At 68.6% G+C, this 56,359-nt stretch carries 54 protein-coding genes and 2 pseudogenes (2 of these 56 only partly in view); 30 read left to right on the top strand and 26 right to left on the bottom strand.

Features of this window, described 5'->3' with window-relative positions; translation table 11 throughout:
* A protein-coding gene (locus OG729_RS15025) for an Ig-like domain-containing protein (RefSeq protein WP_360878275.1) crosses the window boundary here: on the top strand, positions 1-523 show its end. The gene continues 740 nt to the left of window position 1, outside the view; only the last 523 of its 1,263 coding nucleotides appear in the window; its start codon lies beyond the left edge, outside the window; the stop codon is at positions 521-523.
* Positions 524-697: 174 nt separating this feature from the next.
* Here the strand turns inward: OG729_RS15025 and OG729_RS15020 are convergent, their stop codons facing one another.
* Positions 698-1,594: a helix-turn-helix transcriptional regulator gene (locus OG729_RS15020; protein ID WP_405806503.1), complete on the bottom strand. Its 897-nt coding sequence runs from the start codon at positions 1,592-1,594 to the stop codon at positions 698-700.
* A 118-nt stretch (positions 1,595-1,712) separates the two neighbouring features.
* On the opposite strand from OG729_RS15020, the gene OG729_RS15015 reads away from it, so the two are divergent.
* Both OG729_RS15015 and OG729_RS15010 read left to right on the top strand, forming a co-directional pair.
* Positions 1,713-2,756, top strand: a complete 1,044-nt coding sequence (locus OG729_RS15015) for an NAD(P)-dependent alcohol dehydrogenase (protein ID WP_405806502.1) — start codon at positions 1,713-1,715, stop codon at positions 2,754-2,756.
* 188 nt (positions 2,757-2,944) lie between these two features.
* Positions 2,945-3,301 (top strand): DUF1330 domain-containing protein, encoded by a 357-nt coding sequence (locus OG729_RS15010; RefSeq protein WP_405806501.1) that lies wholly within the window; start codon positions 2,945-2,947, stop codon positions 3,299-3,301.
* A gap of 9 nt (positions 3,302-3,310) precedes the next feature.
* Here OG729_RS15010 and OG729_RS15005 read toward each other — a convergent pair whose 3' ends face one another.
* Positions 3,311-3,682 carry a VOC family protein gene (locus OG729_RS15005; protein WP_405806500.1) on the bottom strand — a complete coding sequence of 124 codons (372 nt, stop codon included), beginning with the start codon at positions 3,680-3,682 and terminating at the stop codon, positions 3,311-3,313.
* A gap of 47 nt (positions 3,683-3,729) precedes the next feature.
* Entirely contained in the window at positions 3,730-4,356 is a 627-nt protein-coding gene (locus OG729_RS15000; protein WP_405806499.1) for a TetR/AcrR family transcriptional regulator, read from the bottom strand.
* An 80-nt stretch (positions 4,357-4,436) separates the two neighbouring features.
* Between OG729_RS15000 and OG729_RS14995 the strand changes: the two genes are divergently transcribed.
* The gene (locus tag OG729_RS14995) at positions 4,437-4,937 is read left to right on the top strand and encodes a DUF1453 domain-containing protein (protein WP_360878293.1); all 501 of its coding nucleotides are present in this window, start codon (positions 4,437-4,439) and stop codon (positions 4,935-4,937) included.
* A 46-nt stretch (positions 4,938-4,983) separates the two neighbouring features.
* On the opposite strand, the gene OG729_RS14990 is transcribed toward OG729_RS14995, so the two are convergent.
* The 4 genes from OG729_RS14990 to OG729_RS14975 all read right to left on the bottom strand — a co-directional run bounded on the left by OG729_RS14990 (position 4,984) and on the right by OG729_RS14975 (position 9,044).
* Positions 4,984-6,585, bottom strand: a complete 1,602-nt coding sequence (locus OG729_RS14990) for a hypothetical protein (protein WP_405811140.1) — start codon at positions 6,583-6,585, stop codon at positions 4,984-4,986.
* A gap of 51 nt (positions 6,586-6,636) precedes the next feature.
* Entirely contained in the window at positions 6,637-6,999 is a 363-nt protein-coding gene (locus tag OG729_RS14985; protein ID WP_405806498.1) for a hypothetical protein, read from the bottom strand.
* Between the two features lie 83 nt (positions 7,000-7,082).
* Positions 7,083-8,096, bottom strand: a complete 1,014-nt coding sequence (locus OG729_RS14980; RefSeq protein ID WP_405811139.1) for an alcohol dehydrogenase catalytic domain-containing protein — start codon at positions 8,094-8,096, stop codon at positions 7,083-7,085.
* Positions 8,097-8,129: 33 nt separating this feature from the next.
* Positions 8,130-9,044: an alpha/beta fold hydrolase gene (locus OG729_RS14975; RefSeq protein ID WP_405806497.1), complete on the bottom strand. Its 915-nt coding sequence runs from the start codon at positions 9,042-9,044 to the stop codon at positions 8,130-8,132.
* A gap of 98 nt (positions 9,045-9,142) precedes the next feature.
* Between OG729_RS14975 and OG729_RS14970 the strand changes: the two genes are divergently transcribed.
* On the top strand, positions 9,143-9,553 hold the full coding sequence (locus tag OG729_RS14970) for a winged helix-turn-helix transcriptional regulator (protein WP_405806496.1): 411 nt from the start codon (positions 9,143-9,145) through the stop codon (positions 9,551-9,553).
* Positions 9,554-9,581: 28 nt separating this feature from the next.
* Here the strand turns inward: OG729_RS14970 and OG729_RS14965 are convergent, their stop codons facing one another.
* Positions 9,582-10,091, bottom strand: coding sequence for an SRPBCC family protein (locus OG729_RS14965; protein WP_405806494.1), 510 nt, complete (start codon positions 10,089-10,091; stop codon positions 9,582-9,584).
* A gap of 175 nt (positions 10,092-10,266) precedes the next feature.
* On the opposite strand from OG729_RS14965, the gene OG729_RS14960 reads away from it, so the two are divergent.
* Both OG729_RS14960 and OG729_RS14955 read left to right on the top strand, forming a co-directional pair.
* Positions 10,267-10,716, top strand: a complete 450-nt coding sequence (locus OG729_RS14960) for a hypothetical protein (RefSeq protein ID WP_405806492.1) — start codon at positions 10,267-10,269, stop codon at positions 10,714-10,716.
* A gap of 813 nt (positions 10,717-11,529) precedes the next feature.
* Positions 11,530-12,300 (top strand): serine hydrolase, encoded by a 771-nt coding sequence (locus tag OG729_RS14955; RefSeq protein ID WP_405806491.1) that lies wholly within the window; start codon positions 11,530-11,532, stop codon positions 12,298-12,300.
* Between the two features lie 1,118 nt (positions 12,301-13,418).
* Here OG729_RS14955 and OG729_RS14950 read toward each other — a convergent pair.
* On the bottom strand, positions 13,419-14,078 hold the full coding sequence (locus OG729_RS14950) for a hypothetical protein (protein WP_405806489.1): 660 nt from the start codon (positions 14,076-14,078) through the stop codon (positions 13,419-13,421).
* A gap of 989 nt (positions 14,079-15,067) precedes the next feature.
* On the opposite strand from OG729_RS14950, the gene OG729_RS14945 reads away from it, so the two are divergent.
* The 7 genes from OG729_RS14945 to OG729_RS14915 all read left to right on the top strand — a co-directional run bounded on the left by OG729_RS14945 (position 15,068) and on the right by OG729_RS14915 (position 22,682).
* Positions 15,068-15,301: a hypothetical protein gene (locus tag OG729_RS14945; RefSeq protein WP_405806488.1), complete on the top strand. Its 234-nt coding sequence runs from the start codon at positions 15,068-15,070 to the stop codon at positions 15,299-15,301.
* Between the two features lie 1,028 nt (positions 15,302-16,329).
* Entirely contained in the window at positions 16,330-17,694 is a 1,365-nt protein-coding gene (locus OG729_RS14940; RefSeq protein WP_360878322.1) for a glutamate decarboxylase, read from the top strand.
* Positions 17,619-18,206: a helix-turn-helix domain-containing protein gene (locus OG729_RS14935; RefSeq protein WP_405806486.1), complete on the top strand. Its 588-nt coding sequence runs from the start codon at positions 17,619-17,621 to the stop codon at positions 18,204-18,206. The genes OG729_RS14940 and OG729_RS14935 overlap by 76 nt, the downstream gene beginning before the upstream one ends.
* Before the next feature lie 404 nt (positions 18,207-18,610).
* Positions 18,611-19,585, top strand: coding sequence for a GNAT family N-acetyltransferase (locus OG729_RS14930; RefSeq protein ID WP_405806485.1), 975 nt, complete (start codon positions 18,611-18,613; stop codon positions 19,583-19,585).
* 333 nt (positions 19,586-19,918) lie between these two features.
* Complete coding sequence (locus OG729_RS14925; protein WP_405806484.1) at positions 19,919-20,341, top strand: hypothetical protein; 423 nt, start codon at positions 19,919-19,921, stop codon at positions 20,339-20,341.
* Positions 20,338-22,122 (top strand): alpha/beta hydrolase, encoded by a 1,785-nt coding sequence (locus tag OG729_RS14920; protein WP_405806482.1) that lies wholly within the window; start codon positions 20,338-20,340, stop codon positions 22,120-22,122. The genes OG729_RS14925 and OG729_RS14920 overlap by 4 nt, the downstream gene beginning before the upstream one ends.
* The gene (locus OG729_RS14915; protein ID WP_360878334.1) at positions 22,122-22,682 is read left to right on the top strand and encodes a hypothetical protein; all 561 of its coding nucleotides are present in this window, start codon (positions 22,122-22,124) and stop codon (positions 22,680-22,682) included. Before OG729_RS14920 ends, OG729_RS14915 begins: the two co-directional genes overlap by 1 nt.
* 255 nt (positions 22,683-22,937) lie before the next feature.
* Here OG729_RS14915 and OG729_RS14910 read toward each other — a convergent pair.
* Both OG729_RS14910 and OG729_RS14905 read right to left on the bottom strand, forming a co-directional pair.
* A pseudogene (locus OG729_RS14910) lies at positions 22,938-23,043 on the bottom strand (peptide-methionine (S)-S-oxide reductase); the annotation flags it as partial.
* A 25-nt stretch (positions 23,044-23,068) separates the two neighbouring features.
* Positions 23,069-23,383 (bottom strand): hypothetical protein, encoded by a 315-nt coding sequence (locus OG729_RS14905; protein ID WP_405806481.1) that lies wholly within the window; start codon positions 23,381-23,383, stop codon positions 23,069-23,071.
* Positions 23,384-23,971: 588 nt separating this feature from the next.
* Here OG729_RS14905 and OG729_RS14900 point away from each other — a divergent pair.
* The gene (locus tag OG729_RS14900) at positions 23,972-24,103 is read left to right on the top strand and encodes a hypothetical protein (RefSeq protein WP_405806479.1); all 132 of its coding nucleotides are present in this window, start codon (positions 23,972-23,974) and stop codon (positions 24,101-24,103) included.
* A 92-nt stretch (positions 24,104-24,195) separates the two neighbouring features.
* Positions 24,196-24,969: a polysaccharide deacetylase family protein gene (locus OG729_RS14895; protein ID WP_405806478.1), complete on the top strand. Its 774-nt coding sequence runs from the start codon at positions 24,196-24,198 to the stop codon at positions 24,967-24,969.
* A gap of 417 nt (positions 24,970-25,386) precedes the next feature.
* On the opposite strand, the gene OG729_RS14890 is transcribed toward OG729_RS14895, so the two are convergent.
* From OG729_RS14890 to OG729_RS14880, 3 genes are all read right to left on the bottom strand, one after another.
* Positions 25,387-25,593 carry a hypothetical protein gene (locus OG729_RS14890; protein ID WP_405806476.1) on the bottom strand — a complete coding sequence of 69 codons (207 nt, stop codon included), beginning with the start codon at positions 25,591-25,593 and terminating at the stop codon, positions 25,387-25,389.
* A gap of 124 nt (positions 25,594-25,717) precedes the next feature.
* Complete coding sequence (gene msrA / locus OG729_RS14885; protein ID WP_405806475.1) at positions 25,718-26,383, bottom strand: peptide-methionine (S)-S-oxide reductase MsrA; 666 nt, start codon at positions 26,381-26,383, stop codon at positions 25,718-25,720.
* Between the two features lie 88 nt (positions 26,384-26,471).
* Positions 26,472-27,575, bottom strand: a complete 1,104-nt coding sequence (locus OG729_RS14880; protein ID WP_405806473.1) for a hypothetical protein — start codon at positions 27,573-27,575, stop codon at positions 26,472-26,474.
* A gap of 80 nt (positions 27,576-27,655) precedes the next feature.
* Between OG729_RS14880 and OG729_RS14875 the strand changes: the two genes are divergently transcribed.
* Positions 27,656-28,810, top strand: a complete 1,155-nt coding sequence (locus tag OG729_RS14875) for a cystathionine gamma-synthase (RefSeq protein ID WP_360878350.1) — start codon at positions 27,656-27,658, stop codon at positions 28,808-28,810.
* Between the two features lie 260 nt (positions 28,811-29,070).
* On the opposite strand, the gene OG729_RS14870 is transcribed toward OG729_RS14875, so the two are convergent.
* The 4 genes from OG729_RS14870 to OG729_RS14855 all read right to left on the bottom strand — a co-directional run bounded on the left by OG729_RS14870 (position 29,071) and on the right by OG729_RS14855 (position 30,645).
* Positions 29,071-29,262 (bottom strand): DUF1059 domain-containing protein, encoded by a 192-nt coding sequence (locus tag OG729_RS14870; protein ID WP_360878353.1) that lies wholly within the window; start codon positions 29,260-29,262, stop codon positions 29,071-29,073.
* Between the two features lie 75 nt (positions 29,263-29,337).
* Positions 29,338-29,589 carry a hypothetical protein gene (locus OG729_RS14865; protein WP_405806471.1) on the bottom strand — a complete coding sequence of 84 codons (252 nt, stop codon included), beginning with the start codon at positions 29,587-29,589 and terminating at the stop codon, positions 29,338-29,340.
* Positions 29,590-29,623: 34 nt separating this feature from the next.
* Entirely contained in the window at positions 29,624-30,100 is a 477-nt protein-coding gene (locus OG729_RS14860) for a sigma factor-like helix-turn-helix DNA-binding protein (RefSeq protein WP_405806470.1), read from the bottom strand.
* A gap of 32 nt (positions 30,101-30,132) precedes the next feature.
* The gene (locus tag OG729_RS14855) at positions 30,133-30,645 is read right to left on the bottom strand and encodes a MarR family transcriptional regulator (protein ID WP_360878362.1); all 513 of its coding nucleotides are present in this window, start codon (positions 30,643-30,645) and stop codon (positions 30,133-30,135) included.
* A gap of 178 nt (positions 30,646-30,823) precedes the next feature.
* On the opposite strand from OG729_RS14855, the gene ilvA reads away from it, so the two are divergent.
* The 3 genes from ilvA to OG729_RS14840 all read left to right on the top strand — a co-directional run bounded on the left by ilvA (position 30,824) and on the right by OG729_RS14840 (position 34,162).
* Positions 30,824-32,053, top strand: a complete 1,230-nt coding sequence (ilvA, locus tag OG729_RS14850) for a threonine ammonia-lyase (RefSeq protein ID WP_360878365.1) — start codon at positions 30,824-30,826, stop codon at positions 32,051-32,053.
* Positions 32,054-32,285: 232 nt separating this feature from the next.
* Positions 32,286-33,305, top strand: a complete 1,020-nt coding sequence (locus OG729_RS14845) for an ATP-binding cassette domain-containing protein (protein ID WP_360878368.1) — start codon at positions 32,286-32,288, stop codon at positions 33,303-33,305.
* On the top strand, positions 33,302-34,162 hold the full coding sequence (locus OG729_RS14840) for an ABC transporter permease (protein WP_360878371.1): 861 nt from the start codon (positions 33,302-33,304) through the stop codon (positions 34,160-34,162). Before OG729_RS14845 ends, OG729_RS14840 begins: the two co-directional genes overlap by 4 nt.
* 53 nt (positions 34,163-34,215) lie before the next feature.
* On the opposite strand, the gene OG729_RS14835 is transcribed toward OG729_RS14840, so the two are convergent.
* Positions 34,216-34,935 carry a response regulator transcription factor gene (locus OG729_RS14835; RefSeq protein WP_405806469.1) on the bottom strand — a complete coding sequence of 240 codons (720 nt, stop codon included), beginning with the start codon at positions 34,933-34,935 and terminating at the stop codon, positions 34,216-34,218.
* Positions 34,936-35,208: 273 nt separating this feature from the next.
* On the opposite strand from OG729_RS14835, the gene OG729_RS14830 reads away from it, so the two are divergent.
* A complete protein-coding gene (locus tag OG729_RS14830; protein ID WP_405806467.1) occupies positions 35,209-35,580 on the top strand; it encodes a hypothetical protein in 372 nt (123 codons plus the stop codon).
* 94 nt (positions 35,581-35,674) lie between these two features.
* On the opposite strand, the gene greA is transcribed toward OG729_RS14830, so the two are convergent.
* The gene (greA, locus tag OG729_RS14825) at positions 35,675-36,172 is read right to left on the bottom strand and encodes a transcription elongation factor GreA (protein WP_360878381.1); all 498 of its coding nucleotides are present in this window, start codon (positions 36,170-36,172) and stop codon (positions 35,675-35,677) included.
* 172 nt (positions 36,173-36,344) lie between these two features.
* Positions 36,345-36,749: a DUF4307 domain-containing protein gene (locus tag OG729_RS14820; RefSeq protein WP_405806465.1), complete on the bottom strand. Its 405-nt coding sequence runs from the start codon at positions 36,747-36,749 to the stop codon at positions 36,345-36,347.
* Between the two features lie 162 nt (positions 36,750-36,911).
* On the opposite strand from OG729_RS14820, the gene mca reads away from it, so the two are divergent.
* Positions 36,912-37,793 (top strand): mycothiol conjugate amidase Mca, encoded by an 882-nt coding sequence (gene mca / locus OG729_RS14815; protein ID WP_405806464.1) that lies wholly within the window; start codon positions 36,912-36,914, stop codon positions 37,791-37,793.
* The gene (locus tag OG729_RS14810) at positions 37,786-38,037 is read left to right on the top strand and encodes a hypothetical protein (RefSeq protein WP_360878391.1); all 252 of its coding nucleotides are present in this window, start codon (positions 37,786-37,788) and stop codon (positions 38,035-38,037) included. The genes mca and OG729_RS14810 overlap by 8 nt, the downstream gene beginning before the upstream one ends.
* Before the next feature lie 160 nt (positions 38,038-38,197).
* Here OG729_RS14810 and OG729_RS14805 read toward each other — a convergent pair whose 3' ends face one another.
* Positions 38,198-41,569: a tetratricopeptide repeat protein gene (locus OG729_RS14805; RefSeq protein ID WP_405806463.1), complete on the bottom strand. Its 3,372-nt coding sequence runs from the start codon at positions 41,567-41,569 to the stop codon at positions 38,198-38,200.
* Positions 41,570-41,920: 351 nt separating this feature from the next.
* Here OG729_RS14805 and OG729_RS14800 point away from each other — a divergent pair, with 351 nt between their 5' ends.
* The 5 genes from OG729_RS14800 (at position 41,921) to OG729_RS14780 (ending at position 50,960) form a co-directional block, all read left to right on the top strand.
* A complete protein-coding gene (locus OG729_RS14800; protein ID WP_405806461.1) occupies positions 41,921-43,981 on the top strand; it encodes a thioredoxin domain-containing protein in 2,061 nt (686 codons plus the stop codon).
* A 247-nt stretch (positions 43,982-44,228) separates the two neighbouring features.
* Entirely contained in the window at positions 44,229-45,491 is a 1,263-nt protein-coding gene (locus OG729_RS14795) for a glycosyltransferase (RefSeq protein ID WP_360878400.1), read from the top strand.
* Positions 45,488-47,224, top strand: coding sequence for an ArnT family glycosyltransferase (locus OG729_RS14790; RefSeq protein ID WP_405806459.1), 1,737 nt, complete (start codon positions 45,488-45,490; stop codon positions 47,222-47,224). The genes OG729_RS14795 and OG729_RS14790 overlap by 4 nt, the downstream gene beginning before the upstream one ends.
* Complete coding sequence (locus OG729_RS14785) at positions 47,221-48,438, top strand: glycosyltransferase (protein WP_360878402.1); 1,218 nt, start codon at positions 47,221-47,223, stop codon at positions 48,436-48,438. The genes OG729_RS14790 and OG729_RS14785 overlap by 4 nt, the downstream gene beginning before the upstream one ends.
* A gap of 98 nt (positions 48,439-48,536) precedes the next feature.
* A complete protein-coding gene (locus OG729_RS14780) occupies positions 48,537-50,960 on the top strand; it encodes a galactose oxidase-like domain-containing protein (protein ID WP_405806456.1) in 2,424 nt (807 codons plus the stop codon).
* A gap of 137 nt (positions 50,961-51,097) precedes the next feature.
* Here OG729_RS14780 and OG729_RS14775 read toward each other — a convergent pair whose 3' ends face one another.
* Complete coding sequence (locus OG729_RS14775) at positions 51,098-51,775, bottom strand: hemolysin III family protein (RefSeq protein ID WP_360878408.1); 678 nt, start codon at positions 51,773-51,775, stop codon at positions 51,098-51,100.
* A 287-nt stretch (positions 51,776-52,062) separates the two neighbouring features.
* Here OG729_RS14775 and OG729_RS14770 point away from each other — a divergent pair, with 287 nt between their 5' ends.
* On the top strand, positions 52,063-53,886 hold the full coding sequence (locus tag OG729_RS14770) for a phosphoenolpyruvate carboxykinase (GTP) (RefSeq protein ID WP_405806454.1): 1,824 nt from the start codon (positions 52,063-52,065) through the stop codon (positions 53,884-53,886).
* A 251-nt stretch (positions 53,887-54,137) separates the two neighbouring features.
* On the opposite strand, the gene OG729_RS14765 is transcribed toward OG729_RS14770, so the two are convergent.
* On the bottom strand, positions 54,138-54,524 hold the full coding sequence (locus OG729_RS14765) for a hypothetical protein (protein WP_360878413.1): 387 nt from the start codon (positions 54,522-54,524) through the stop codon (positions 54,138-54,140).
* Between the two features lie 79 nt (positions 54,525-54,603).
* Positions 54,604-55,815, bottom strand: a complete 1,212-nt coding sequence (locus OG729_RS14760; protein WP_360878416.1) for a pyridoxal phosphate-dependent aminotransferase — start codon at positions 55,813-55,815, stop codon at positions 54,604-54,606.
* A 66-nt stretch (positions 55,816-55,881) separates the two neighbouring features.
* On the opposite strand from OG729_RS14760, the pseudogene OG729_RS14755 reads away from it, so the two are divergent.
* A pseudogene (locus OG729_RS14755) lies at positions 55,882-56,190 on the top strand (maleylpyruvate isomerase N-terminal domain-containing protein); the annotation flags it as partial.
* A 48-nt stretch (positions 56,191-56,238) separates the two neighbouring features.
* Here the strand turns inward: OG729_RS14755 and OG729_RS14750 are convergent.
* On the bottom strand, positions 56,239-56,359 hold the end of the coding sequence (locus OG729_RS14750; protein WP_405806453.1) for a cysteine desulfurase family protein. It continues 1,043 nt past the right edge of the window; only the last 121 of its 1,164 coding nucleotides appear in the window; its start codon lies off the right edge, out of view — the gene reads right to left on this strand; its stop codon occupies positions 56,239-56,241.

Here is a 56,359-nt window from a genome sequence, read left to right as displayed (position 1 = left end):
CACCTTCAAGATCGGCCGTAACCAGGTCTCCACCGTCGACGCGTCGGCCAAGACGATGACGGTCACCCAGGACGGCAAGACGATCAAGACCATCCCGATCTCCGCCGGTGCCCCGGACAACCCGACGTACAACGGCCAGATGGTGATCTCCGAGAAGTTCAAGGAGACCCGGATGGACGGCTCGACGGTCGGCTTCAAGAAGAAGGACGGCAAGGGCGAGTACGACATCAAGGACGTCCCGCACGCGATGCGGCTGTCCACGTCGGGCACGTTCCTCCACGGCAACTACTGGGGTGCCGACTCGATCTTCGGCAGCGCCAACACCAGCCACGGCTGTGTCGGCCTGAACGACGTGAAGGGCGCGGGCGACCCGGGCCAGCCCGCCGCCTGGATGTTCGACAACTCGATGGTCGGCGATGTCGTCATCGTGAAGAACTCCCAGGACAGGACCATCCAGCCCGACAACGGCCTGAACGGCTGGAACATGAGCTGGAGCGCGTGGAAGGCCGGCTCCGCGGTCTGAGCCACTGCGTACGCTGGAGGGCGGCGGCACCCCAGGGGTGCCGCCGCCCTCGTCTGTCCGCTGACTTCCCTATAGGGAACGGGATTTGACGATCACTCAGCGCGTCGACCGCGGCCACTGAGCGGGCCACTCAGCAGGTCGCTCGGTGGGCCACTCAGCAGGTCGCTCGGTGGGTCACTCAGTGGGGCGGTCGGTGGGTCCATCGGCTCGTGCGTCAGATCTCGCATCGGTCACTTCGTCCACGCCCCAGCCGGCCAGCAGCCGCAGCGACTCGGCCGACCGGCTGCCGGGCTCCGCGTGATAGGTGACCAGTGACACGTCGTGCTCGTCGGGCAGCGTCAGCGTCTCGTACGACAGGGTCATCTCGCCCACCAGCGGATGGTGCAGCCGCTTCGCGCCATGGCCCTTCTCCGTGACCGTGTGCGCGGCCCAGAGTCTGCGGAACTCCTCGCTCCTGACCGACAGTTCGCCGATCAGTCCGGGCAGCTGCGGGTCGTCGGCCGAGCAGCCCGCGTACATCCGCAGCACGCTGACGACCTCGGTCGCCTTCGCGTCCCAGTCGACGTACAGATCACGTGCGTTGGGGTCGAGGAAGACGAGCTTGGCCATGTTTCGCTCCTGTGGCGGCAGCGCAGCGATGTCGCCGAGGAGGGCGCGGGCCATCCGGTTCCAGGCCAGGATGTCCAGCCGCCGCCCCAGGACGTACGCGGGCACCCCGTCCATTGCATCGATCAGATGCTGGATCGCGGGCCTCACCTGCTGCGGCCGCCCCATCCGCCGGTGCTTCTTCTGCTTCGGCTTGGCCAGGTGGGTCAGATGGTCGCGCTCGGCTTCGGTCAGCCGCAGCGCCCGCGCTATCGAGTCGAGCACCTCGGTGGACACATTGCGGCCGTTGCCCTGTTCCAGCCGCGTGTAGTACGCGACGGACACCCCGGCGAGCTGGGCCAGCTCCTCACGGCGCAGCCCTGGGACTCGGCGGTGGCGGCCCAGCTGTGGCAGGCCCACGTCCCCGGGCTGCAGCCGGGCGCGGCGGGAGCGGAGGAATTCGCTGAGTTCGGCGCGCTGGTCCATGGAGCCAGTATTACGGCCGGGGAGCCTGACAAGCCTGACCCTGTCAGTGGTACGCACGCGGGACGTAGGCACAACAGAGGGCTGGGTAGCTGGTGCACCTGGCGGCACGCTCGTAGGCATGACCACCACCGTTTCCGCATACGCCGCTCCCGCTGCCAAGGCGCCGCTGGAGCGAACCACCATCCCGCGCCGCTCCGTCGGCGAGCACGACGTACTCATCGAGATCAAGTACGCCGGCATCTGCCACTCCGACATCCACCAGGCACACGACGGCTGGGCCGAGGGCATCTTCCCGATGGTGCCGGGCCACGAGATCGCCGGCATCGTCGCCGAAGTGGGCCCCGGCGTGACGAAGTTCGCGGTGGGCGACCGGGTGGGCGTCGGCTGCATGGTCGACTCCTGCCGTGAGTGCGACAACTGCAGGGCGGGTCTGGAGCAGTACTGCACCGGCGGAAACGTCGCCACGTACAACGCACTCGACAAGAACGGTGAGCCGACCTATGGCGGCTACTCCACCCATATCGTTGTCGACGAGGCCTTCACCCTGCGCATCCCCGACGGCCTGTCGCTGGATGTCGCGGCCCCGCTGCTGTGCGCCGGCATCACCCTCTACTCGCCGCTCGCCCACTGGCAGGCGGGCCCCGGCAAGAACGTCGCCATCGTCGGCCTGGGAGGCCTCGGCCACATGGGTGTCAAGATCGCCCATGCGCTGGGCGCCGAGGTAACGGTGCTCAGCCAGTCGCTGCGCAAGCAGGAGGACGGGCTGAAGCTGGGCGCCGACCACTACTACGCGACCGGCGACGAGTCGACCTTCGAGAAGCTGGCCGGCAGCTTCGACCTGATCGTCTCCACGGTGTCGGCGCCGCTGCCCTTCGACAAGTACCTCTCGCTGCTCAAGACGGACGGCGCGCTGGTGAACGTCGGCGCGCCCGAGGAGCCCGTCTCGCTGAACGTCTTCTCGCTGATGGGCGGCCGCAGGTCCCTCGCGGGCTCGGGCATCGGCGGCATCCGTGAGACCCAGGAGATGCTCGACTTCTGCGCCGGGCACGGCTTGGGCGCGGAGATCGAGCTGATCCGGGCGGACGAGATCAATGAAGCGTACGAGCGGGTGCTGACGAGCGACGTCCGCTACCGCTTTGTGATCGACGTGGCGACGATCTAGCTAGGCGTCGTCGTTCCCGGTGCCCCGGTCGCGGCGGATCCGCTTTGTGCGGATCCACCGCAACCGGGGCGTCGCGGCTCGCGGCCCAGGACCGCGGACCGCCGGTCGATTACCCGAGCGGTAATCGACCGGGTGCGTGCACCCCGGCAGGATCGAGGACATCCCACCGGCAGCACGAGGAGGACCTCATGAGCGCGTACGCCATCGGCAACCTGCGGCCCCCGGCCCGCCTCGACGCCGAGATCTTCGACTACATGGAGCGCATCCAGGCCACCCTCGACCCCTTTGGCGGCGCGTTCCTCGTCCACGGTGCCCCCGAGCGCGAAGTGCGCGAGGGCGAGTGGCCCCAGGCGCTCGGCATCATCGCCTTCCCGTCGATGGACGCCGCCCGCGGGTGGTACGACTCCCCGGCGTACCAGGAGCTCATCACCCTGCGCACCCGGCACATGGCGGGCGATGTCCTGCTGATCGACGGGGTACCGGACGGCTACCGGGCGTCGGCGACCGCGGACCGCCTCAGGCAGGCGCAGGCCGGGGCGGCATGACCGCCGTGATCACGATTCCGGCGTATGGCAGACCGCCTCCACGTTGTTGCCGTCCGGATCCCTGACGAACGCGCCGTAGTAGTCCGGGTGGTACTCGGGCCACAGCCGTGGCTCGTGCAGCACTTCCGCCCCTGTCTCGACGGCCGCCGCGAGGAAGGCCCTTACGCCCCCGCGGTCGGCCGCCGAGAAGGCTATGTGCGCCTCGCGCGCCCGCCCCTCCGTCGTCACCGGTCCGATCCAGAACGTCGGCCTCGTCGTGCCGTAGCCGATCACCTGGCCGAAGTCGAGCAGCCGCTTGCCGCCGAGCGGTGCGAGCACGCGGTCGTAGAAGGCGGCACTGGCCGCCGGGTCCGCCGCTTGTACCGAGATGTGATCAATCATGGGCCGATCGTGACACAGGCCACTGACAATCGGCGGTCTGGCACTGATCAACTGCGCTGGGCGGGAACCGTGAGGGACTGAAGGTGCCGACGGAGGATGTCGCGCGCGGCATTGGGGGCGATACCGCCCGGGTACGGCATTCCCCCGAAGGCCAGACCGTCCAGAAGCGCGGCCAGCCGCAGCGTCTCCAGCTCGATGTCGAGGTCGGCGGGAATGCCGCCGGACTTCTGGGCCTCGTACAGCACCCGAGCGATCAGCTCGCGCATCTCGTCATACATCCTGCGGGCGCACGGCCGGAATTCGGGGCGGGTGCATGCGGCGGTGACGAACGCCGTCCAGAGCACGGCTTCTTCGCGGCGAGTCTCGTCGAGGGGGAGGAATTCGGCGAGCAGTTCCTCGGTGCGGGCCCGGCGGTCGATACCGGCGTCCGGGTCGAGTAGCTGCTCGGCATGGCTGCGGATGCGGTTGTCGATGCGCCGCCGCAGCTCCTCCATCGTAAAAATCATCAGCTCGGTCTGGCCGGCGAAGTAGTGCCGCACAGACCCGATGGCCAACCCCGCCTCCTGGGCGACGTTGCGCAGTGAAGCGCTCTCCAGCCCGTCCCGGCCCACGATGCGCAGCACTGCCTGCGCAACGTCCTGACGTCTGGTTTCGGCTACGACAACCTTTGGCATATGGTTTTTATAGCACGGTCGCGCTAAATTAACCGCGCTCGCTGGAGATGCGAGCGGGCCGGAACAGAGGGGGAGCAGTAGTGAATGTCTGGCTACTCGTCACGATCATCGCCGTCGTGGCAGTCGCGGTGGTGGTCAAGCGGCTGAGGGGCGAGCCGCTCAACGCCCGCGACTTGTTCGCACCGCCGCTGGTACTCACTGGACTCGGGATCTGGGCACTCACTGAAGTCGAGGGACTGTCCGGGACCGACCTCGGCTGGGTGATCGCTGGAGCGGTAGTAGGTGTGGGGCTCGGAGCGGTGCGCGGAGCAACCATCCAGGTCTACCCCAAGGACGGGATTCTCTTTCAGCGCTACACGGGCAGGACGTTCCTCGTCATCGTCGGGTCCCTGGTGGTGATGGCGGGCTTCGGCTTCCTCGCCGTGCGGATGGGCATGCACGAGCAAGCGCGGCCGATCAACCTGTCCATCGGCGTCGGCTTCCTGGGCGAGGCGCTGGTTGTCGGCGCGCGTGGCCTGGCGAGCGGAGTCCCCTTCGCCCCCGAGAAGCCGAGCCTGCTGGACAAATACTCCGGGCGCTGAGGCGTCCGCCTGAGCTCCAGCCCCAGCCTCCCGCTTCAGTCGGCTGTCAGCAGTCGGAGCCCGCCGAGCGCGGCAGCCGGTAGGGCGAGTCCAGTCGGTACTCGCCAGCCCTGCGCACCGTCAGCCGCGTCCACTCGCCCTCCTGTCGCAGACAAGCCCCCTGCGCCCGCAGCCACGGCGAGTACGCCACCCGCACCGTCACGGACCCGGCCGCCGGCATCCGTACCACCAGCTCCGCGTCGTCGCCGCGCACCACCGTGCCCGGCGCCGACACGAGCGGAACCGCGTCCCGCACCCGGTAGACCGTCCAGCCCTCGTCCTGCCACACGGGCTCCAGCCAGTCGGGGGCGCTCCTGACGATCGCCGCCTCGCCCTCGGCGGGCCCGTCCGGGCGCCCGTGGTGCAGCACGACAAATCCGACCGCCCAGCGGTCCAGCCACTGCCGGTACGTCGTCAGGGTCAGCGACCCGTCGTAGAAGAGCCGCCCCCGCTCCACGTCGAGCTGGCGGTTCCAGCCGCGGGCCATGGCGATGTGCGGCGCGAGGACGGTCGCCTCGCGGTGGTTGCGGGCGGGGACGACCTCGACCCGTGTGCGGTCGGCGCCGAGCCGCTCGAGCTCCCGTACGACACCATCCGTGTGCGCGGCCCATGCGGGGACGTCGTCGGAGACGACCAGATCGTCCTCGGTCTTGTCGATCAGCCAGTACGTGTTCACGGCGAGCGCGATTGCGAGCACCGCGGGCAGGAGCCTGCCGAGCGCGCCGAGCCTGCCGGCCACGCGGAGCCTGCCGCGCCCGCCCGCGAGCACTGCGGCGAGCAGCACCGGTGGCCCCACGAGACCGACCAGACGCTCCACGTTCGTGCCGATCGGCGAGGCGATGAGATACGTCAGGACGACCCCGACGCCGTACACCCCGGCTCCGTACCGCACCACCCGCCACTCGCGCGGCGCAGCGACGGCCACAGCGGCGGACGCGAGCAGCGGCATCCACAGCTTGCCCGGCGCCATGGGCTGTTCGCCCTCGAAGGGGAAGAGCAGCGTCACCGCCCCGACCACCACGAACGGCGGCAGTACGAGTGCCGCGCCCCTGCGCCACTGCCGGTCCAGCAGATACGCCGCCCCCGCCACCACCAGGAACAACCCGGCGACGGGACTGGCCGTCGTCGCGAGCGTTGCGAACGCCGCCGCGAGCGCGGTCCGGCGTACATACAGCAGGGCGAGCAGCCCGATCGCGACGCCGAGCGCGAAGGTCGTACGCCCGGAGGCGACGTTGCACCAGAGCGCGACCGCCCCGAGCACGGCGGGCCACACCGGCCGCCGCACCCCGCTGCGTACGAACAGACGGGCCAGCACCCAGGTCCCGGCGAGCCCGGCGGCCACCGAGACGGCGCGTACGCCGAAGACGGCCATCAGCGGCGGAGTCAGCAGGCTGTAGTTGGCGGTGTGGGTGCCGCCGTACCAGGAGAGGTTGTACGCGGAGGCCGGGTGCCGCTCCATGAAGCCCGCCCAGGCGAGCTGCGCCGCCAGATCGCCGCCGCCGGTCGCGAGCCAGAGGGCCCACAGGACGTACAGCGGCACGACGACGGCCGTCGCGACGAGCGGGACGCGCCACCTCGATGGTGCGTCCCGCTCGACTGCGTCTGTCAGTGCGGTGTGAGACCGCTCGCTGATCCCCACGGCACAAACCCTAGTCCGGCCTCATCCCGCACAGCTGATCACGCCGCCGGGGTCGGGCTGGTACAGCCAGTACACGATGAATCCGTGCACCAGCAGCAGCGCGGCCGCGGCCACCGCGCTCAGACCCACGACCCAGGTCACTGCCCCGGCGCGCCGCACGAGCCGGTCGGAGAGGAACAGTGCGACGAGGGCGCACGCCAGTCCGCCGTATGCCGTGACGTACATCTGCCGGCTGACCGGCAGGTCGTGGCACGCGGCCCACTGCGCGGACATGTGCGCGTCGTCGGCGCCGAAGTAGCCGACGGTGGCGAGCAGACCGACGACGACCAACAGTGGTGCGGTGATGGCGATTTCGGGTGCGGAAGTGGGTTGGTTCTCGACCATGCGGCGATCATTCCTGAGACGCCCTGGGGGCGCCCCTCGAGCTCCGTGTCAGCAGTGCTTCGTGGAACCGCCGTCGTTCAGATTCAGGCTGTACGCCCAGCCGTTGACCGACCACTCCCCTCCACCGCGCCGAGGCGGACGACGAGTTTGCCGAAGTGATGGCCCTGCTCGAGATCCTCGTGGGCCGTCCTGATCTCGTCCAGTGCGTACACATGGGTGGGGCCGAGCGGCGTGTCTCCGCCGGCGATGCGGTCGAGGTGGCGCTGGAGTACGCCGACGGGCAGGTCGGCGGCGTCGCCCGAGTAGCCGGTGAGCCGTACGCCCGTCGGGATGTAGCCGATCGGGTAGAAGTTCGGCACGATCCACTGGTTGGACAGCATCCCGGTGAAACAGACGGTGCCGTGGACGCGAGTGGCGGCCAGGGTGTCGGGCAGCGTGGGCGTGCCGACGAGCTCGAGGGCCCCGTGGACGCCCCCGGGGACGATCTCGCGCACCTGGGCGGCGATGCTGCCGTCGTCGACAAGCGGGTGGTCGATGCCGTGGTCGGCGAGGGCGCCGGTGCGGCTCGCGCTGCGGGTGGTGGCCAGGACGGTCGCCCCGATTTCCCTGGCCAGGGTCGCGGCGGCCAGGCCGAGCGCGGAGGTTCCGCCCCGGATCAGCAGCGACTGGCCCGGTCGCAGGTCCAGGCCCGTGGTCAGCGACCCGTACGCGGTCTGCAGCGTCTCCGGGACTGCGCCGAGGGTCTCCCAGGGCAGTCCGGAGCGGAAGGGAATCACCTGGGAGCGCGGCACCACGGTGTACTCGGCGTAGCCGCCGTCGAAGGTACGGCCCATGCCGCCCATCATGGCCACGACCTGCTGTCCGGGACGCAGTTCGCCGTCCGGGTCGGCGTCGATGGTTCCGGTGGCCTCGATGCCGAGGACACGGGGGAAGGTCACCCCTTCGGCCAGGCCGAGGCGGGTGTGCAGCTCGGAGCGGTTGAGGCCGAACGCCTCGATCTTGATCCGCACCCAGCCCCGGGGCGGCTCGGGGATCGGGAGCCGGCGAATGTGCAGCTGGTCCACAGGCCCCGGCTTGTCGAGCACAACTGCCCGCATCGTCCTGTCCACGGCGTTCTCAGTCTCCTTCGGTCATGCACCCCGGTCCGCCATGAGGAACGGCTCCAACAGACCGAGCAGGGCCTCGGGGCGGTCCAGCGGGATGATGTGGCCACAGTCCTCGACGATATGACCGACGAGATCGTCGGTGACGGGCCGCAGCTGCTTTTCGAGTGCGGCCCCGACGGGGTGGGCGCCGATCGCCATGGTGGGAACCGTGAGCCGGGCCGATTCGACCGCATCACGGATCTGCCGGGCGCTGGTGTGCAGGGCGCGGTAGTACGAGAAGGCGCAGCGCAGAGCCTCGGTACCCGTATAGGCGCTGACGAAGGCGTCGAGAATATCGGGGCGCACGCCCCGGCCGCGGGTCCCGGAGTCGAGGAACCAGCTGACGTACTCCGCTTCGTGACCGCTCAGAACGGACTCCGCGAGGCCCGGCACGGCGTGGAAGCCGAACCACCAAGGCGCTCCGTCGGCAAGGAACACCTCGGCCCCGGGCAGCCTGCCCAGCAGCGACTCCATGACGACCAGCCGCCGGACGAGGCCGGGCCGCCGCATGGCGAGCAGAAAGGCCGGCGGGGAGCCCGCATCGATGCCCACCACCGCTGCGGAGGTCTCGCCGAGTGCGTCCAGGAGGCCTTCGGCGTCGGTGGCGAGGCTGCCGGCGTCGTAGCCGTCCGTCGCCCGGGTGCTGGCGCCGAACCCCCGCATGTCCGGTGCGATGACCCGGTGCCGCCCGGCCAGCCGGCCGATGACTTCGCCCCAGACCTGCCAGGTGTGGGGGAATCCGTGCAGCAGCAGCACGGCGGGTCCGTCACCGGCGATCGCCACGTTGAGCTCAACGCCGTTGGTCGCGATACGGCGCAGCTCGACCGCGGCGGGGCGACGTTCTGCGGGGCGACCTTCTGCGGGGCGACCTTCTGAGGACAGGGATGCGGGGCCGGACATGGCGCCTCCTAGGCAGTTACCAATGGTGACAAGGAAACGCTAGGAAACTACGGTGGAGGCGCCAAGACCGTACTTTCCCCACAGGTGGTGAGCTCGAGGTGACTTCCCAGGCCGGGCCTGCCTCCGGCAGCACGCGCGGTGATCTGTTCGACCCGCAGTGCCCGACCCGTCAGCTGCTGGACCGGATCGGTACGAAGTGGACGTCGATGGCCGTCAAAGTGCTGGCCCAGGCTGCCCCTGACGAGGTGCGCTTTGCCGAGCTCCAGCGCAGGATGCCCGGCGTCTCGCAGAAGATGCTCTCAGTGACGCTGCGGAGCCTGACCCGTGACGGGCTGATCACCCGCCGGGTGGAGCCGACCGTTCCGCCGCGCGTGCATTACCAACTCACCGAGCTCGGACTGTCGTTGGAGGTGGCGCTCGCCACGGTCCGGGCATGGGCAGAGGAGCACATGGCGGAAATCGACCGGGCCAACGAACTCAGTGAGGAACACGCCGCGGCCGACGGCTGAGCGGGGCGTCCATGGGACGGCGAAGGCCTCAGGCCATGCCGGTGCCATGCGGATGTTCGTGTTCGGTGGCTTCCTTGATGTTGCCCAGCGAGGTGAGGATGGCCGCCCGCTGCTTCTTCGGCAGGTTCAGGACCTTGTACATGGCCTTCATCGACATCGCACCCTTGGCCGGCTCCTCCACCCGCATGTGGTGCGAGAGCCTGGTACCGCCGTTCTCGGGCTCCAGGTGGTAGTCCCAGTAGGCGCGGCCGCCCGTGCCCCGCTTCTCCTCCTTCATGGGCAGGAAGGACACCCAGGCGAAGTCATGGCCGAGTTCCACCTTCGTGACCTCGGACGGGGCATCGAATTTCGTGGGCCCGAACTTCTCGTGCGCCATCCAGCGGACCCCGATCTCCAGCGGACCGTCGAACTCGATCCCTTTGGTGATGCTCTTCGGCCCGGCGAATTCCGGATGCCGCCGTACGTCCGTGACGACCGACCACACCTCGTCGGGAGTGGCGTCCACATGCACGCTCTCGGTGATCTCGGACAGTGTCATCGCGCACCTCCACGTGGTTCTCCCTCGAGCATGCGCCGTCGGCCACCGCGCTGCCACACTCGGCCGACCGGGGGGCCCGGTCGGCTACCGCCGAGCCGGGCGCTACGCTTCCCGCCGACTGAATACACGGGTTTTGGGGGATGGGGCGGGGATGGGACGAATAGGTCCGAGACGGGTGCTGGTCACTGTGGTGGCCCTGGGTGCCGGTGTCTTCTTGCTCGGCGGCGGCTTGATGCGGTTGGAGACACGACTGACGGGTGTGCCCGGACATTTCCGGGCCGAGCGTTGCGAGATCTCGGAGTCCCGGCACGGCGACGACGGTTTGCTGTGCACCGGATCCTTCGAGGCTGAGGACGGTTCCTTCCGGATCGCGCAGGTGGACGTCGAGACCGTCTTCGACGAAAAGCCGACCGAGCCGGTTGCTGCCACAGTCGACGGTCCCTCGGCGACAGTGGCAGTCGAACACCGAACCGGAGCCTGGCTGCTCCCGGCCGCCACCGGTCTGTTCTGCCTCATTGTCGGGGTGCGGAACGTGGTGGTGGCTGTGCGGCACACGCGGCGCTCCGGGGCGTCCGCGGCGAGTGGCACCGCGGAGGCGGAGCCATCTGCGAAGTCACCGGCCTGAGTACCTGGGGTCCTCCACGGGCGCCGCGTCACTTCTCGGCCCACTCGAGTACCGCTGCGGCGAGGCCCTCGGGCTGGAAGTCCGTGAGGGGAAACAGGACTCGATGGACTGTGACCTTCGTGATCGCCACCCGCTGGTGGCTCCCGGGTGTGGCTCGCTTCGGCCGTCAGGCCGATTGCGATACCCCAGGAGGCACGCCGCAGTCGGTACGTCGTCGTCCGCACCTTGCTGGAAAGCCCTCCGCCGGAGCGGCACCGCGGGCGCAGACCGTCCTGGTGCCGCGTAACTGACCCACCGCGGAGCCTGACTGGCGGTGCCCCGACGAACCAGTCAGCCGCGTAGCGAGCGAGTGAGAAGCCTTCTCCCGCACGCCAAACCGGGCCCGGGCCCAACCGGAGGACCTGGTTTCACCTCATCGGCTGCCATAGAGGCCGACCGATAGGCCTATCGGCTTACCCGACAGGTCGGGCCCATTCCGTCCTTGTAACGTCAGTCCATAGGCGCCGAGCTACACCGAATTACCAGACAGTTACTTACCGAACCTTGCTGTGGATCAAATCGGGCCGGATCTGCTGCCGTGTCCACACTGGTGGGCCAGAAATGCAGAAGGGGAATGAATTGGCACTCGGCAAGATGGCTTCAAAGGTGGCTTTAGGGGTAGTTGTCGTTGGGGTCTCCACTTCGGCCGTCGCTCCTGCTTCTACGGCAACCCATGAGACACGGAACATAAAGTTCACATCCAAGCGGCTCAGTGGCGGCCCAATTGAGTGCGCGTCCGAAAATCCCGGACTGGCAAATTCTCTCACTCGAGACATGGTGAAGTCGCTCGAAAATCGCGCCAGTCAAGCCTCGGTGGTGCTGTATGACCGAACCACCCATACCTCCTGCACGTACGGCGCGGACAAACACTACGATTCTGCGAGCATGGTCAAGCCGATAATTTTGGGGGCTCTGCTCCTGGACAGAGGTGTTGATCTGTCCGAGGATGAGCAGTACCTGGCCAGTCAGATGATCGTGAACTCGGACAACGAGGCTACGTACGCCTTGTGGGACAGCCTGGGCCCCAAAACCATCCAGAATTTCCTGGACAAGGCCGGAATGAAGAACACCAAGCTCGACGAAGCCGGCTACATGGGCCTGACTCAGGTCACCGCAAGGGACCAGGCCAAACTGCTTGAGCTGCTCACCGCCAAGGACAACACGGTCCTGAACGCCGAAGAGCGCACCTACATCCTGGGCCTTATGCGTGACGTGCAGGAGGACCAGCGGTGGGGAACGCCCGCCGGGGCTCCGTCGGACGCTGCCGTACAGGTCAAGAACGGGTGGCTGCAGCGTTCCCAGGCGCGGCTCAAGGACCCCTGGGACCGGGGAGATTGGAAGGTCAACAGCATGAGCGCGTTCACCGGCCATGCCTACGACTATGGCCTCGTGGTCCTCACCGAGAACAACAGGGTCCCTGAAGGCGAATCGCCGGAGGTGGGGTGGGACTACGGCATGGCTACGGTCGAGGGCGTGGCAAAGGCCATCCACCATGACCTGTACCCGGACCAAACTCCCCGGGCTACCGGCCATCAGATCCAGTGACGGGGCTGGGTGGGAGGTGGAAACAGCCGGGTGGACCCCAAGTCCGTTGAACGCTGGGTCGATCCGGGCCGCACCCGCGGCGCGCCACGGCCATGCCGGCGGCAGAGACCACACAATGACGTGCTCAGCGTTGTGGCGCCGGGCTCTGCGGCTGTGGATGCGGTACCGCTCCATTTGAGGTCTGCGGCTGCGGCAACGGGGCTGCCCACTTCAGGACACTGTCCAGCTCGGGCAGCTGCGCGCCGGAGAACTTCAGAATGAGGGCCGCTTGGAGATGGGCTCTGAGCGGGCCATCAACCTCTTCCAACAGACGAACCGCTTGGCCCGCGTCGCGCTCCGCCTTCATGTCCTGCTGGAGCTTCTCCCCCTGCTTCTCCAGATGCTTCAGTGCTGCGTCAGCCCGGCGACACTGTCGGTCAACCACTCGGCTCAGGGTGGGGGCGTGAAGCCGGCGGACCGGTCCAGGTGAAACGGGGGGCCCTGGGCCGTGGGGGTCCACCCTGGCGGAGAGCGAGTTCGACGGCGTGAGCAACGTCGCATGGCAGCACGGACTTGGCCTGGCGCCCGAACCAGTTGCTGGCGTGCGGCTGGTTGGTGGTGACCACGAGCGTGGTCCCGGGGGCGTCTGCATGCTCGACAGCGAAGGTGCACGGTGCCCGCACTTGCTGCCGACTGACGCCGTCGCACGCGCCGCGCGGCGGCCCAGGCCATGCGATCGAGCGCCACGGTGGATCAGTCGTAGCACGGGTCGCCGACAGTGCGTGCAGCCCGTGCCTGTCGAAGTCGACATGCCCCAGGTAAGCCCCAACTCGCCCCACCACCCTCCTAAAGCGGGTGTCGCAGGTTCGAATCCTGCCGGGGGCACCAGCGAAAAGACCCCGGACCGATCTTGGTCCGGGGACTTTGACATCTGCATCTGGGGGAGCACCAGCGGCCGTGCATCGGCAGATTTACAGACCGCGCGGGGCGTCCCCTATGAGCATGACATCTCCGCCACCCAGGGCCGCCGGCCCCGCAGGGCCCCACCAATACCCGAACAGATGGTGCAGGTCGGTCTTGTGCGTTGCTCTTGGCGTACGGGTACAGCCAGTGCGGAGACCAACAGGGCTCCGCACTGACTACGGCGTGAAGACCTGCTCCAGGCGGTGGATGGCGCCGTCCTCGCCGGTCTCATACCTGAACACCAGGCCGGAGTCGGGGTGCGCATTGATCCAGTCGATCAGTTCCTGCACGCCGATCCGCTGGTTCTCACTGCTGTCGGTGATGGGGTTGGTGGCGGTGACATACGCGGCCTGGTCGAGAGCCCAGCGGCTGTGCTCGCCTGTGACGACGAAGGGCGCGCCGTCAGTGTCCTTCCCCGGGCATCCCCAGGCACCGTGCTCAATGACCAGGTTCACCTTCCCGGTGCTGCCGTCGAGTTCCTCAACTCGGTAGACGGCGATCTCGTCGGGGTCGACCCGGTCCGGGCTCGGCGGCTCGCTGGCACAGTCAGGGGCGGGCGCGCTGGTCGCGGCTGATCCGGTGTGCTTGGCGTCTGGCTTGCCAGTGGGCGTGCCGCTACCGCCCGAAACGGGCGACGAGGGGGCCGTGGCTCCCGCGCTCGGCATCGCGTCGGGCTCCCCGGCAGTCGTGCTTGGCGACGGAGTGGCCTTGGCTCCCGCGCTCGGCGCCGCGTCCGCCCCGGCGGCAGACCCGTCCTCCCTGCACCCGGTGAGCACTGCGGTCAGCGCGACGGCGGCGAGCGCGAGGACAACGGGTCTGAGGCGATTGGCATTCATCTGGACGTCCCCCTGTTCACAGGCGGCCCAATCGGCCGCACCCCGAAGCGGGACCGTAGCAACGGCCTCGTCGCACCGCAGCACTGGGACTCCTGGTGTCACAGAGCCGGGACAAGGCCGTCACGGGGCACGGACGGTGTGACGTGATGACTCGAGACACGACGAAGTGGAGACCCGCCATCAGCCCGCGGCCTAATTGGGGACGCGAAGAAGACGAAAAATACCCCTCCGGATATGTCGATTACTCCGATCTGCTGACAATCAGCGCGTTCTTGTCGAGTGGGGAGGATCGATCGACTGCGCACCGGTCAAGCTCAGCCCTGGGTTCCGTCAAATCGACTGAAACAGGGAGTAAGTCCATGAGTTCAGACAACAGGACAAGGTCCCCGCTGGGGCCCGTGCCACGTCGAGGCAAGTGGAAGGCACGCGGCACGATCGTCTCCCTCGCGCTGGTCCTTGCGGCCGGGGTTGTCAGTCCGGTCGCGGTCGCGGCTCAGAGCATGGGCGAAGGCGTGAACGCGTCGAGCGGTCCGGGCGGCGGAGACGATGGGTGCGAGGGCGGGTCGATCCTCGGCGACAGGGGCCACTGCAGGGGGGCGACGGGTCCGACCGGTCCCGCTGGTCCGACAGGCGCGACGGGTCCGACCGGCGCGACGGGACCGACGGGTCCCGCTGGTCCGACAGGCGCCACGGGACCGACAGGCACCACGGGTCCGACCGGGGCGACGGGTCCGACGGGTCCGACCGGGGCGACCGGGGCAACCGGGGCAACCGGGCCCACGGAGAATGTCGGCGCGAGTATCTTCGCCACAGCGAACCAGGCCATCCCGAGCAGCGCCGCGACTCAGATCACTTTCAATGCCGCCGCCTACGACACGGACGCGATGTTCGATGACACGTCCGACAGTCTGGTGGTCACCACCCCCGGGCGCTACCTCCTCAAGGCAAGGCTTCTCTGGTCCATCACTCCGGCTCCGGGGAGCCGTCAAATGGGCATCTACGTCAACGGCGTTCTCCAGGCCTACGACGAGCAGGACACCGCAGACACCGGGAGCGCTCCTGGAATTTCGCAGGAGGTGTCCACGATTCTTGAGCTGAATGCCGGTGACGTGATCTCCCTCACGGTCTTCCAGAACAGCGGAAGCCCCGCCACCTCTCTCTCCGCATCTAATGGAGGGGCCGTCGTAGCTCCGCAGCTCCAGGCGGAGTGGCAAGCGCCGTAGAAGAGCCCTGGCCCGATGGATTCTGTGACGGCCTGCCGATCCACCCGGCAGGCCGTCACATTGAGCTTCTCAGCTCGCGTGCCCGCGCCGTTGGGGTTGCGCTTCTCCCGCCCCGGCGGAACGTCTGCATGCCGAACCGCATTGGTGACCAGCTCGGACAGCACCACCAGTGCCGTGCCCTCGACCGCGTTGAGGCACCAATTGGCCAGCGCCTTCTGTAACTCGGCACGCGCTCCTTTCACGTTTGCCGGATGGAGAGTCCAACGCCGCACCAGTGGCGGCTCTTTCGCCTGCGTGTCGCCCACCTCGGGTTCCGGTGATCGGTAAACCGGCTGTTCAACCATGCTGGCGACACACAAAGCCCCCGACTTTCACAGTTCAGTGAAAGTCGGGGGCCAGGTGTGAGAGTCCTACAGCCCCACCCAGGCGGCGAGGTGATCGAGGTGTCGGGTGTGCGTCGAGCCAGTGCTTCGCCGAATTCGCCCATTTCGACATGGGCCGACACGGCGTGAACCCTCACGTTGGTCGGACCGAACGACAGCCACAGCACATCCGATGCTTCGCCCACCCGGGAGGCGTATGCGTGTGCCTCTGCCAGCTTTCCGGAGCGCGGGCGGTACCGGTGCAACCGCCGGATTGGACGACCGGCGATCTGGCATCCACAGCTGACATCAACGATGGTGGATTGCAACAGCATTGAGGGGCTGTCAGCGGCGTCGTTCGCGAGTGCCGGCGGATCCGGTGAGAGTTGTGGGCTCCCATCCCGACCACCTTCGCCCCAGGCAGAGCCGAGCAGTCGAGGTCCAGAACGACGGGAGGACGGATGACGCACGGTGAATCTGGAGGATGTCCCCTAAGCTCTTAGCCCTCGCGCTTGCTCCCGATCTCTGCTGCCTTCACGTGTTTCTTCCTGGCGAAATTCGTGCTCCAAGTGCGGTGACAGGCGGCCACATCCATGATCGAAACCTCGCTATTCGCCTCGGCGTGTCCCTCCCAGAGGCCAACTCCGGCACTGCTTGAATCGTCGTATGACTAAGCGCGACGACGCGGCCCTGTTCGGCAACCGATTTTTGACCGAGCCCGCTCCCTCGGAGACTTTCCCCGAGGAAGGCATGGCCGCGACGGACGCAATGAGGCTCGTGGATGTGGATCTCGCCATGGAGGGCGACCCGCAACGCAACCTGGCCACGTTTGTCACTACTTGGATGGAGCCGGAGGCGCAACGGCTCATTGCCGAGAACCTCCACCGCAATTTTATCGACCACGCGGAGTACCCCATTTCCGCCGAGATCGAGCAGCGTTGCGTGCGCATGCTCGCCGATCTCTTCCACGCGCCCGGCAGGACGACCGGATGTCGGACCCAGGGCTCGTCCGAGGCGATCATGCTCGGCGCGCTGTCGCTGAAGTGGAAGTGGCGCGAGCGCCGTCAGGCGGCAAACCTGTCGATCGATCGGCCCAACTTGATTTTCGGCGGGGACGTCCACGTCGTGTGGGAAAAGTTCTGCCGCTACTTCGACGTCGAGCCGCGGATCGTGCCGCTTGCAGAGGGCAAGTACACGATCGGCCCGGAGGACGTGGAGCCCCATCTCGACGAGAACACAATCGGCGTCGTCGCCGTCCTCGGCACCACGTTCACCGGCCACAAGGACGACGTCGTCGGGATCGACAAGCTCCTGCGAGACGTCCGTAAAGAGCGGGACCTCGACATCCCGATCCACGTCGACGGCGCCAGCGGCGCATTCGTGTGGCCCTTCCTCTACCCGGACTCGAAATGGGACTTCCGGCTCGAGCAGGTCCGTTCGATCAATGTCTCGGGACACAAGTACGGCCTGGTTTACCCCGGCATCGGCTGGCTGGTCTTCCGTGAGGAGTCCGACCTGGCCAAGAACCTCGTGTTCTACGAGAACTATTTGGGCAAGACCGACGCGACGTTCACGCTGAACTTCTCCACCGGCGCGTCGATGGTGCTCGCGCAGTACTACAACTTCGTGCGGCTCGGTCGCCAGGGCTACACCTACGTCATGAAGGTGATGCAGGAGAACGCCCATGCGTTGGCGGACAACCTGCGTAGCAGCGGCCGCTTCGAAGTGATCGGCAGCGACCTTGAGCAGTTGCCCTTGGTCGCTTTCCGTCTCGCCGGCAAGCACCCCTACGACGAGTCGGACGTCGCCTGGCAGCTCTCGGCCGAGCGCGGCTGGATGGTGCCGGCGTACACCCTCCCGCCCAACGCGGAGCGGGTGAAGATCATGCGTGCCCTGGTCAAGGAGACCCTGAGCCGCGAGCAGATCGACCGCCTGAGCCAGGACATTGTCGACGCGTGTCGCACTTTGGACGACAAGGGTGCGACTCACGGGATCGAGCGGGCCCAGGTCAAGCGCGGTACCGGCTACTGACGCCCCGCCGCCCCCTGGAGGCGGCCGAGCGGTTCCGGCAGGGCGACGAGAACACGGTCATCGCTCACGACCTGCGGGTCAGCGTCCGGTCGGTACAGCGTTGGCGCAAGGCTTGGTCGCAGGACGGGCCGAGAGCCCTGGCCTCGAAGGGCCCGGCATCGCTGGCGCTGCTCAGCGACGAACTGTTCGCCGTGCTGGAGCGTGAGCCGGCCAAGGGGCCGGTGGCACGGGTGGCCGGACCAGACGTGGACCCTGTCGCGGATCAAGACGCTGATCGGGCGCCGCTTTCACAGGAGCTACACCGTGCAAGGGGTGGCCGCCCTGGCCTGGTACAAGGCCGGCGAGTCCTCGCGGCTGATCTACCGGCCCTGCCCGGACGCCCGGCCCGATGGGCGCAGAAGCTTCTCCTGGAAGGTCCTATGCACCCGACCTCAACCCGGTCGAGGGCATCTGGTCCGTCCCGCGACGCACCACCGTGGCCAATCGTGCCTTCGCCGACCCCGATGACTTGATCACTGCCGTCCGACGCGGCCTCCGCCAGCTCCAGTACCGCCACGACGTCCTCGACGGCTGCCTCACCGGCACCGGCCTCCGACACCAGCCACCATGACGACATCACGCATTCAAGGTCCGTAGGAACGGTGACGGGCTCCAAATAGTTCGCTGGGCGAACTTGTCGACGGCGGTGATAACCATGGCGGGGCGAGGCGGTAGAGCAGGCACAGTCGGCGCTCCTCCGGCTCCTCGGAGGCCCCCGGCGGACCGCGGCCCAGCGGGTCGTCGATCGGCAGGAAGACGGCCGCCCGGTTGTCGGGGAACGCGGCCGCTCGATCCTTGAGGTACCGCCGGACCTGTCGCTTCGCCCGCGGCGCACGTCCGTGGTGCGATGGAACTGGGGGCGGAAAGGAGAGCGATCATGCCCGCAGCGAAGCGAACGAGTGTCGCCGCCCCGGTGTCGGTCCGCCCGCTGGTTGAGCCGGACCTGGATCGGGCCGACGAGATCTTCAGGGTCGCCTTCGGGACCTTCCTCGGGGCTCCTGAGCCGGAGACGTTCTTCGGGACCGCCGACTATGTCCGCACCCGCTGGGCGGCAGATCCACACGCGGCCTTCGCAGCGACAGTCGAGGGCGAGGTCGTCGGATCGAACTTCGCCGCCAACTGGGGCAGCGTCGGGTTCTTCGGCCCGCTGACCGTACGTCCGGATCTGTGGGACAAGGGCATCGGCAGGCGCCTCATGGAACCGGTCATGGCCTGCTTCGACACCTGGGAGAACCGCCACCTCGGCCTGTTCACCTTCTCGCACAGTCCCAAGCACCTCGAGCTCTACCGCCGGTACGGTTTCTGGCCCCGATTCCTTACAGCCATCATGAAGAAACAGGTCGCCGTCAGTGCCGCAGTCCCCGGCCGAGTGCTGTACGGCGAGCTGACCGCCGCTGAGCGGCCCGACGCACTGAGCCTCAGTCGCGCACTGACGGGGGCCGTGTACGAGGGCCTGAGCTTGGAGCGCGAGATCATGGCCACACAGGCGCAGGGGCTCGGTGACACCGTCCTCCTCGAGGGCGCCGACTCCGACCTCGACGGTCTGGCTGTCTGCCACTGCGGAGCGGGGTCGGAGGCCGGTGAGGACGTGTGCTTCGTCAAATTCGGCGCCGTACGCCCTGGCCCGGACGCCGCGGACCGGTTCGAACGACTGCTGAATGCGTGCGAGCAGCTGGCCACCGAGAAGGGACTGGGGCAACTGGACGCCGGAATGAACCTGGCCCGCCAGGATGCCTACCGGCGCATGGTCGACCGTGGTTTCCGTACCTGGCTGCAAGGCGTGACCATGCACAAGCCCAACGAACCTGGCTACAGCCACCCAGACGCCTACGTGATCGACGACTGGCGCTGAGTCCACCGCCATACTCGGCTTCGGGGAAGACCCGATGCCGTCAGGAGACGACTGACACCAGGACTCCACGCTGAACGACCTGCCGCTGACCGCCCGTCACCGTTCCTACTGACCTTGAATGCGTGACGTCATGGTGGCTGGCGTCGGAGGCCGGTGCCGGTGAGGCAGCCGTCGAGGACGTCGTGGCGGTACTGGAGCTGGCTGCCGGTAGTCACCCCCATCGCATCGTCCTCACCCATCACAAGGAGTGGCTTACTCCGCCGTGTTCGACGGAACCAGTCCTGTCCGTTAGGTTCGCGAGAGTATTTGTCCGCTTACCACGGGGGAGGGCGCATGGCGCTCAACGAGAAATGGGGAGAGCTGTTCGGCAACGACAGCCCTAGCTCCGGCACTTCAATGGCCCTGGCCTCGGCCGATGCGCCCGGCGGCTGGCGCGACAACGGCGCTCCCGATCTCAAGGCCAGCGGCGGCCCCTGGACTACGGCCTCCGGCGTCGCCGACGCGCTGCACACCTCCTCTGCCTCCGCGCTGACCGACCTGGAGACTGCCGCCAAGGTCGAGGCGAAGAACACCGAGGGCCTGGACAGCACCAAGGCGATGGACGAGGTCCTCGGTTCCTGGAAGGTGCGTCTCACCGCCGTACGCGACGAGTGTCAGCGCCTCGAGGGCTCTCTCAAGAGCGCGGGCAAGGAGTTCGGCGAGCGGGAGATCGCGACCCGGAAGAAGTTCGAGGGCAGGACCGGGGCACCGAAGTGATCACCTGGCAGCAGCTGGAGAAGCTCAATCTCAAGGAGTACCAGGACGCGGCGGACGGGTGGGGCAAGGTCTCCAGCCGCGCCAATTCCGCCAAGGACCGTGTCGACAACGAGATGCTCGGCAAGCTCCGCGAGACCCAGAAGGGCAAGACCGCTGACGCCGCCATCGGCGACCTGACCCGGCTCAGTCGCAACTACCAGTACATCCACACCGAGTGCGGACTGATCCGTACCGCCCTGAACGGACTCGCCGCCGAACTCGCCGGCCCGCAAAAGAAGCTCAAGGATGCGCTGGCGGATGCCCCCAAGACCTTCACGGTGAAGCCCGACGGCTCCGTCGAGTATCCCGTCTCTTCCCTCATAGTGCCTGCCTCGGGGACGGGCACCGCCAACCCCGGAGCCCCCATCCCGCTCCTCCCCGGCAAGGCCGAAGGCGGCGGCGACGCCAACAAGGCCCTGGCCGAGCAGATCGCCGAGGACATAGCTGCGGCGCTCCGGGAAGCCAACGAGATCGACGGCCGGTACGCGGGCGTCCTGCGCAAACTCAAGATCCCGGACGGGGTCAAGGGCCTCGACATCACCGACGCGATGTTCGCCGATGCCGCCAACGACACCAAGGACCTGCAGAAGGCGTCCAGGTACCGCGAGGAATCGGAGATCCCGAAGGGCAAGTCCCCGACCGAGAATGCCGCGTGGTGGAACAAGTTGTCGCAGGAAGAGCGAGACGAGTACGCCACCATGTACCCGGCCTCCATAGGCGCCCTTGACGGCATCCCCTCCGCCGTCCGGGATGACGCCAACCGCATGGTCCTGGCCGAAACCCGCGCCCAGACCCAACTGGACCTCAACGCAATCGGCCCGGAACCGGAAAAGTACCTCAAGCACCCCAGCCACGGTCGCACTTACAGAAACCCGGCCTGGACCGAATGGTCCGAAAAGCGCGCCCCGTACGTCGCAAAATTGGCGGGCATGGACGCGATCCAGAAGCGATTCGACGCCCCGCCCTCCGAGAAGCTCCCCCAGGCGTTCCTTCTCGGCTTCGACGAGAAGGGCACCGGCCGCGCGATCATCGCCAATGGCAACCCGGACACGGCGACCAACACGGCCGTGTACGTCCCGGGCACGACCTCCAAACTGGAGAGCATCGGCGGGGACATCAACCGGATGACCGAGCTGTGGCGAGCGAGCAACGCCGCGGCCCCGGGCGAGACCACGTCGACCATCACCTGGCTCGGCTACGACGCCCCGCAGAGCATCGTCCCCGAGGCGATGGAGAAGGACTGGGCGTACAACGGCTCACCGAAGCTCAACAACTTCATGGACGGCCTGGAGACAGCCCAGGGCGGCGCCGACAAGAGCCACACAACCGTCATCGGCCACAGCTACGGCTCCACGGTCGTCGGCGACGCCTCCAACAAGGGCGACCTCTCCGCCGACGACATCGTGGTAGCGGGCAGCCCCGGCATGATGGTTGGTGACGCGGACGACCTCGACGCGCCCAAGGGCCACGTATGGTCCGAGGCCGCCTGGAACGACCCGGTACCGGCAGGCGGCAAGGTTGCCGGGCTCGGCGGCTACAAGTGGGGCGTCGAGACCTGGAACGGCATCCCTTTCAACGCGGGGTACGTCCAGACGGTGCCCTCCGACGAGGCGTTCGGTGCACACCGCATGGACGTCGATACCAGCGGGCACAGCGACTATTGGAATCGTGGCTCGCAGAGCCTGAAGAACCAGGCTGCCGTCGTCGTCGGCAACTACAACCGCGTGGAAGAGGACGATTAGTGACACGCATCAGCAGCAGGGGCGGCGCGCGGCGCGCGGTCGGCGCCCTCACCTCCGCGCTCGCCCTGGCGACCATTGCGACGGGATGCTCGAAAGACATGGACGATCTCGGCTACACACCCACCACGCTCGCCGTCGAAGACGCCCGGGCGAAGACCAAGTCCGTCTCCAGCCAGATCTTCGACATGATCGGCCTCAAGCAAGCGAAGACGACAGAACCTGGACCGGGCATCTCCACCTGCGAGGAGGACCCGGAGCACCTCTTCCTCTCCCGCCACCCGTGGTCGCTCTACGGCGTCTCGGACGAACAGCTGAAACAGGGCTTCCAGCGCCTCAAGGAGAACCTTCCCAAGCAGGGCTGGAAGATTGTCGAGTACGGCCCGAACAAGAGCGCAGCCAAGACCCTGGAACTGACGGCGGACTCAGAGAAGGAACGCTTCTCGGTCAACGCAGAACTACACATCGGCGGCTCGTCCGCGGAACAGCCTCTGATCCTGGTGAATGTGGTCTCCGGCTGCTACAAGGCACCCGAGGGCACGGATCTCAACGGGGTCTACTGAGTCAACCGCTCCCGCTGAACTACAGCTCACCGATGGTTCACGCGTTTTCCCTCCGGCTTCGGGCGCGGGACGTGCTTCCGGGGCGGCGTTCGGGCAAGGCTGGGGCCGGCCGATCCGGTGCACAATGGTCGGCCCCGCTTGGCGGCCCGCCCTGGGGCCCGACCACCCCGACACCGCGCTGCGGCTCGGCAACCTCGCCATGTTCCGCCACATGCTGCAGACGAAAGTGTGGATGCGGGACCAGCCGCTATGTGATCAGCCTTCGGCGGGCGTGACGCCGATCGGGCAGGAGACGCCCGTCCCGCCATACCGCAGCACCCGCCGGGTTCTTGTTCAAGTACTGCTGGTGGCCCAGCTCGCTTGCACCGTTGCTTCCTTGACCCAAGTCAGGCGACCGGACGCGTCTCGCAGCGCTGCGGGGGGTGGCCGATGTCCCGCTTCCACCACTGGCCATCCGCGTCGCGGAAACCGAAGGTGATCACAAGCCTCATGCCCGGCGTGGGTGAAAGTGGTACGCCCCCTGCAACGAGCAGTTGTACACGCGACGTCAGAGATTCTCCAGGCTGCAAGATGCACGCCTCTGCAGTGTTATGCGAGATGTTCGGATTGAGGCGCCAGGTTGCTTCTGGATCTGCCGCTGCTGCGCGCACACTGAGCAGGTCCACATCGGCGATCGCGGTTGGTGCACCGTTGGTGATCATTACGTCAATGGTTGTGCTACTAGACCAGGAGGTTGAAGCCGTGACCAGGGATGCACGGCCCGCGGCCGAGCGTGCCTGTACGGCTGCGGCTTCCCGTTCTGCCTTGAGCGCCCTGCGATGTGGGACAAGGAATGCCGCGACCGCGACCAGGAGTGCTGCCAGTGTGCTGCCCATTGTCCACGCCTCACCCATGGCTCGCTCCTGACGTTAGACCTCTGTTCCGTCGATTCTGAGTGCCACACTCGTTGCCTGGTTGGACCCTGGTGAGCGAGACCGCCGCACCGTGTCACAGCATGCTGTTCTCAGGATGCCCCGGTCGGGGGCCACATAGGGCTGCCGCCGCGAGATAGGCGGCAGTCTCGGCGTCGTCCGGAAATTTGCGCCGCTGATGCGATGCCCGAGGCTGTAGTCGAGTCGCTTCGCCTCAAGGGCCTTTGCCTCACGTACAGCTCGAAAGGTACTGCTGGTGTCATAGCCCCGCTTTGTTGCTGGGGAGCCAAAGCCGCGCCGGTCGAGGGTGAGTGTCGCGTTCATTGGCCTTCCGCCAGGCGCTGGACTGTCCACCAACGCGGTGCTTCGTTGTCGGGGATGTCCGGGGAGGCTGAGTGGAACGACACCCGCACCATGGCCGCCGCCCTGAGAACGGGCCAACTGGCCCGGTTCTGGCCGCTGCCGGCCGAGTTGTCCGCGAACTTCCCCGAGATTGTCCGTGATCGGTAACGGACGCATCCCATGGCCGCCGCCCTTCGTCCTGCCGGGTGGTCGCAATGTGACCGGGGATCGGCGAGGGACTGGGCGAAAGCGGGGCGGACATGGCACGGCACGGTGGTGGGCGGGGCTGGTACGGCAAGCTGGTCGGGGCGGCGCTCGGGGTGACGGTGCTCGCCACCGGTGCCTCGGTGTGGACGGCGCAGGCCGGTACCGTGGGCGGCTCGTCGCCCAAGGCGGCCGCGTCGGCGACGCCGGGCAGTGACGTCAAGCAGGTCGCGGTGACCATCGCGCACGCCTCGGACAAGGGGACGCGCGGCGTCAACATCACCATCGACGACGGCCCCGACCCTGTGTGGACCCCTCAAGTGCTGGACGTGCTGCGGGAGTACGGGGTGAAGGCCACGTTCTGCATGGTGGGGATGCAGGCGCAGGCCCATCCGGACCTCGTGAAGCAGGTGGTCGCGGCCGGGCACCGGCTGTGCAACCACTCGTTGTCGCACGACACCACCATGGACAAGAAGTCCCAGGCCTACCAGTCGCAGCAGATACGCGACGCCGAACGCCTGATCACCGAGGCGTCAGGAGGAGTACGGCCGATGTACTACCGGGCGCCCGGCGGGGCCTTCACCCCTCACAGCCGCAAGCTCGCCGCCTCCCGGGGGATGCGCCCGCTGGGCTGGAACGTGGACACCAAGGACTTCGAACGACCGGGCACGGACGCCATCGTCGCCACCGTCGAGCGAGAGCTGCACAACGGGCCGACGCTCCTCTTCCACGACGCGGGAGGCGACCGTTCCCAGACCGTCGAGGCCCTGCGCCGGATCCTCCCCTGGCTCAAGGAGCAGGGCTACTCCTGCGGCTTCCCGGTGCGTTGAGCGGCCCTGGTCGGTCCTAGCGTTCGAGGTCCCGGCCCCGCCGCGAGCGCCACCCGCAGCCCGGCGCCGGGCAGCTCAGCGGCGTCGAGCCCACAGCGTGCCCTACAGGGTGCACGACCACGGTCAGTGGCAGTCGAAGCGCCAGTCCCACGGGAGGCATGGGCACTGGCGGCAATGGAAGAAGTAGACGCCACCGCAGTCGCCCAACTGAATGTCGCCGGTGATGGTCAGAAGGTGGTCCATACAGTGTCCGCTCTCGCAGTCCGGCCACTCGGCAGGCTGCGTCCAGGCGGGCCAGCCGCCGACCTTCGTCCCGATGATGTTGGAGTCGGATGGCCACCTGGAGCCGCCCGTCGGAAACCGGGGTGACTGCTCTCGCTTGACCAGGGTGGGGGTTCTCGCTGCGCTGTCGGCTGCTCAGCGCTCGGCGAAGCGAGGCTCCGGCCATGCAGTGATCGGCTCGCTGGACGCCGAGTAGATCTCCAAGAGCGAGAGATATCCGTCCTTCGCGAAGACCATGACCCCGGCGTCCTCCGGCACGGCGTACCAGGCATCCGCAGCCGGATTGCCGCGCGTCGGAGCTGGCGGCGCTGCGGCGCGGTCCACCGCCAGGTCGACCGTCACACGGCCGCAACCGCACCTGTCCGCCACCTGCGTATGCGGAATCTGAGCGCGCAGGGCACTGCTCACCGGATCCGAGCCGGTCAGCAGCGCCTTCAACGTCGCCGTCGCCTGCTGCGAGAGGGGCTCAGCCGTCCGCCTTCGCGACGCCGATCGGGCAGGAGACGCCCGTCCCGCCGATACCGCAGTACCCCGCCGGGTTCTTGTCCAAGTACTGCTGGTGGTATCCCTCGGCAGGGAAGAACGGGCGCCCCTCCGCCGGCAGCAGCTCCGTCGTGATCGTCCCGTACCCCGAGCCCGTCAGGACCCCCTGATACGCCTCCCGCGAAGCCTGTGCCGCCGCGGCCTGGGAGTCCGAGTGGGTGTAGATCGCCGAGCGGTACTGCGTGCCCACGTCGTTGCCCTGCCTGAAGCCCTGCGTCGGGTTGTGGGACTCCCAGAACAGCTTCAGCAGCGACTCGTACGAGACGATCTTCGGGTCGAATACGACCCGCACCGCCTCCGTGTGGCCCGTCAGGCCCGAGCAGACCTCCTCGTACGACGGGTTCTCGGTGTAGCCGCCCTGGTAGCCGACCAGCGTCGTCCAGACGCCGTCCGTCTGCCAGAACTTGCGCTCCGCGCCCCAGAAGCAGCCCAGGCCGAAGTCCGCCACCTCCAGGCCTTCCGGGTACGGGCCCAGCAGCGGGTTGCCCAGGACCGTGTGGCGGTCGGGGACGGTGAATTCGGGGGTCGGGCGGCCGCGCAGGGCCTGGTCGGGGGTGGGGAGCTCGGGGGTGCGGCGGGACAGGAACATGCGGGGCTCCTCAGGTGGTCGATGCCTTCAGCACAACGTCCGGGGGCGGTCCAGGATTCCGTCGGCCTCCGCCCGGACAGCGCCCGGCTCAGTGCGGCAGCGTCGCCGGGCTGCCGCCGTTCGCCTCGTAGCCCGCGACCGCGAGGTTCCGGTGGATCGTGTACGTCGCCGCCGGGTCCTCGCTCATGGTCCACGGCAGCGCGCCGACGTGGCCGTCCACGTGGACCAGCTGGTTCATCGCCTCGGCCCAGCGTTCCGAGCGGACCAGGAAGAGGATCAGCAGATGGCGTACATGCGCCAGCATCGGGTCGTCCGGGCGGGCCGCGTGGACCGCGAAGAGGGCGCCCTCCATCGCCTTCGTCACCACCGCGCTGCGGTAGAAGCCCTGTACCAGGTTGACCTCGGGCAGATGCTCGTACACCGCGAAGAGCGGCAGCGCGGCGAGCAGTGAGCCCTGCGGGGCGCGGGCCGCGGCCGTCGTCGCGAAGTGGTCGGCCTCCTCGCGCGAGCCGTGCCACTTCTCGCACCAGTAGTGCAGCGCGGCCAGGTACGCGCCCATGTGCTCCGGCGCGCGGTCGATGATCTTCGCCCACACCTGGTCGAACTGCTCGTGCGAGTAGCCGAGGCCGCGCGCGACGGCGAGTTCCACGATGTACGGAATCGGGTCGCCGGGCGCGAGCAGTGCCGCCTCGCCGCAGGCCGCACGCGCCTCCTCCAGGATGATCCGGAAGTCGTCGGTCCCTGCCGCGGAGGAACGCCATGCCTGCTGCACAAGGAACTCGGCGAAGACGGCCGCGCCGCCCGCGTCCTTGGGGGAGTCCAGCCGCCAGGCGCGCAGCCACGCGCCGCCGACTCCCGGTTGCTGCTGGAGCTCCAGCGATGCGGCCCCGGCGAAGGCCTGTACGCGCTGCCAGCGCACCTCGCCCTCCCGCGAGGTGCCCGCGAGCAGCTGCGAGGCGGCCCGCCAGTCCTGGGTGCGCTGGACGACGTCGAGTACGTCGAGGAGGTCCTGGTCAGGTCCCGGGAGCCGGATGTCCTGCTCCTCCTGGCGCAGGAATCCGTACGTGTCCGGGTCGGCGGCATCGGGCGAGCCCGGCGCGACCAGGTGGATGCCCGAACGTCGGCGCAGTACAAAAGGACCGATGACGGCTGTCAGCATGCACAGCGCGATCAGGAACCAGAGAATCTCCATGAATCCATTGTCCCGGACCGCACCGGAGGGGCTTCGGGCCGGTCCGCGCGGAAGCCCGGCTCGGGACTACGCTCGGGCTCATGAGCGATCACCACAACCTGCACAGCTTCGAAACCCGCGCCATCCACGCGGGCAACACCGCCGACCCGCTGACCGGCGCGGTCGTCCCGCCCATCTACCAGGTGTCCACCTACAAGCAGGACGGTGTGGGCGGACTGCGCGGCGGCTATGAGTACAGCCGCAGCGCCAACCCGACGCGTACCGCGCTCGAGGAGAACCTCGCGGCGCTGGAGGGCGGCCGTCGCGGGCTCGCCTTCGCGTCCGGACTCGCGGCGGAGGACTGCCTGCTGCGTACGCTGCTCGAGCCCGGCGATCACGTGGTGATTCCGAACGACGCGTACGGCGGCACCTTCCGCCTCTTCGCCAAGGTTGTCTCGCGCTGGGGCGTCGAATGGTCGGTCGCCAACACCTCCGACCCGGCGTCGGTACGGGCCGCCCTCACCCCGAAGACCAAGGTCATCTGGGTCGAGACCCCGTCCAACCCGCTCCTCGGCATCACCGACATCGCCGCCGTCGCTGAGATCGCCCGGGGCGCGGGCGCGCGGCTCGTCGTGGACAACACCTTCGCGAGCCCCTACCTCCAGCAGCCGATCGCGCTCGGCGCGGACATCGTCGTGCACTCGCTGACCAAGTACATGGGCGGGCACTCGGACGTCGTCGGCGGTGCGCTGATCGCGGCGGACGCGGCGGTCGGCGAGGAACTGGCATACCACCAGAATGCGATGGGTGCGGTCGCGGGCCCGTTCGACGCATGGCTGGTACTGCGCGGCATCAAGACGCTGCCCGTCCGGATGGACCGGCACAGCGAGAACGCCACCCGGGTCGCCGAGATGCTCACCCGCCACCCCAAGGTCACCCAGGTCCTCTACCCGGGCCTGCCGGACCACCCGGGCCACGAGACCGCCGCGAAGCAGATGAAGCACTTCGGCGGCATGGTCTCGTTCCGCGTCACGGGTGGGGAGGAGGCCGCGGTCGAGGTCTGCAACCGCGCGAAGCTCTTCACGCTGGGTGAGTCCCTGGGCGGCGTCGAGTCGCTGATCGAGCACCCCGGACGGATGACGCACGCCTCGGTGGCGGGCTCCGCCCTGGAGGTTCCGGCGGACCTGGTGCGCGTGTCGGTGGGCATCGAGGCCGGGGATGATCTGCTGGCCGACCTGCAGCAGGCGCTCGGCTAGGGAGACGGACGACGGCTCGCCGCGTCAGGGCCGGGTTGGGGTCCGGGGCCCGGGTCCTGCGGAGGGACCCGGCCCGGGCGCACAGCCGACGGTGCCGGCCGACGGTTGCGGCCGACGGTTGCGGCGTAGGAGTGTCGACCGAGGCCGCCTGCCTCGTCGCGGGCCACGCCCACCCGGTCATCGCACACCCGGTCATCGGCCCACGCCCGCCCCACCAAGTGCCAAGGGCCAAGCCCCGGGCCCTGAGCGTCAGGCGCGCATCAGGCGCTGACCTTCTCGTCCTCAAGGAGTTCACGGATCTGCGAGCGCAGCTCCAGGCTGTCCGCGTGCCCGTGGACCGAGACCGCGTGCTCCGACGCGGCCGTTACGACTTCCTCCTCCTCGCCGCTGATCGTCAGCGAGCAGTTCATGTCACTCGGGAACTTGCGGCAGTCGGCGATCTTTCTCGTCATCACGATCTCCTCGGCTCGATCTGTACGCCGCCTTCTCCAGGGTAAATCTGTACAGATCGTGCAATACGGGCGGGATTACCAGCCCTCAAGTGGAGGCGTCGTATTCGTAGGCGGCGTCACCCACGGCTCTGCCAGCACGGCCCAGATCGCGAACGCGATCGCCGCCGCTGCCAGCAGCAGCCATGCCGCACGGCGCACCGCCCGATGGCGGCGCAGCAGCCGGGTGCCCTGCGCGGCGGCGCGCGCGGCCAGGTCCGCGGGGACCTGTGGATGGCGGGTCTCCAGCATCCGGCGGACCTCGTCCTCCTTGCGGTCTCGGGGGCTCATGTCGCCGCCTCGGCCTGAGTCCGCGGGCGGGGGCTCATGTCGCCGCCTCCGCCGGAGCGCGCGGCGGCCTCGGCGGCGGCGTGCTGCGCATCGCCGCGATCGCGCGGGTGCAGATCGCCCGGACCCGCTCCACCGGCAGCCCGATCAGCGCCGCCGTCTGCTCCTCCGCCACCCCCTCGTACAGGCGCAGCACCAGAATCAGCCGCTCCTGCGGGGTCAGGCGGTCGAGCACCCCGCCGCGCACCCGGTGGTAGCGCCAGGCGCTGCGCGCGAAGCGGGCGGCGAGCTCCTGGCGGGTGCGTTCGTACGGATCCTCGCCGCGCAGCCGGTCCCACTCCGCGTACGTATGGGCAAGCGCGGCGGTCAGCAGCTGCTGGGCGTGCGGGTTGACGCCGGGCGGCTCGGCGGTCAGCAGTGTGGCGGCGTGCAGCAGCCGGCCGGCCGCGCCCGCGACGAACGCCTCGAACTCCCGGGCCCGGCGACGCCTTTGTGCCGTCTGCCGCTCGCTCACGTCCTCATATAGGAGCAGATGCGCCACCCAGGTCAAGAGGTCGGCGGCGTCTCCGTGTCCACGGGAGGCAGGCCGGCCTGGCGGGCGGAGAGCGCAGTGTTGAAACGGGTGAGCAGAGTGCAGAACGACTCCCGCTCCGTCTCCGTCCAGCCGTCCGTCACCTGGGCCATCAGCTCGCGCCGCGAGGAGCGGACCTCTTCGAGTCTGGCCTGGCCGCGCGGGGACAGCTGGAGTACGACGGCGCGGCCGTCCTCCGGATGCGAGGTGCGCTTGACCAGGCCGGTGTCGACGAGCGGCGCGACCTGGCGGGTGACGGTCGAAGAGTCGATGCCCATGCCCGCCGCAAGAGCCTTGACGCCCATCGGGCCTTCCTTGTCGAGCCTGTTGAGCAGCAGATATGCGGCACGGTCCATGGAGTTGCGGACCTGGCCGACCCCGCCGAGCCGGGTCTGTTCCGCGCGGCGTGCGAAGACGGCAACCTGGTGCTGGAGGGCATCGAGGAGGCCGGGGTCGAGATGAGTCGTCATGTCCTGAGAGGTGGGCATGGCCAGGGGGCTCTCTCGTGCGGTGGTCGGTTGGTGGGGGACAGAGTACGCGGCCTTCACGCGGTGCGTACCAGGGCTGCACAAACCAGTGAGGCAGCGAGGGATCGGGGCGGCCGCAGGGAAGAGGGGCCCGGCATCCGGGCGGCCGCCCGGCCGGTGAGCTGCGAGACTTGACGTCATGAGCTTCAGTACGTCTGGCCCCTTGCACCCCGTCATCCTCGACGACATCCGGGGGGCGCAGAAGATGCTCTCGGGAGTCGCGAGAACCACGCCGATGGAGGGCAGCAGGCATCTGTCGCAGCTGGTGGGCGCGCCCGTCCACCTCAAGTGCGAGAACCTGCAGCGCACCGGTTCGTTCAAGCTGCGCGGCGCGTACGTGCGGATCGCCGGGCTCTCGCCGGAGGAGCGGGCGGCCGGGGTCGTCGCCGCCTCCGCCGGCAACCACGCGCAGGGCGTGGCGCTGGCCTCCTCGCTCCTCGGCGTGCGCTCCACGGTGTTCATGCCCATGGGGGCGCCGCTGCCGAAGGTCGCCGCGACGAGGGAGTACGGCGCCGAGGTGAAGCTGCACGGCCAGGTCATCGACGAGACCCTGGCCGCCGCGCAGGAGTACGCGCACGACACGGGCGCGGTCTTCATCCACCCCTTCGACCACCCCGACATCATCGCCGGGCAGGGCACGGTGGGCCTGGAGATCCTGGAGCAGTGCCCGGAGGTGCGGACGATCGTCATCGGGGTCGGCGGCGGCGGGCTGGTGGCCGGTATCGCGGTGGCGGTGAAGGCGCTGCGGCCGGATGTGAAGCTGGTCGGCGTGCAGGCGGAGGGCTCGGCCGCGTATCCGCCCTCGCTCAGCGCCGGGCATCCGGTCTCCATCGACGCGCCGACGACGATGGCGGACGGCATCAAGGTGGGCCGCCCCGGAGACGTTCCGTTCAAAATCATTGGCGATCTGGTGGACGAGGTCCGTACGGTCTCCGAGGACGCGCTCTCCAGTGCGCTGCTGCTCTGCCTGGAGCGGGCGAAGCTGGTGGTCGAGCCTGCGGGGGCGAGTCCGGTGGCGGCGTTGCTGAGCGAGCCGCGGTCGTTCAAGGGGCCGGTGGTGGCCCTGTTGTCGGGCGGCAATGTGGACCCGCTGCTGATGCAGCGGATCCTGCGGCACGGCATGGCGGCGGCGGGCCGTTATCTGTCGCTGCGGGTGCGTCTGACGGACCGGCCCGGGGCGCTGGCGGCACTTCTCGGCTCGTTGTCAGTGGTCGACGCTAACGTCCTTGATGTGAGTCACGTACGGACCGATCCGCGGCTCGGACTCACGGAGGTGGAGGTGGAGTTGCAGCTGGAGACGAAGGGTCCGGAGCACTGCGAGCAGGTCGCGACGGCGCTGCGCGAGGCGGGTTACACGGTCATCAGCTGACGGGGGGCTGCCCGCCGCCTCGGCTCAGCACTGCACGGTCAAGCCCCCGTTGTGTTCCAGGGGTGCTGCATACGCCATCACTCGCGACACTCTTGAGATCCCTCTTGAGAGTCGCGATGTATCGCGTTACGGTAAGGGCTCTCCACGTGCTCTCGCCGGGCGCGGAAGTTCGTTCATATCTGAGTTGTTTGTACGAAGCAACCCACTCATCTGCCACCTTGGGAGAACCCATATGCCGGGCGCCATATACGCCGAAGGCCTGGTGAAGACCTTCGGCGAGGTAAGGGCACTGGACGGCGTCGACCTCGACGTCCCCGAAGGCACGGTTCTGGGACTTCTCGGCCCCAACGGAGCCGGCAAGACCACCGCCGTGCGCGTACTGACCACTTTGCTGCAGCCCGACAGCGGCAAGGCCGTCGTCGCCGGTATCGACGTCCTGAAGCACCCGAACGAAGTCCGCCGCTGCATCGGCCTCTCCGGCCAGTTCGCCGCGGTCGACGAGTATCTGACGGGCCGTGAGAACCTCCAGATGGTCGGCCAGCTCTACCAGATGAGCGCGCGCGACGCGAAGGCGCGGGCGGTCCAGCTGCTCGACCGCTTCAACCTCGCCGACGCGGCCGACCGCCCGGCCAAGACGTACTCCGGCGGTATGCGCCGCCGGCTCGACCTGGCCGCCGCCCTGGTCGTCTCCCCGCCCGTGATGTTCATGGACGAGCCCACCACCGGGCTCGACCCGCGCAACCGGATGCAGCTGTGGGAGGTCATCCAGGAACTGGTCAGCGGCGGTACGACACTGCTGCTGACCACCCAGTACCTCGAAGAGGCCGACCACCTGGCAGACGACATCTGCGTCATCGACCACGGCAAGGTCATCGCCCGCGGCACCGCCGACCAGCTCAAGGCCCAGACGGGCGGCGAGCGCGTCGAGGTCGTCGTGCACGAGAGCGAGCAGATAGCCCCGACCCGCGAGGTGCTGCTCGGCTTCGGCAAGGGCGAGGTCGCCGTCGCCGAGCACACCCGCAAGCTCACCGTCCCGGTCACCGGAGGCGCCAAGCTGCTCGCCGAGGTCATCCGCGAACTGGACGTACGAGGCGTCGAGATCGACGACATCGGCCTGCGCCGCCCCACCCTCGACGACGTCTTCATCTCGCTCACCGGCCATGCGGCCGAGCTTGAGCAGGAGGAGAACGGCGGGCCGGCGGACGCCGCGGGTGCCAAGGACAAGAAGTCCCGGAAGGAGAGCGCGAAGTGACCACAGCTACGGAAGCCGTCAGGCCGGCGGCCCCCAGACCTCGCGGTGGTGTCGTGCAGTCGGTCAACGACTCGCTCGTCGTCGCCAAGCGCAATCTGATCCGGATGACCCGCATCCCGGAGATGATCATCTTCGGGATGATCCAGCCGATCATGTTCGTGGTGCTGTTCAGCTACGTCTTCGGTGGATCGATCAGCGTGCCCGGTAGCGGGCTCAGCGCTGCCGGCTACCGAGAGTTCCTGATGGCTGGCATCTTCGCCCAAACCGTCACTTTCGCGACGGCGGGCGCCGGTGCCGGCATCGCCGACGACATGCACAAAGGTCTCATCGATCGCTTCCGGTCGCTGCCGATGGCCCGCGGCGCGGTGCTCACCGGGCGCACGCTGGCCGACCTTGTCCAGACGGCACTGACGCTTGTGGTGCTTGCAATCGTCGCTGTCATCGTCGGCTGGCGGACCCACGAGAACTTTGGCAAGGTGCTCGCCGGCTTCGGCCTGCTGCTGCTGCTTGGGTACGCGTTCTCCTGGATCGGCGCGCTGATCGGCCTCACCGTCCGCACCCCGGAGGCGGCCACTTCCGGCGGACTGATCTGGCTGTTCCCGCTCACGTTCATCTCGAACGCCTTCGTGCCGTCCGAGAACATGCCGGCGTTCCTGCAGACCATCGCCAATTGGAACCCGTTCAGCGCCACCGTCCAGGCATGTCGGCAGCTCTTCGGTAATCTGCCGCCCCATTATCCGGTACCGGATGCCTGGCCTATGCAACATGCGGTCTGGGCTTCGCTGATCTGGTCGATCCTGATCATTGTGCTCTTCCGGACCTTGGCGGTACGCAAGTACCGCTCGGCCACGGCCTGATCATCGGCCGTGACCTGATCTCGGCTGCGGCCTGATCATCGGCCGCTGCCCGATCAGCCGGAGCAGATGACTGAGGGGCAGTGACCGCCCGGCTTACCCGCCGGGCGGTCACTGCCCCTTCTGCTGTCACCGAGTCCTGCCTGCCAGACGATGCGGGCGGCCTGCAGTCGGCTGCGGATGCCGAGCTTGGCGTAGATGTGGTGCAGATGGTCCTTGGCCGTGTCCGCACTGATCGTCAGGATCGCCGCGATCTCCGGGTTCGACAGGCCGTCGCCGGCGAGTGCGATCACCTCTCGTTCGCGCGGTGAGAGCTCGCCGAGCAGCGCCTGTGCCCTGGCCCGCTCCGCGGCCGCGCCCGTCGGCTCGGCGGGAATGTCCGCCAGGTCCCTTGCCAGCCCCGGTTCCAGGGCCAGGCCGCCGTGGGCCGCCGCGTGGACCGCCCACGGCAGATGCCTGCCCGCGGTGGTCCGGTGCAGGATGCCCGCAGCGCGGAGCCTCAGGAGCCGGCGCACGCCGTCGCCGGTGAGCCGGTCGGCGAGCAGTAATGCGGCCGGGGGCGCCGGTATTTCCGTGATGCGTTTCAACGCACCGAGTGCCGCGCCCTCTTCCGGCTGGCTCACGATCACCACATCCGGGCGGGTGCGGCACACGAGCTCGCATTCCTGGCCCGGCACTCCCTCGGCGACGACGCGATGCCGGTGGTCCGCCTCCAAAGTGGTGCGGATCTGCGCCCTTTCCAGCTGATGCCGGGCGACGAGCACGATCCTTATCACGTGAATTTCCCCCTCGTGCGAATTACGCACCCATCGTGAACATGCACGCTGGTCAGGCGCGCGCTTGACGCTACAACCGTGCCTTGATCGCCGCTCTGCCGTGGAGTGAACACCTCGTAACTGAGGGGAATTTGAGCTTTGTGCGGCGCGTGTTGAAGATCCCCTGGGTGGGGGATATTCGAGAGCTCCCCGGGACGGAGATGCTGCCTGGGACCGAAGCCGGTCGGCCGTTATCGGGCCGGCCGGCATTGCGCTGAAACCAGGGGGTTCTCAATGAACAAGACGCGCATGGGTGTTGTCGCTGCCGTGGCCTCGGCAGTGATGGCTGTGAGCACGACGCAGGCGTCGGCGGCGCCGAAGCTGGAGGCGTACACGCCCCGCATTGTGCAGGGTGTGGTCGGGGGCCAGGTGTTCTACGACGGCTACAAGAAGGTCTGCGCCTCGCTTCTGGGGCAGACGCTGTCCGGCTGGGTCCAGCTGACGCACAAGTGCGTCAAGGTCTCCCCGAACTCCTCCGGCGGCTTCAACACCACCATCAAGTGCCCGACGCGCGGCGCCTTCAAGACCTGGGTGGAGGGCACCAAGCGCAACGGCAGGGTGGATGTGAAGATGTCCGGCGGTATCTACCTCGAGTGCCGCCACTGACTACCGCGGGCAGCCGTACGCACCACGAAGCCCCCGGCACATCGACTCGCATCGAGTCGATGTGCCGGGGGCTTCGCGCTGTCCGGTGGCGGGCTCAGCCCGTGTACGGCTTGGCGTCGAGGATCTTCACCGACGCCATCCTGCCGTTCGGCAGCTCATAGTCCGCGTCCTCGCCGACCTTCTTGCCGTTCACGCCGGCCCCCAGCGGGGACTGCGGGGAGTACGTCTCGATGCTCGCGCTCGCGTACTCGCGCGAGGCCATCAGGAACGTCAGGGTGTCGTCGGCGTCGCCGTCGAAGGCGATCGTCACGACCATGCCGGGCTCGACCACGCCGTTGTCCGCGGGGGCCTCGCCGACCTTGGCCTTCTCCAGGAGCTGGGTCAGCTGGCGCACACGGAGCTCCTGCTTGCCCTGCTCCTCCTTGGCCGCGTGGTACCCGCCGTTCTCCCGCAGGTCGCCCTCCTCACGGGCCGCCTCGATCTTCTTGGCGATCTCCGTGCGCGCGGGACCAGACAGGTACTCCAGCTCGGCCTTGAGCTGGTTGTACGCCTCCTGGGTGAGCCAGGTGGCGTTCTCGCTGGTCTGGGTCACAGGTGCTCCTCGTAGGTACTGGGATACAAAGCATCGCCCTACCCAGAAGGATGTGCCTCCATGGATGGGCGAAACCACGAGCCTAACAATTTCGTGGCGGAAGGGGGAGGACGAAAGCCATATGAATTACGTCATTGCAGGTCAGCGTAGAGACCCGCGGTGATTCACCGGCTTAGTGGGCGTTGCATTCCACGAGCTCGGCGCTGGTCGCGCGCGCCTTCGTACGAACCTTCACGACCTGGTCGATGCGCGTCTCGCCGCGCTGCCCGACCCGAACGTCGAGCCTGGCCACCTCGTCGCCGTTCTCGGCGCGGCTGCGCAGTGTGCAGGTGCCGGTGGCGTCCGCGTCCTTGCGCACCTCCAGGTGCACCTGGACCTCGGTGTCGGAAGTGACGCCGAACTTGATCACTTCGGCGCTGATCCGCTGCCCGGCGATGTAGTCGTAACCGAACCAGCCGATCACCCCGAGGAACACGACGCCGAGGCAGGCGCCGACGATCTTGAGCTTGCGGTCGGCGCGCTCGTCCGCGGAGCGGCCGTAACGGCCCGTGGGGACGTCGTCGCGCAGCGCGGTCATGTCAATTCCTCTCGGTGGGGGCTGCGGAATTTTCCGTCCCCCGATTCGGTCACTATAGAAGCCGTCCGCCCGCTACCCGCCAGCCGCCCCACATCGATGTCCCTCCGGACGGCACCGGTATACGGCACCGGTACTACGCGACGAATCACTGAGGATCGAGTCTTGACTGAGCAGCTGCGACTGATGGCCGTTCACGCCCACCCCGACGACGAGTCGAGCAAGGGCGCGGCCACGATGGCCAAGTACGTGTCCGAGGGGGTGGACGTGCTGGTCGTGACCTGCACGGGGGGCGAGCGCGGCTCCATCCTCAATCCCAAGCTCCAGGGGGACGCGTACATCGAGGAGCACATCCACGAAGTGCGCAAGAAGGAGATGGACGAGGCACGCGAGATCCTGGGCGTCGGCCAGGAGTGGCTCGGCTTCGTCGACTCCGGTCTGCCCGAGGGCGACCCGCTGCCTCCGCTGCCCGAGGGCTGCTTCGCGCTGGAGGACGTCGAGGAGGCCGCCGGCCGCCTGGTGAAGTCCATCCGCGCCTTCCGCCCGCAGGTCGTCACGACGTACGACGAGAACGGCGGCTACCCGCACCCCGACCACATCATGACCCACAAGATCTCGATGGTGGCCTTCGACGGCGCGGGGGACGCCGAGAGGTTCCCGGAGTCGGAGTTCGGCCCGGTCTGGCAGCCGCTGAAGCTCTACTACAACCAGGGCTTCAACCGTCCGCGTACGGTCGCGCTGCACGAGGCGCTGCTGGAGCGCGGCATGGAGTCCCCGTACGGGGAGTGGCTGGAGCGCTGGAAGGAGTTCCAGCGCGCCGAGCGCACGCTGACCACGTACGTTCCGTGTGCCGACTTCTTCGAGATCCGCGACAAGGCGCTGATCGCGCACGCGACGCAGATCGACCCCGACGGCGGCTGGTTCCGGGTCCCGATGGAGATCCAGAAGAAGGTCTGGCCGACGGAGGAGTACGAGCTCGCCAAGTCTCTGGTCGATACCTCCCTCCCCGAGGACGACCTCTTCGCGGGTGTACGCGAGAATGCCTGATATGAGCGCGAGCCTGGCACTGACGACGCACCTGGTCCCTCTGGCCAAGGAGATCGACAACGACAAGGTGACGCCCGGCGTCCTCGGCTTCATCGTCTTCGCGGCGCTGGCCGTGGGGGTGTGGCTGCTGATGAAGTCGATGAACCGGCACATGGGGAGGGTGAACTTCGAGGAGGCGCCCGACGGGGAGGCGAAGCCTGCGTCGGTGGACGGCAAGCGTGAGGCCGGGCCGGCGTCGGCCTGAACCCGAGGTTTGTTCCCCCACCCCGCCCCATCCCGTAACCAAGGGTCTTCGCCCCAGACCCCGGACGCCCTTCTAGGGGGAGTGTCCTCAATCGCCGGACGGGCTCCATAGGAGCCCGTCCGGCGATTGAGGACGAACCGGCCGCCGGACGGCCCCGGTGCTAGGTCGCAGCCGCCACCGGGACGCCCATCACCTCCCGCGCATGGCGGTTCGGGACCATGCCCAGGTGCCAGGCCTGCCAGCCGTCCTCCAGGCGGACGCCGCGTTCCAGCATCACCGCGAGCGCCTCCGCGCAGTCCTCCAGCTTGCCGTCGCGTGAGGGGTGCGGCCTCTCCATCAGCCGGGTGAGCTCCTCCTGGGCCACCACCGTGCCCACCTCGATACCGCCCGGGGACGCGTACGGCAGCAGGGTGCAGCGCAGGAAGCGGGCCCAGTCGGCGCCACGGTCGTCCTCGTACGAGGCGAACAGTTCCACCGCCTCGTCGCACAGCGTCAGTGCCTGGGCCGGGCGGTTGTTCCCCGCGTCGATCAGGGCCAGCTCCAGACAGGTCCAGGCCTCTCCGTGGGCCACCCCGATGCGGTGGAAGTCGGCGCGGGCGTCCACCAGGAGCTGCCGGGCGAAGCCGGAATTGCGTAGGTTGCCGGTCTGTTCCGCGCGCTGGTCCCGGGTGACCCGGCCCGAGTGGTGGCGGGCGCACGCCAGGCCGTAGACGTCGCGCATCCGGGAGAACATCGTGCGGGCCCGCTCCAGCTCCCGTACCGCCTGGTCGCGGTCCCCGCTCTCCTCCAGCGCCTGGCCCAGGTAGTACAGCGTCCAGGCCTCGCCGCGCGCGTCCTCGTTGTCCCGGTGCCGGGACAGGGCCTGGCGCAGCTGCTCCACCGCCGGGGCCGGATCACCGTCCACCAGCCGCGCGCGGGCCAGCTGGGTCAGCGCCCAGGCCTCGCCGCGGCCGTCACGGGTGCGGCCGTACAGATCCAGGGCGGTGTGCAGCTCCGACTCCGCGCGCGGGACGTCGCCCATGCGCAGGCACACCTGGCCCAGCTGGAAGTGCGTCCACGCCTCGCCGTGCAGGGACTCGCCCTCCCGGTGCAGCGTCAGCGCCGTCGCCAGCAGGGTCAGCGCCTCCTTGAGGTTGGCCCGGTCGCGCTCCACCGCGGCCAGCGCGTGCAGCGACCACGCGCGGTCCTCGGCCTGCTCGTCCGGGGACTGCAGCTCGATCGCCTCGTGCAGCTTCGCCGCGGCCTCGGTCAGATTGCCCTGGTGGTGCAGCGTGATGCCGAGCGAGCAGAGTGCCAGCGCGGTGCCCGAGTCGTTCTGCGCCTCGCGGTAGAGGCCGACGACGGACGACAGGGTCGTACGGGCCTTGTCGAGCTCGCCGAGCTGGCGGGCCGCGATTCCGGTACGCCAGCGGACGGACCGCTCCAGCAGCCCCTGGTCCACGGCCTGGGAGAGCTCGCTGATCTCACCGAGGCGGTACAGGTCGCCACGCAGCAGGCAGTAGTCGCACAGCGCGCCCAGCAGACTCAGCACGGTCTGCTGGTCCACGCCCTCCGCGTACCGCAGTGCCGAGGTGATGAAGCTCGACTCGTCGTCCAGCCAGCGCAGTGCCGCGTCCAGCGAGGGGAAGCCGTGCGCCCCGAACTGGCCGGCGCGCGTGGACATCTTGCCGTCCACCATGCGGATCACGGCCCCGGCCAGATCCGCGTAGTTCTGGATGAGCCGCTCCTGCGCGGCCGTGCGCTCGGCGGGCTCCTCCTCGTCGAGGAGCCGGGCCCGGGCGAAGGACCGTACGACGTCGTGCAGCCGGTAGCGGCTGGCCCGTACATGGTCGATCAGGCCCGCCCCGGCCAGGTCTGTCAGCAGCCGCTCGGACTCCTGCTCGTCCGTGGCCAGCAGCGCTGCCGCGGCGGCCGCGCCCAGCGAGGCCCGTCCGGCCAGTGCGAGCCTGCGCAGCAGCCGGCGCGCCTGCTCGGGCTGGTCCGTGTAGCGCAGCCACAGCGCACGCTCGACCGGGTCCACCGGACCGTAGGCGCCCAGATCGGCCGCGAGCTGGTGCGCGGTGCGAGGACCGAGCGAGGAGCCGGCGATACGCAGCGCGAGCGGCAGCCCGCCGCACAACTCCCGTACGGCGTCGGCCGACTGGGCGTCGTACGGACCGGACGAGGGCTCCTCGGCCGAGGCCCGCAGCAGCTCTTCGGCGCCCGCCGGGTCCAGCGCGTCGACCGGCAGCTGGTGCACCCACGCCGGAATGTCGTCCGGCAGGTCGAGCGGCCCGCGCGCGGTCACCAGAACCAGGCTGTCCGAGCGCTCCGGCACCAGGGTGCGCACCTGCGCCGGGTCGCTCGCGTCGTCCAGGACCACCGTCACCGGCAGACCGGTCAGATGCTGGTGGTAGAGCTCGCTCAGCCGCCGCACCTGCTGCTCGGCCGAGGACCGCTCCCCTCGGGGGGCCGACTCAGGCTGGGGCGGCGTCGCGTGCCGATGGCTGTCGCCTGGCTGCGTTGCGCTCGTCGCGCGCAGCACCGCTGCGCTCTCCTCCCGCGCCTTGCCATGCTCGGCCCTCGACCCGCTCCTTCTCCCGCCCCAGCCTGAGTCGGCCCCCCGGAACAGCAGCTGCTCGCGCGGTGCGCCGAGACGGTTCAGCAGATGCAGCAGGGCGTCCCGTGTGGAGAGCGGCTGGTCGCCGTCGCCGCGCAGATCGACGATGCACGCGCCGCGGAACTGGTCCTTGAGGTGGTGCGAGGCCCGCACCGCGAGCGTGGTGCGCCCCGAGCCCGGCTCGCCGTACAGCACCACGATCGTCGGCTTCGTCTCGGTCGACGCGCGGGCCGCGTGGACCCACTGCGCGATCTGCGTCATCTCGTCCCGCCGGCCCGCGAACGGCCCTTCCGGGTCCGGCAGATGCCCGAAGGACTGCTCGAGCACGGAGCGCCTGCGGGCCGCCGCGCTCCGGTCGGTGCCCCGCAGCTGCGGCGCCGCGGCCGCCTTCTTCGTCGCGGTACGGGTCGTCGATGCCAGCATCCGCTGCTGGTCGAGGAACGGGCGGATGCCCCGTACCTCCAGCGCGGTCAGCCACTGCAGGCGCAGCTGCTCGGCGCCGCCCGGCTGCCCGAGCGCCCCGGCGCGGCGGTGCGCGGCCGGCCAGTGCGAGGCGGTCACCTTGGCGACGGTGGTCGCGGCCCCCGCGACGGCGACGACGGCTCCGGCGCCGATCGCGGTCCCCGTGGCCGTGCCCAGCGCCAGATCCGCGCCGATCGCGGCGGCCGCGGCAACGGCCGTCACCAGCACGGGTGTTGCTATGTTCTGCCGGTTGAACCGCGCGGACAGTGGCTGCTGCCCGGCCTCCGCCTCCGCCAATGCCTGCTCGTACGCGGCGTACTCCTCGCCCGCACTCGCCGCCATGCTGTCCAGGGCTGCCCGCCCGCGTGCCAGCAGCACACCCGAGTCCGACCGCCCTCCCGAACGCCGTACCTCTTCCTCGACGGCGCGTACCAACAGCCGCTCGGCTTCCGCCCGATGGCTGTCCCGCATGTGCGTCCCCCTCTGAGAGCTCCGGTTTCCGTACGGTTCGGTTCCGGTTCCGGTTCCGTACCGGCGTCAAGTGTCCTGCGTACGGGGCTTCAGCGCGAGGGAGCCACGAGAGACCGCAGTGCGGCGAGCGTGTCGAGGGTCCTGGGGTGCCCGGGCCCGAAGTGCGCTTTCTGGCAGGCGAGTACACGTTTTCAGCTCGGTACGGCCCGGTCCCTCCGGCCGCCCGGCGGTCCATGCGGCGGGGCGACGCGTCCGCAGGCGCAGCCCCTCACTGAACGTGGCTCCGGTTCCACTGTGTGTTACCACCGTGGCGTATGCGCGTGCCTTCGCCGGGTGCGCAAAGATTGAGGTATGCCGAACCGCCTCGCTCATGAGACCTCCCCCTACCTCCTGCAGCATGCCGACAACCCGGTCGACTGGTGGCCATGGTCGGGCGAGGCCTTCGAGGAGGCGCGCAGACGCGGTGTGCCGGTGCTGCTCAGCGTCGGGTATTCGAGCTGCCACTGGTGCCATGTCATGGCGCACGAGTCCTTCGAGGACGAGGCGACCGCCGAGTATCTGAACGAGCACTTCGTTCCGGTCAAGGTCGACCGCGAGGAGCGGCCCGACGTCGACGCCGTATATATGGAGGCCGTGCAGGCAGCCACCGGGCAGGGCGGCTGGCCGATGACCGTCTTTCTCACCGCGGACGGCGAGCCCTTCTACTTCGGTACGTACTTCCCGCCCGAGCCCCGGCACGGCATGGCCTCCTTCCGGCAGATCCTCGAAGGGGTCGTGGGCGCCTGGACCGAGCGGCGTGACGAGGTCGGCGAGGTGGCCGGGAAGATCGTCCGGGATCTGGCCGGGCGCTCGCTCGCGTACGGCGGGGAAGGGGTGCCCGGCGAGGAGGAGCTGGCGCAGGCGCTGCTCGGGCTGACGAGGGAGTACGACGAGCGGCACGGCGGCTTCGGCGGGGCGCCCAAGTTCCCGCCGTCCATGGCGATCGAGTTCCTGCTGCGGCACCATGCCCGTACGGGGGCCGACGGTGCGCTGCAGATGGCCGCCGAAACCTGCGAGGCCATGGCACGCGGCGGGATCTACGACCAGCTCGGCGGCGGTTTCGCGCGGTACTCGGTGGACCGCGAGTGGGTGGTGCCGCACTTCGAGAAGATGCTCTATGACAATGCGCTGCTGTGCCGGGTGTACGCGCATCTGTGGCGGGCCACCGGATCGGAGCTGGCCCGGCGGGTGGCGCTGGAGACCGCGGACTTCATGGTGCGGGAGCTGCGCACACCGGAGGGCGGGTTCGCGTCGGCGCTCGACGCGGACAGCGCCGTCGGAGACGGACGGGGGGACCCCCAGACCGAAAGCTCTGGGGGAGGTGCGGGCAAGCATGTCGAGGGCGCCTTCTATGTCTGGACGCCTCAGCAGCTGAGCGACGTGCTGGGGGACGAGGACGGCCGGCTGGCCGCCGAGCGCTTCGGGGTGACGGAGGAAGGCACCTTCGAGGAAGGCGCGTCGGTCCTGCAACTCCCGGACGGCGAAGCCGATCCGGCCATCAAGCGGCGTCTGCTCGCCGCGCGGGAGCGGCGGGCCAGGCCCGGCCGGGACGACAAGGTCGTCGCCGCGTGGAACGGCCTCGCGATCGCGGCCCTGGCCGAGGTCGGCGCGTACTTCGAACGGCCGGATCTGCTCGAGCGGGCGACCGAGGCGGCCGATCTCCTGGTACGCCTCCACATGGACACGGGGGCGCGCCTTGCCCGTACCTCCAAGGACGGACAAATGGGCGCACACTCGGGCGTGCTGGAGGACTACGCGAATGTCGCGGAGGGCTTCCTGGCGCTCGCGGGCGTGACCGGCGAGGGTGTGTGGCTGGAGTTCGCGGGCCTCCTCCTCGACATCGTCATCGACCAGTTCGTCGGCGAGGGCGGGGCTCTGTACGACACGGCACACGACGCCGAGCAGCTGATCCGCCGCCCGCAGGACCCGACGGACAGCGCCACCCCGTCCGGCTGGACGGCGGCCGCCGGTGCGCTGCTCTCCTACGCCGCGCACACCGGCTCGGAGGCCCATCGCACCGCCGCCGAGGGCGCGTTGGGCGTGGTGAAGGCGCTCGGCCCGCGGGCCCCGCGCTTCATCGGCTGGGGTCTCGCGGTCGCGGAGGCGCTGCTCGACGGGCCGCGCGAGGTGGCGGTGGCCGGGCCTTGGGGAGCCGAAGTGCACACGCAGACACGGGAGTTGCACCGTACGGCGCTGCTGGCCAAGGCCCCGGGAGCGGTCGTCGCGGTCGGCGAGCCGGACAGCGAGGAGTTCCCGCTGCTGCACGGACGCACCCTGGTGGACGGCAGCCCGGCGGCGTATGTCTGCAGGAACTTCGCCTGCCGGATGCCCACGACGGATCCGGCGGAGCTCGCCGAGCAACTGGGCGGTTGAGGCCCGCGGCAGTGCCCGGACCGACATAGCACGGACGGATGTGTACGTGCCGGAAACTCGCCAAGTGGCGGAAATACATCACTTTTTATCCGGCGAGCACCGGAGTTTAACGTTCCGGGGCTAGCGTCCCGCTCGAGGAGTAGCCGGACGGCGGCACTGGGGAGTGCCACGCCCGAAGCTGCGCAAAGTGTGCTGCCGGCCAGGGGGGTCCTGTTGCCGGGGCACAGGTCCAAGGGGGGACCCTTCGGTGCTCATATCGGTGTTCGTCGTTGCCATTTCGGTGGCTTTGTTCTGGATGGCGGCGTTTACGCTGTGGTGGCAGATGCATGCCTGGCGTACGCCCGAGACGCTCGCTTCGACCCGCTTCGACCGTCCCGACGGCGGGACCGGTCTCTCTTTTTCGCTGCTGCTGCCCGCCCGCCACGAGCAGGCCGTGCTGGAGCACACCATCGAGCGGCTGCTGGAATCCAGCCACACCAACTACGAGATCATCGTGATCGTCGGCCACGACGACCCGGAGACCGCAGCGGTCGCCGAGCGCGCCGCGGAACGCGACCCGATCCGGGTGCGGGTCGTCACCGACACCCATGAGTCGAAGAACAAGCCCAAGGCCCTCAACACCGCCCTCCCGCACTGCCGCGGCGACATCGTGGGCGTCTTCGACGCCGAGGACCAGGTCCACCCCGAACTGCTCGCCCATGTCGACCACGCCTTCACTTCCACCGGCGCGGACGTCGTCCAGGGCGGGGTCCAGCTGATCAACTTCCACTCCAGCTGGTACAGCCTGCGCAACTGCCTGGAGTACTTCTTCTGGTTCCGCAGCCGGCTGCATCTGCACGCGCAGAAGGGCTTCATACCGCTCGGCGGCAACACCGTCTTCGTGCGTACGACCGTCCTGCGCGAGGCCGACGGCTGGGACCCGAACTGCCTGGCCGAGGACTGCGACCTGGGCGTGCGGCTCTCGTCCGTCGGCAAGAGGGTCGTCGTCGCGTACGACAGCGACATGGTCACCCGCGAGGAGACCCCCGGCACGCTGATGAGCCTGCTCAAGCAGCGCACCCGCTGGAACCAGGGCTTCCTGCAGGTCTACCGGAAGAAGGACTGGAAACAACTCCCGGGCCGCGGCCAGCGGTTGCTCGCCCGCTACACCCTGATGACGCCCTTCCTGCAGGCATTCTCCGGCGTGATCATCCCGCTCAACGCAGCCATCGCGCTCTTCCTCGACGTCCCCGTCGGCATCGCCATCGTGACCTTCCTGCCGCTGATCACGGCGATGGTCACCTTCGTCTTCGAGATCGTCGGGCTGCACGACTTCGGCAAGCAGTACGGCCTTCGCGTCCGCTTCGTCCACTACCTCAAGCTCATCGTCGGCGGGCCCTTCTACCAGGTGCTTCTCGCCGGTGCCGCGGTGCGCGCGGTCTGGCGGGAGCAGCGGGGGCGCAACGAGTGGGAGCTCACCAGCCATGTGGGCGCGCATCTCACCGAGACACGAGAGGACGTCCGCCGGTGACCACGACCCTGCCCCCGGCGCCCGACACCGCCACGCCGGCCGTCGCAGCGGATCCCCGCCCGACGGTGCCCGTGCATGTCCGGCCCGTCATACGCTTCCGCAGCTCCCGGCCCGATCTGCTGCTCTGCTTCGGCCTGCTGGCCGTGATCCTGCTGGTCCAGGGCTGGAACATCACGAACTTCCCGAACCTCAGCGACGACGAGGGCACGTATCTCGCCCAGGCCTGGGCGGTCCAGCAGGGCGACGGACTCGCGCACTACACGTACTGGTACGACCATCCGCCGCTCGGCTGGATACAGATAGCCGGGCTCACCTGGATACCGTCCCTGATCGCGCCCGACACGATGAACGTGGCGTCGATGCGCTTCGCGATGCTGCTGGTCAGCGCGGCGTGCGCGGTGCTGCTGTACGTGCTGGCGCGCCGGCTCTTCCTGCCGCGCTGGGCCGCCGGTCTTGCCATGGTGCTCTTCGGGCTCTCGCCGCTCTCCGTCGTACTCCAGCGCGAGATCTTCCTCGACAACATCGCCGTGATGTGGATGCTGCTGGCGTTCTGCCTGGCCGCTTCGCCGAGCCGTCATCTGTGGCACCACTTCGCCGCGGGGCTCGCCGCCGCGACGTCCGTGCTCACCAAGGAGACGATGCTGGTGGTGCTGCCCGCGCTGCTGGTGACGATGTGGCGGCACAGTCATCGCGACACCCGGAAGTTCGCCGTCACCGGCGCGATTACGGCATGCGCGCTGATCGGGCTGTCGTATCCGCTCTTCGCGCTGCTCAACAATGAGCTGTTTCCCGGTCCCGGCCATGTGTCGCTGATCGACGGCATCACGTACCAGATGGGCCGCGAGGGCTCGGGTTCCATCTTCGACGCGGGCTCCGGCTCGCACGGGGTGCTGCAGTCCTGGCTGTACTACGACAGGGTGCTGCCGCTCGGCGGCCTCGCGGGCGCGGCGCTGCTGCTGATCACCCTGCGCTGGTCGGTGACCGCACGGGCACTGGCCGGCCCGGCGCTGGCGGTGGGGATCCTTGCGCTTGTGGCGATGCGGCCGACTGGCTATCTGCCGGCGATGTACGTGATCCAGGCACTGCCGTTCCTGGCGTTGGTGCTGGCGGGTGGGGCGGCGAGTGTGGCGCATGCGGTGCTGTGGCGACATGGAGCCCCTCCGGCGATTGAGGAGCTGGGGGTCCCCCCACGCCCGCAGGGCGTAGGGGGCGGGTCCGGGGGCGGAGCCCCCGGAAACAAGCCCCTCCGGCGTTTGAGGAGTGAGGTCCGGGGCGGAGCCCCGGCAAGGGTCGGCGTGGCCGTCGTGCTCGCCGTTGCCGCCGCCGCGTACGTCGTGCCCCGTTGGTACACCGGCAACCGCGACGCCCTCACCGTCGACGCCAACGGCCCCTACCGCGCCGCCGCCGCCTGGCTCCAGGACGAGGTCGCCGACCCCGCAGCGACCAGGGTGCTCGTCGACGACGCGCTCTGGCTGGACCTCGTGCACGACGGGTACAAGCCCGGCACCGGCGCCATCTGGTTCTACAAGGCCGACCTCGACCCCGCCGTGACGAAGACGATGCCCCGCGGCTGGCGGGACCTCGACTATGTCGTTTCGTCCCCGACCGTCCGCCGCGACGCGGTGAACCTGCCCAACGTCAAGTCTGCCCTTGAGCATTCGAAGCCCGTCGCCGTCTTCGGCGGCGGCGAGGACCGGATCGAGATCCGCCGTATCGCCGGAGGCCAGCGATGACCACACCCCGTACCGGCGCCGAAGAACTCGGAGATCCGGAACTGAGCGCCGCCCAGCTCGCCGAGCCCGGTGCCGTCACCATCATCATCCCGACCTTCAACGAGTCGGGAAACATACGGGAGTTGTTGCACCGGCTCACCGAGTCGGTGCCGTCCCGGCTGCCGTGTGAGGTCCTCTTCGTCGACGACTCCACGGACGACACCCCGGAGGTGATCCGCGACGCCGCGCAGGACTGCCCCTTTCCCGTCGCCGTGCTGCATCGCGAGACCCCGGTCGGCGGACTCGGCGGCGCGGTCGTCGAGGGTCTGAAGTCAGCGAGCTCCGACTGGATCGTCGTCATGGACGGCGACCTCCAGCATCCGCCCTCGCTGGTGCCGGAGCTGGTCGGGGCGGGGGAGAGCGCGGTCGCCGACCTCGTGGTCGCCAGCCGCTACATACGCGGCGGCAGCCGCGAAGGCCTCGCGGGCGGCTACCGCATCGCCGTGTCGCGCTGCGCGACCTGGCTGACGAAGGCGCTCTTCCCGCGCCGGCTGCGCGGCATCAGCGACCCGATGAGCGGGTTCTTCGCGATCCGGCGCAGCGCGGTGACCCCCGAGACGCTGAAGCCGCTCGGCTACAAGATCCTGCTGGAGCTGGCGGTGCGCTGCCGCCCGGAGACGGTCGCCGAGGTGCCGTTCGTCTTCCAGGAGAGGTTCGCGGGCGAGTCCAAGTCGACGGCGAAGGAAGGGCTGCGCTTCCTGTCGCACCTGGCCGCGCTGCGTACGTCGTCGCCGGTGGCGCGGATGGTCGCCTTCGGCCTGATCGGCCTGACCGGCTTTCTGCCGAACCTGCTCGGGCTGCATCTGCTGGTCGCCGCGGGGATGCACTATCTGCCGGCCGAGATCGTCGCCAACCAGTTCGGCGTGCTGTGGAACTTCGTCCTCATCGAGGTGCTGCTGTTCCGGGACCGCCGCGGGCACCGGCACTGGGCGGACCGGGTGGGACGGTTCGCGCTGCTCGCCAACGCGGATCTGCTGCTGCGGATTCCGCTGATCGCGCTGTTCGTGGGGCAGTTGGGCCTGGAGGTGCTGCCGGCGACCACGCTGGCGCTGCTGACGACGTTCGTTCTGCGCTTCGCGGCGACGGAGGCGCTGGTCTATCTGCCGCGCAAGGGGCGGGAGTCGGGCGCTGGGACGACCCGGACCTCCCGGAGCGCGAGGAGCGCGCGGCGCTAGTACATGGCCGCGCATGGCTGCCGGGAGCCGTCCGGCAGCCGGTTCGTCCTTGATCGCCGGACGGGGAGATCGGGGACAGCACAGAAAGGGATCTGTCCATGCCACCAACGATCCGAAGAAGGCGCAGACGCTCAGCGGCGCTGCTGAGCGTCGGCGCAATGACCGCCGCGCTGCTGATATCCGCCCCCCAGCCCGCGTCCGCCGGAGCCAACCTGATCACCAACCCCGGCTTCGAGCAGGCAGGTACCGCCGACATGCCCGCCTGCTGGGAGAAGTCCGGCTGGGGCGACAACGACTTCACCTTCGAAACCGTCGCCGACGCGCACTCGGGCACCAAAGCCATGAAGGTGTCGCTGACCCGACGGGTCGACGGCGACCGCAAGGCGATGATCACCGAGGACACGGTCTGTGCGCCCAAGGTGAGGCCGGGCAAGCAGTACGACCTGTCGTTCTGGTACAAGAGCGACACCCCCGACACCGCGGTCACGCTCTTCCGGCACGACGTCACGGCCGGCTGGCAGTACTGGACGGATCTCAGGACCCTGCCGATCAGCGCGAGTTACCAGCGCTCCGAGGTCCGCACACCCGAGATCCCGCCGGGCACCGACCAGATCACCTGGGGCGTCTCGGTCTACGGCACGGGCTCGGCCACCACCGACGACTACGTCATGGAGGAGGTGTCCGCGCCTGACCCCGAGCCCCAGTGCACGGCGACGCCCGAGGAGTGCGCCAAGGGCCGCTGGGACGTCCTGACGGCCAAGAACCCGGTGCGCTCGATGCACTCCGTGGTGCTGCACAACGGCAAGGTGCTCGTCATCGCGGGCTCCGGCAACGACCAGGCGCAGTTCGACGCGGGCACCTTCACCTCGGCGATCTACGACCCGGCGACCGGCGCCTTCCATATGATCCCCACCCCCGCGGACATGTTCTGCTCGGGCCATGTCCAGCTCCAGGACGGCCGGGTGCTGGTGATGAGCGGCAACAAGGGCTATCCCTCCGCCGACGGCACAATCGGCTACCAGGGCCTGAAGGACTCGTACACCTTCGACCCGGCGACCGAGACGTACACGAAGACGAACGACATGAACGGCGGCCACTGGTATCCGTCGGCCACGGTCCTCGGCAACGGTGACGTCATCTCCTTCGGCGGTCTGAAGGAGGACTCGACCGGCAATGTGACCGCCGAGAAGTTCTCCGCGGCGCAGAACAAGTGGCTGCCGTGGTACGACGTCAACCAGACCTGGTCGTACTGGGGTCTGTACCCGTCGATGATCCTGATGCAGGACGGCCGGCTGTTCTACTCCGGCAGCCATGTCTTCGGCAACGGCACCCAGGGGTCGGGCGCCTCGATCTACGACTACACCGCGAACACCATCACCGATGTGCCCGGCCTGCAGAACAAGGACCAGCGGGACGAGTCGGCGAGCGTGCTGCTGCCGCCCGCGCAGGACCAGCGGGTGCTGACGATGGGCGGCGGCAACAACGAGACCAACCCCGCGGCCAACCGCCTCACCGACATCATCGACCTCAAGGTGCCCAACCCGTCGTATGTGCACGGCCCGTTGCTGCCGCAGGGCCAGGTCGACCAGGGGCAGGGCAAGCGGCCGCAGACGGGCGCGGAGGGCAAGATGTTCGTGTCCGCGGTGCTGCTGCCCGACGGCAAGGTCTTCGAGACGGGCGGCGGGCTGCACGACCGGGCCGACCCGGTGTACGAGGCGTCGTTCTTCGACCCGGTGAGCAATACGTACCAGGAGGGTCTTGCGACGGACCCGATCCCGCGTACGTACCACTCCTCGGCGTTTCTGCTGCCGGACGGGCGGGTGATGGCGGTCGGCGACAACCCCGGCAACGGCACGTACAACAACAATGTGTCGGTCTACACCCCGCCGTATCTCCTCAAGGGCGCACGGCCGAGTATCACTTCGGTGATCGACGGGCAGTGGACGTACGGAGACACCCAGCGGATCACGGTAGACCGGCCGATCGCCAAGGCGGAGCTGATCCGCCCGGCGGCGGTCACTCATTCCTCCGACCCCAACCAGCGGTTCGTGGATCTGCCGATGACGGTCGACGGGAACAACATCGACCTCAATGTCACCAGCAACCCGAATCTGGCCCCGCCCGGCTGGTACATGCTCTTCGCGGTCGACGCGAACGGCATTCCGTCGGTGGCGCAGTGGGTGCACCTCGGCGGCCCGGCGGCGATGTCCGCGGATGCGCCGTCGGCGCACGTCCACAGCTTCGCGGACGCGCCTTCCTCGGAGCCGAAGTCGCGGCTGAAGAAGCGGAACTCGGCCCCGGTGAGCCCGCGGATCGCGGGGTGCGACCGGCACTACGGGACGGTCGGGGTCTGCGTCCCGACGGTCTTCCCCCGGGGGGTGAAGGCGACGACGACGGCGCGCTGCGGGTGGCTGGAGGCGCACGACTACGGCCGGCTGAAGGTGAACGGGAGGGACGATCCGTTGCGGCTGGACCCGAGCGGGGACGGGGTCGCGTGCGGAAAGGGGGACGGGGGGAGGTAGCTGGGGGCTTCGCCCCCAGACCCCCAGTCCTCAATCGCCGGACGGGCTGAGAGATTCAGCCCGTCCGGCGGAAAGTCCAGCCCCGTGGGGTCCCCCCGGACGAGGTCTGGGGGAGATCGGTGGGCCGGCGGCAGGGCCTACGAGTGCTGGTAGGCCACCAGCGAGATGCCGACGTAGTGCACGACGAACGCCGCGAGCGTGAGCGAGTGGAAGACCTCGTGGAATCCGAACCACCGCGGTGACGGGTTCGGCCGCTTCATTCCGTAGATCACGCCGCCCGCGCTGTAGAGCAGCCCGCCGACGATCACACAGACCAGCACCGCGATCCCGCCGGCCCGCATGAACTCGGGCAGGAAGAAGACGGCGGCCCAGCCCATCGCGATGTAGCAGGGGGTGTAGAGCCAGCGCGGTGCGCCGACCCAGAAGACCCGGAAGGCTATGCCCGCCACGGCCGCCGCCCAGACCGCCCAGAGCAGCGTCCGGCCGCTGGAATCGGGCAGCAGGAGCATCGTCAGCGGCGTGTAGGTGCCCGCAATGATCAGAAAGATATTGGCGTGGTCGAGCCGGCGCAGCACGGCTTCGCCGCGAGGGCCCCAGTTGCCACGGTGGTAGAGCGCGCTCACGCCGAAGAGCAGGCATGCGGTGAAGACATAGATGGCGCAGGCCACCCGGGCCTTGGTGGAGTCGGCCAGCGCCGTGAGCGTCAGCCCCGCGACCAGTACGGCGGGGAACATCCCGGCGTGCAGCCAGCCGCGCAGCCGGGGCTTCACCGGCGAGGGCTCTATCTCGGTCACTTCGGGCGCGGCAGAGGTCATAACGGGGATGGTACCTACGCAACCGTAGGTAACAGGCCCTCTCCGGCCAGTCTCACAACGAGTGTTACACCGGGTGACACCGGGCCGGGCACAGGCCATCTACGAGTCTCCTACGAGTTTCGCGTGCCCGCGAGTGGTGATGCTCACGTGAGACGTCCTCTGGACATATGCGCATACTGCACGGATGATCAGATGAGTGCGGTCGGCACCGGATGAGCGGCTACGAAGCATCCGGGTCGCGGCCCCCACGGGGCGACAACCAATAAATCCCTCACTTAGGAGCAATCGTGGCGCGCGACATCGCGGCTCCCAGCACCGTTCCCACCAACCACCAGGAGCTCGTCTCCTGGGTCGACGAGATCGCAGCAATTACGCAGCCGGACAGCGTCGTCTGGTGTGACGGATCCGAGGCCGAGTACGAGCGCCTGTGCGAGGAGCTCGTCGCAAAGGGCACGTTCAAGAAGCTGGACCCGATCAAACGCCCGAACTCCTACTACGCCGCTTCCGACCCGAGCGACGTGGCGCGCGTCGAGGACCGCACCTTCATCTGCTCCGAGAAGGAGGAGGACGCGGGCCCGACGAACCACTGGAAGGCCCCCGCGGAGATGAAGGAGATCTTCGCCGGTGAGGAGGGCATCTTCCGCGGCTCGATGCGCGGTCGCACGATGTACGTCGTGCCGTTCTGCATGGGCCCGCTGGGCTCCGACCTGTCCGCGATCGGCGTCGAGATCACCGACTCCGCCTATGTCGCGGTCTCCATGCGGACGATGACCCGCATGGGACAGCCCGTCCTCGAGGAGCTCGGCTCCGACGGCTTCTTCGTCAAGGCCGTGCACACGCTCGGTGCTCCGCTGGAGCCGGGCCAGGCCGATGTCCCGTGGCCCTGCAACTCCACCAAGTACATCTCGCACTTCCCGGAGACCCGCGAGATCTGGTCGTACGGATCGGGCTACGGCGGCAACGCCCTGCTCGGCAAGAAGTGCTACGCCCTGCGCATCGCGTCCGTCATGGCGCGCGACGAGGGCTGGCTCGCCGAGCACATGCTGATCCTCAAGCTCACCCCGCCGCAGGGCGAGTCCAGGTACGTCGCCGCGGCCTTCCCGTCCGCGTGCGGCAAGACCAACCTGGCCATGCTGGAGCCCACGATCTCGGGCTGGACGGTCGAGACCATCGGTGACGACATCGCCTGGATGCGCTTCGGCGAGGACGGCCGGCTGTACGCGATCAACCCCGAGGCCGGCTTCTTCGGCGTCGCGCCCGGCACCGGCGAGCACACCAACGCCAACGCCATGAAGACCCTGTGGGGCAACGCCGTCTTCACCAACGTCGCGCTCACCGACGACAACGACATCTGGTGGGAGGGCATGACCGAGGTGGCCCCGGCCCACCTCACGGACTGGAAGGGCAACGACTGGACCCCGGCGTCCGAGACTCCGGCGGCCCACCCGAACGCCCGCTTCACCGTGCCCGCCTCGCAGTGCCCGATCGCCGCGCCCGAGTGGGAGGACCCGAAGGGCGTGCCGATCTCGGCGATACTCTTCGGCGGCCGTCGCGCCTCCGCGGTACCGCTGGTGACCGAGTCCTTCAACTGGCAGCACGGCGTCTTCCTCGGCGCCAACGTGGCGAGTGAGAAGACCGCCGCGGCTGAGGGCAAGGTCGGCGAGCTGCGCCGCGACCCGTTCGCGATGCTGCCGTTCTGCGGCTACAACATGGGCGACTACATGGCCCACTGGATCAAGGTCGGTCAGAACGCGGACGCGTCGAAGCTGCCGAAGATCTACTACGTGAACTGGTTCCGCAAGAACGACGCGGGCAAGTTCGTGTGGCCGGGCTTCGGTGAGAACAGCCGCGTGCTGAAGTGGATCGTGGAGCGCCTGGCGGGCAAGGCCGAGGGCGTCGAGACCCCGATCGGCATCCTGCCGACGCGCGAGGCGCTCGACACGGACGGCCTCGAACTGCCCGAGGAGGACCTCGACTTCCTGCTCAAGGTCGACAAGGACGTGTGGCGCGAGGAGGCCGGTCTGATCCCCGAGCACCTCAACACCTTTGGTGACCACGCGCCGAAGGAGCTGTGGGACGAGTACCGCGCGCTGGTCGCCCGGCTCGGCTGAGCAGCCGGCTGAGCACGTGTAAGACGTCGCGGCGGACCAACTCGACTTCCGCCCTGACCTGTGGGGTCACCCATGGTCTGCCGCGTCCCCGGCCCCCGGAGCCCCCTCACGGCTCCGGGGGCCGGACCCTTTCCGGCACAGGTGTTGCCGCGGGTTTTGGCGCAGGTGATTGCAGCGGGGGTTACCCGCAGGGCACGTGGGAGATGGGTGGCACCCGGTCCACCTGCCTCCGCGGCCGTGGACCGGGGCCGTCAGGGGGCGCCGACCAGGCGCGCTTCGGCCAGGGCGGCCGTGTGCGCGTCCATGCGTTCGGCGGAGAGGATCGCCGCCGCGGTGTCGGCGCGGGATGCCGCGACCACGAGGGCGCGGCCTGCCAGGGCGAGGGCGCGACGGTGCAGGGCCGCGGGGTCCGCGCCGCTCAAACCCGCGTGGCGGACGGGCGGGGCGCCGCGGAGGCGGGCGATCTGGGCCGCGATGCTCTCTGCGGCCTTGCCGAGGCCGAGTTCGTCGGTGACGGCGAGCAGAGCGGACAGATGGCCCGCGAGCTGGATGTCCAGCTCTTCCTCGCGGCTGCGGTGCGGGTACTGGGCATCGTCGGCCATCGCATGGACCGACTTGGTGCGGATCGGCTCGTACATGGGAATGGCCTCCTGCTGTCTCAGAAGGCCATCCTAGCTTAGATTCTGTCTAAAGTTGAGCTCGGTCGTGAATCTTTGCTCAGGGTTGGCTGTAGCCGTCCAGGAACGTCCCGATCCGCGTCACCGCATCCGCCAGATCCTTCGCCGCCGGCAGCGTCACGATCCGGAAGTGGTCCGGCTCCGGCCAGTTGAAGCCCGTGCCGTGCACCACCATGATCTTCTCGGCGCGCAGCAGATCGAGCACCATCTGCCGGTCGTCCTTGACCTTGTAGACCTTGGGGTCGAGCCGCGGGAACAGATACAGCGCACCCTTCGGCTTCACGCAGGTCACGCCGGGGATCTGGGTGAGCAGGTCGTACGCCACGTCCCGCTGTTCAAGGATCCGCCCGCCCGGCAGCACCAGGTCCTCGATCGACTGCCGCCCGCCGAGCGCCGTGGCCACCGCATGCTGCGAGGGCATGTTGGCGCACAGGCGCATGTTGGCCAGGATCGTCAGGCCCTCGATGTACGAGCCCGCGTGCGCCTTGGGGCCGCAGACCGCCATCCAGCCGGAGCGGAAGCCCGCCACGCGGTAGTTCTTGGAGAGCCCGTTGAAGGTGAGGACCATCAGGTCCGGGGCGATCGTGGCGGTCGGGGTGTGTGTGGCGCCGTCGTAGAGGATCTTGTCGTAGATCTCGTCGGAGCAGACGATCAGATTGTGCCGGCGGGCGATCTCCGTGAGACCGCGCAGCATCTCGTCGTCGTACACCGCACCCGTGGGGTTGTTCGGGTTGATGATCACGATCGCCTTGGTGCGGTCGGTGATCTTCCGCTCGATGTCGGTGAGGTCCGGCATCCAGTCGGCCTGCTCGTCGCACCGGTAGTGCACGGCCGTTCCGCCCGCCAGCGAGACGGACGCGGTCCACAGCGGGTAGTCCGGGGCCGGTACGAGCACCTCGTCCCCGTCGTCGAGCAGCGCCTGCATCGACATCTGGATCAGCTCGGAGACGCCGTTGCCGAGATAGATGTCCTCGACGTCCAGGTCGATGCCCTTGGTCTGGTAGTGCTGCATCACTGCGCGGCGTGCGGACAGCAGGCCCTTCGCGTCGCCGTATCCGTGCGCGCCGCCGAGGTTGCGGAGCATGTCCTCGAGGATCTCGGGCGGGCACTCGAAACCGAAGGCGGCCGGGTTGCCGGTGTTGAGCTTGAGGATGCGGTGACCCGCTGCCTCAAGCCGCATCGCCTCCTCGAGGACCGGGCCCCGGATTTCGTAACAGACGTTTGCGAGCTTCGTCGACTGGATCACCTGCATGTCGGTGAGGATACGGGCGCGTAACGCTGATCGCTTGGTGTTTTCGGCCACGAGAGGGTGGCGAGAATGTCCGATTTGGCATGTTCGGCCGGTGAGAGCGCCCGCATTCCTTCGAAAGGGCCGGCCGAGTGGTCCGTACGCCTGCGGATTCCGTTGCGGCGAGAGAAAGAAAACGGGCCGGTGTTGCCCTCGTCACCCTGGCCGGAACGATCACCCGAGTCATTCCGCAGTCGGCTGGACAGTGCAGCCGTGCTCAGCATCGTTGATGAAGTCACCCGATCCGGTGCCCGCATCGCGGCCACGCTTGCCCCACTGACCGACGCGGACGTACGTGCGCCCTCGGCGCTGCCCGGCTGGACCCGCGGCCATGTCATGGCTCACCTGGCCTGCATCTTCGGTGCTGGTGATGCCGGTCCGAGCGGGTCAGGCCCCGTCGGCGGGCGCCGGTGCCAGGGTGTGTGCGGCTCGCGTGACAAGGTCGACGGCTTGCTCGATGTCGTTCTCGGTGGTGGTGCGGCCGAGGCTGAGCCGGAGGGTTGCGCGG

The organism is Streptomyces sp. NBC_00210 (genome assembly GCF_045160975.1).
Classification (GTDB): domain Bacteria; phylum Actinomycetota; class Actinomycetes; order Streptomycetales; family Streptomycetaceae; genus Streptomyces.
The sequence above is the reverse complement of the archived record's forward strand: the minus strand, read 5'-3'. Positions and strand labels throughout refer to the sequence as shown.

Excerpts from the sequence above, each read along its gene's own strand:
- OG729_RS15020 (WP_405806503.1), bottom strand. The coding sequence starts at position 1,594 with ATGGACCAGCGCGCCGAACTCAGCGAATTCCTCCGCTCCCGCCGCGCC.
- OG729_RS15015 (WP_405806502.1), top strand. The coding sequence starts at position 1,713 with ATGACCACCACCGTTTCCGCATACGCCGCTCCCGCTGCCAAGGCGCCG.
- OG729_RS15010 (WP_405806501.1), top strand. The coding sequence starts at position 2,945 with ATGAGCGCGTACGCCATCGGCAACCTGCGGCCCCCGGCCCGCCTCGAC.
- OG729_RS15005 (WP_405806500.1), bottom strand. The coding sequence starts at position 3,682 with ATGATTGATCACATCTCGGTACAAGCGGCGGACCCGGCGGCCAGTGCC.
- OG729_RS15000 (WP_405806499.1), bottom strand. The coding sequence starts at position 4,356 with ATGCCAAAGGTTGTCGTAGCCGAAACCAGACGTCAGGACGTTGCGCAG.
- OG729_RS14985 (WP_405806498.1), bottom strand. The coding sequence starts at position 6,999 with ATGGTCGAGAACCAACCCACTTCCGCACCCGAAATCGCCATCACCGCA.
- OG729_RS14980 (WP_405811139.1), bottom strand. The coding sequence starts at position 8,096 with ATGCGGGCAGTTGTGCTCGACAAGCCGGGGCCTGTGGACCAGCTGCAC.
- OG729_RS14975 (WP_405806497.1), bottom strand. The coding sequence starts at position 9,044 with ATGTCCGGCCCCGCATCCCTGTCCTCAGAAGGTCGCCCCGCAGAAGGT.
- OG729_RS14965 (WP_405806494.1), bottom strand. The coding sequence starts at position 10,091 with ATGACACTGTCCGAGATCACCGAGAGCGTGCATGTGGACGCCACTCCC.
- OG729_RS14955 (WP_405806491.1), top strand. The coding sequence starts at position 11,530 with ATGGTGAAGTCGCTCGAAAATCGCGCCAGTCAAGCCTCGGTGGTGCTG.
- OG729_RS14950 (WP_405806489.1), bottom strand. The coding sequence starts at position 14,078 with ATGAATGCCAATCGCCTCAGACCCGTTGTCCTCGCGCTCGCCGCCGTC.
- OG729_RS14945 (WP_405806488.1), top strand. The coding sequence starts at position 15,068 with ATGGGCATCTACGTCAACGGCGTTCTCCAGGCCTACGACGAGCAGGAC.
- OG729_RS14940 (WP_360878322.1), top strand. The coding sequence starts at position 16,330 with ATGACTAAGCGCGACGACGCGGCCCTGTTCGGCAACCGATTTTTGACC.
- OG729_RS14930 (WP_405806485.1), top strand. The coding sequence starts at position 18,611 with ATGCCCGCAGCGAAGCGAACGAGTGTCGCCGCCCCGGTGTCGGTCCGC.
- OG729_RS14925 (WP_405806484.1), top strand. The coding sequence starts at position 19,919 with ATGGCGCTCAACGAGAAATGGGGAGAGCTGTTCGGCAACGACAGCCCT.
- OG729_RS14905 (WP_405806481.1), bottom strand. The coding sequence starts at position 23,383 with ATGATCACCAACGGTGCACCAACCGCGATCGCCGATGTGGACCTGCTC.
- OG729_RS14900 (WP_405806479.1), top strand. The coding sequence starts at position 23,972 with ATGTCCGGGGAGGCTGAGTGGAACGACACCCGCACCATGGCCGCCGCC.
- OG729_RS14895 (WP_405806478.1), top strand. The coding sequence starts at position 24,196 with ATGGCACGGCACGGTGGTGGGCGGGGCTGGTACGGCAAGCTGGTCGGG.
- msrA (WP_405806475.1), bottom strand. The coding sequence starts at position 26,383 with ATGTTCCTGTCCCGCCGCACCCCCGAGCTCCCCACCCCCGACCAGGCC.
- OG729_RS14880 (WP_405806473.1), bottom strand. The coding sequence starts at position 27,575 with ATGGAGATTCTCTGGTTCCTGATCGCGCTGTGCATGCTGACAGCCGTC.
- OG729_RS14875 (WP_360878350.1), top strand. The coding sequence starts at position 27,656 with ATGAGCGATCACCACAACCTGCACAGCTTCGAAACCCGCGCCATCCAC.
- OG729_RS14870 (WP_360878353.1), bottom strand. The coding sequence starts at position 29,262 with ATGACGAGAAAGATCGCCGACTGCCGCAAGTTCCCGAGTGACATGAAC.
- OG729_RS14865 (WP_405806471.1), bottom strand. The coding sequence starts at position 29,589 with ATGAGCCCCCGAGACCGCAAGGAGGACGAGGTCCGCCGGATGCTGGAG.
- OG729_RS14855 (WP_360878362.1), bottom strand. The coding sequence starts at position 30,645 with ATGCCCACCTCTCAGGACATGACGACTCATCTCGACCCCGGCCTCCTC.
- ilvA (WP_360878365.1), top strand. The coding sequence starts at position 30,824 with ATGAGCTTCAGTACGTCTGGCCCCTTGCACCCCGTCATCCTCGACGAC.
- OG729_RS14845 (WP_360878368.1), top strand. The coding sequence starts at position 32,286 with ATGCCGGGCGCCATATACGCCGAAGGCCTGGTGAAGACCTTCGGCGAG.
- OG729_RS14830 (WP_405806467.1), top strand. The coding sequence starts at position 35,209 with ATGAACAAGACGCGCATGGGTGTTGTCGCTGCCGTGGCCTCGGCAGTG.
- OG729_RS14820 (WP_405806465.1), bottom strand. The coding sequence starts at position 36,749 with ATGACCGCGCTGCGCGACGACGTCCCCACGGGCCGTTACGGCCGCTCC.
- OG729_RS14810 (WP_360878391.1), top strand. The coding sequence starts at position 37,786 with ATGCCTGATATGAGCGCGAGCCTGGCACTGACGACGCACCTGGTCCCT.
- OG729_RS14805 (WP_405806463.1), bottom strand. The coding sequence starts at position 41,569 with ATGCGGGACAGCCATCGGGCGGAAGCCGAGCGGCTGTTGGTACGCGCC.
- OG729_RS14800 (WP_405806461.1), top strand. The coding sequence starts at position 41,921 with ATGCCGAACCGCCTCGCTCATGAGACCTCCCCCTACCTCCTGCAGCAT.
- OG729_RS14785 (WP_360878402.1), top strand. The coding sequence starts at position 47,221 with ATGACCACACCCCGTACCGGCGCCGAAGAACTCGGAGATCCGGAACTG.
- OG729_RS14780 (WP_405806456.1), top strand. The coding sequence starts at position 48,537 with ATGCCACCAACGATCCGAAGAAGGCGCAGACGCTCAGCGGCGCTGCTG.
- OG729_RS14775 (WP_360878408.1), bottom strand. The coding sequence starts at position 51,775 with ATGACCTCTGCCGCGCCCGAAGTGACCGAGATAGAGCCCTCGCCGGTG.
- OG729_RS14765 (WP_360878413.1), bottom strand. The coding sequence starts at position 54,524 with ATGTACGAGCCGATCCGCACCAAGTCGGTCCATGCGATGGCCGACGAT.
- OG729_RS14760 (WP_360878416.1), bottom strand. The coding sequence starts at position 55,815 with ATGCAGGTGATCCAGTCGACGAAGCTCGCAAACGTCTGTTACGAAATC.